At 68.8% G+C, this 57,671-nt stretch carries 43 protein-coding genes and 1 pseudogene (1 of these 44 running past the window's edge); 20 read left to right on the top strand and 24 right to left on the bottom strand.

The features are described from left to right. Positions 1–8,393, bottom strand: the 5' portion of a protein-coding gene (locus JOE30_RS00210; RefSeq protein ID WP_204868918.1) for an amino acid adenylation domain-containing protein. The gene continues 9,214 nt to the left of window position 1, outside the view; 8,393 of the gene's 17,607 nt are visible here — the first part of the coding sequence; it begins with the start codon at positions 8,391–8,393; its stop codon lies off the left edge, out of view. Positions 8,394–8,591: 198 nt separating this feature from the next. Here JOE30_RS00210 and JOE30_RS00205 point away from each other — a divergent pair, with 198 nt between their 5' ends. Continuing rightward, positions 8,592–9,071, top strand: coding sequence for a MarR family transcriptional regulator (locus JOE30_RS00205; protein WP_204868917.1), 480 nt, complete (start codon positions 8,592–8,594; stop codon positions 9,069–9,071). A 110-nt stretch (positions 9,072–9,181) separates the two neighbouring features. Continuing rightward, positions 9,182–11,113, top strand: a complete 1,932-nt coding sequence (locus JOE30_RS00200) for an MDR family MFS transporter (RefSeq protein ID WP_204870632.1) — start codon at positions 9,182–9,184, stop codon at positions 11,111–11,113. Positions 11,114–11,290: 177 nt separating this feature from the next. On the opposite strand, the gene JOE30_RS00195 is transcribed toward JOE30_RS00200, so the two are convergent. After that, complete coding sequence (locus JOE30_RS00195) at positions 11,291–12,787, bottom strand: molybdopterin-dependent oxidoreductase (protein WP_204868916.1); 1,497 nt, start codon at positions 12,785–12,787, stop codon at positions 11,291–11,293. Between the two features lie 13 nt (positions 12,788–12,800). Continuing rightward, positions 12,801–14,099 carry a D-arabinono-1,4-lactone oxidase gene (locus JOE30_RS00190; RefSeq protein ID WP_204868915.1) on the bottom strand — a complete coding sequence of 433 codons (1,299 nt, stop codon included), beginning with the start codon at positions 14,097–14,099 and terminating at the stop codon, positions 12,801–12,803. 53 nt (positions 14,100–14,152) lie between these two features. Here JOE30_RS00190 and JOE30_RS00185 point away from each other — a divergent pair, with 53 nt between their 5' ends. Both JOE30_RS00185 and JOE30_RS00180 read left to right on the top strand, forming a co-directional pair. Next, complete coding sequence (locus tag JOE30_RS00185) at positions 14,153–14,788, top strand: TetR/AcrR family transcriptional regulator (protein ID WP_204868914.1); 636 nt, start codon at positions 14,153–14,155, stop codon at positions 14,786–14,788. Next, positions 14,785–15,921, top strand: coding sequence for an amino acid deaminase/aldolase (locus tag JOE30_RS00180; RefSeq protein ID WP_204868913.1), 1,137 nt, complete (start codon positions 14,785–14,787; stop codon positions 15,919–15,921). The genes JOE30_RS00185 and JOE30_RS00180 overlap by 4 nt, the downstream gene beginning before the upstream one ends. 6 nt (positions 15,922–15,927) lie before the next feature. Here JOE30_RS00180 and JOE30_RS00175 read toward each other — a convergent pair whose 3' ends face one another. Together JOE30_RS00175 and JOE30_RS00170 are read right to left on the bottom strand one after the other, a co-directional pair. Beyond that, positions 15,928–19,341, bottom strand: a complete 3,414-nt coding sequence (locus tag JOE30_RS00175) for a TM0106 family RecB-like putative nuclease (protein WP_204868912.1) — start codon at positions 19,339–19,341, stop codon at positions 15,928–15,930. Positions 19,342–19,371: 30 nt separating this feature from the next. Then, positions 19,372–20,325, bottom strand: a complete 954-nt coding sequence (locus JOE30_RS00170; protein WP_056441924.1) for an alpha/beta hydrolase family protein — start codon at positions 20,323–20,325, stop codon at positions 19,372–19,374. An 89-nt stretch (positions 20,326–20,414) separates the two neighbouring features. Between JOE30_RS00170 and JOE30_RS00165 the strand changes: the two genes are divergently transcribed. Further along, positions 20,415–21,029: an alpha/beta hydrolase gene (locus JOE30_RS00165; RefSeq protein ID WP_204868911.1), complete on the top strand. Its 615-nt coding sequence runs from the start codon at positions 20,415–20,417 to the stop codon at positions 21,027–21,029. A gap of 93 nt (positions 21,030–21,122) precedes the next feature. Here the strand turns inward: JOE30_RS00165 and JOE30_RS00160 are convergent, their stop codons facing one another. Both JOE30_RS00160 and JOE30_RS00155 read right to left on the bottom strand, forming a co-directional pair. After that, positions 21,123–22,697, bottom strand: a complete 1,575-nt coding sequence (locus tag JOE30_RS00160) for a molybdopterin-dependent oxidoreductase (protein WP_204868910.1) — start codon at positions 22,695–22,697, stop codon at positions 21,123–21,125. A 122-nt stretch (positions 22,698–22,819) separates the two neighbouring features. Then, on the bottom strand, positions 22,820–24,610 hold the full coding sequence (locus JOE30_RS00155; RefSeq protein ID WP_204868909.1) for a long-chain fatty acid--CoA ligase: 1,791 nt from the start codon (positions 24,608–24,610) through the stop codon (positions 22,820–22,822). Between the two features lie 146 nt (positions 24,611–24,756). Here JOE30_RS00155 and JOE30_RS00150 point away from each other — a divergent pair, with 146 nt between their 5' ends. Next, on the top strand, positions 24,757–26,451 hold the full coding sequence (locus JOE30_RS00150) for a DEAD/DEAH box helicase (protein ID WP_204868908.1): 1,695 nt from the start codon (positions 24,757–24,759) through the stop codon (positions 26,449–26,451). Positions 26,452–26,534: 83 nt separating this feature from the next. Here the strand turns inward: JOE30_RS00150 and JOE30_RS00145 are convergent, their stop codons facing one another. Further along, complete coding sequence (locus JOE30_RS00145; protein ID WP_204870631.1) at positions 26,535–27,821, bottom strand: MFS transporter; 1,287 nt, start codon at positions 27,819–27,821, stop codon at positions 26,535–26,537. A gap of 432 nt (positions 27,822–28,253) precedes the next feature. On the opposite strand from JOE30_RS00145, the gene JOE30_RS21580 reads away from it, so the two are divergent. Continuing rightward, positions 28,254–30,545 carry a bifunctional diguanylate cyclase/phosphodiesterase gene (locus JOE30_RS21580; protein WP_204868907.1) on the top strand — a complete coding sequence of 764 codons (2,292 nt, stop codon included), beginning with the start codon at positions 28,254–28,256 and terminating at the stop codon, positions 30,543–30,545. 4 nt (positions 30,546–30,549) lie between these two features. On the opposite strand, the gene JOE30_RS00135 is transcribed toward JOE30_RS21580, so the two are convergent. Then, a complete protein-coding gene (locus JOE30_RS00135) occupies positions 30,550–31,161 on the bottom strand; it encodes a histidine phosphatase family protein (protein WP_204868906.1) in 612 nt (203 codons plus the stop codon). A gap of 99 nt (positions 31,162–31,260) precedes the next feature. Here JOE30_RS00135 and JOE30_RS00130 point away from each other — a divergent pair, with 99 nt between their 5' ends. Then, complete coding sequence (locus tag JOE30_RS00130; RefSeq protein ID WP_204868905.1) at positions 31,261–32,436, top strand: acyl-CoA dehydrogenase family protein; 1,176 nt, start codon at positions 31,261–31,263, stop codon at positions 32,434–32,436. Positions 32,437–32,447: 11 nt separating this feature from the next. Then, on the top strand, positions 32,448–33,608 hold the full coding sequence (locus tag JOE30_RS00125; protein ID WP_027504703.1) for an acyl-CoA dehydrogenase family protein: 1,161 nt from the start codon (positions 32,448–32,450) through the stop codon (positions 33,606–33,608). A 58-nt stretch (positions 33,609–33,666) separates the two neighbouring features. On the opposite strand, the gene JOE30_RS00120 is transcribed toward JOE30_RS00125, so the two are convergent. The 8 genes from JOE30_RS00120 to JOE30_RS00085 form a co-directional block, all read right to left on the bottom strand. After that, positions 33,667–34,641 carry a 2-hydroxyacid dehydrogenase gene (locus JOE30_RS00120; RefSeq protein WP_204868904.1) on the bottom strand — a complete coding sequence of 325 codons (975 nt, stop codon included), beginning with the start codon at positions 34,639–34,641 and terminating at the stop codon, positions 33,667–33,669. After that, on the bottom strand, positions 34,638–35,951 hold the full coding sequence (locus JOE30_RS00115; RefSeq protein WP_204870630.1) for an enolase C-terminal domain-like protein: 1,314 nt from the start codon (positions 35,949–35,951) through the stop codon (positions 34,638–34,640). The genes JOE30_RS00120 and JOE30_RS00115 overlap by 4 nt, the downstream gene beginning before the upstream one ends. A gap of 268 nt (positions 35,952–36,219) precedes the next feature. Further along, positions 36,220–36,936, bottom strand: coding sequence for a sulfite exporter TauE/SafE family protein (locus tag JOE30_RS00110; RefSeq protein WP_204868903.1), 717 nt, complete (start codon positions 36,934–36,936; stop codon positions 36,220–36,222). Positions 36,937–36,946: 10 nt separating this feature from the next. Then, the gene (locus JOE30_RS00105; RefSeq protein WP_307806006.1) at positions 36,947–37,978 is read right to left on the bottom strand and encodes a dipeptide ABC transporter ATP-binding protein; all 1,032 of its coding nucleotides are present in this window, start codon (positions 37,976–37,978) and stop codon (positions 36,947–36,949) included. Next, positions 37,950–38,969, bottom strand: a complete 1,020-nt coding sequence (locus JOE30_RS00100) for an ABC transporter ATP-binding protein (RefSeq protein WP_204868902.1) — start codon at positions 38,967–38,969, stop codon at positions 37,950–37,952. Before JOE30_RS00100 ends, JOE30_RS00105 begins: the two co-directional genes overlap by 29 nt. Continuing rightward, a complete protein-coding gene (locus JOE30_RS00095) occupies positions 38,966–39,940 on the bottom strand; it encodes an ABC transporter permease (protein WP_239532449.1) in 975 nt (324 codons plus the stop codon). The genes JOE30_RS00100 and JOE30_RS00095 overlap by 4 nt, the downstream gene beginning before the upstream one ends. 11 nt (positions 39,941–39,951) lie before the next feature. Then, complete coding sequence (locus tag JOE30_RS00090; protein ID WP_204868901.1) at positions 39,952–40,878, bottom strand: ABC transporter permease; 927 nt, start codon at positions 40,876–40,878, stop codon at positions 39,952–39,954. A gap of 42 nt (positions 40,879–40,920) precedes the next feature. Then, the gene (locus JOE30_RS00085) at positions 40,921–42,468 is read right to left on the bottom strand and encodes an ABC transporter substrate-binding protein (protein ID WP_204868900.1); all 1,548 of its coding nucleotides are present in this window, start codon (positions 42,466–42,468) and stop codon (positions 40,921–40,923) included. A gap of 371 nt (positions 42,469–42,839) precedes the next feature. Between JOE30_RS00085 and JOE30_RS00080 the strand changes: the two genes are divergently transcribed. Further along, positions 42,840–43,859, top strand: coding sequence for a 2-hydroxyacid dehydrogenase (locus JOE30_RS00080; RefSeq protein ID WP_204868899.1), 1,020 nt, complete (start codon positions 42,840–42,842; stop codon positions 43,857–43,859). After that, the gene (locus tag JOE30_RS00075; protein ID WP_027504712.1) at positions 43,856–44,242 is read left to right on the top strand and encodes a universal stress protein; all 387 of its coding nucleotides are present in this window, start codon (positions 43,856–43,858) and stop codon (positions 44,240–44,242) included. The genes JOE30_RS00080 and JOE30_RS00075 overlap by 4 nt, the downstream gene beginning before the upstream one ends. A gap of 50 nt (positions 44,243–44,292) precedes the next feature. Here the strand turns inward: JOE30_RS00075 and JOE30_RS00070 are convergent, their stop codons facing one another. The 5 genes from JOE30_RS00070 to JOE30_RS00050 all read right to left on the bottom strand — a co-directional run bounded on the left by JOE30_RS00070 (position 44,293) and on the right by JOE30_RS00050 (position 50,106). Then, the gene (locus tag JOE30_RS00070; RefSeq protein WP_204868898.1) at positions 44,293–45,204 is read right to left on the bottom strand and encodes a LysR substrate-binding domain-containing protein; all 912 of its coding nucleotides are present in this window, start codon (positions 45,202–45,204) and stop codon (positions 44,293–44,295) included. Positions 45,205–45,237: 33 nt separating this feature from the next. After that, positions 45,238–46,500 (bottom strand): glucarate dehydratase family protein, encoded by a 1,263-nt coding sequence (locus JOE30_RS00065; RefSeq protein ID WP_204868897.1) that lies wholly within the window; start codon positions 46,498–46,500, stop codon positions 45,238–45,240. Further along, entirely contained in the window at positions 46,497–47,450 is a 954-nt protein-coding gene (locus JOE30_RS00060) for a 5-dehydro-4-deoxyglucarate dehydratase (RefSeq protein ID WP_204868896.1), read from the bottom strand. Before JOE30_RS00060 ends, JOE30_RS00065 begins: the two co-directional genes overlap by 4 nt. Positions 47,451–47,525: 75 nt before the next feature. Continuing rightward, entirely contained in the window at positions 47,526–49,124 is a 1,599-nt protein-coding gene (locus tag JOE30_RS00055; RefSeq protein ID WP_204868895.1) for an aldehyde dehydrogenase (NADP(+)), read from the bottom strand. A 184-nt stretch (positions 49,125–49,308) separates the two neighbouring features. Beyond that, complete coding sequence (locus tag JOE30_RS00050) at positions 49,309–50,106, bottom strand: tryptophan-rich sensory protein (protein ID WP_204868894.1); 798 nt, start codon at positions 50,104–50,106, stop codon at positions 49,309–49,311. A 450-nt stretch (positions 50,107–50,556) separates the two neighbouring features. Between JOE30_RS00050 and JOE30_RS00045 the strand changes: the two genes are divergently transcribed. The 5 genes and pseudogenes from JOE30_RS00045 to JOE30_RS21760 all read left to right on the top strand — a co-directional run. Then, a complete protein-coding gene (locus JOE30_RS00045) occupies positions 50,557–51,138 on the top strand; it encodes an alternate-type signal peptide domain-containing protein (RefSeq protein ID WP_204868893.1) in 582 nt (193 codons plus the stop codon). Between the two features lie 20 nt (positions 51,139–51,158). Next, a complete protein-coding gene (locus JOE30_RS00040) occupies positions 51,159–51,707 on the top strand; it encodes a hypothetical protein (protein WP_204868892.1) in 549 nt (182 codons plus the stop codon). After that, positions 51,704–52,279 carry a signal peptidase I gene (locus JOE30_RS00035; protein WP_204868891.1) on the top strand — a complete coding sequence of 192 codons (576 nt, stop codon included), beginning with the start codon at positions 51,704–51,706 and terminating at the stop codon, positions 52,277–52,279. Before JOE30_RS00040 ends, JOE30_RS00035 begins: the two co-directional genes overlap by 4 nt. Continuing rightward, on the top strand, positions 52,276–52,830 hold the full coding sequence (locus tag JOE30_RS00030; RefSeq protein ID WP_204868890.1) for a SipW-dependent-type signal peptide-containing protein: 555 nt from the start codon (positions 52,276–52,278) through the stop codon (positions 52,828–52,830). The genes JOE30_RS00035 and JOE30_RS00030 overlap by 4 nt, the downstream gene beginning before the upstream one ends. Continuing rightward, positions 52,823–53,245 (top strand): annotated as a pseudogene (locus tag JOE30_RS21760) (signal peptidase I); the annotation flags it as partial. The gene JOE30_RS00030 and the pseudogene JOE30_RS21760, both read left to right, overlap by 8 nt. A gap of 341 nt (positions 53,246–53,586) precedes the next feature. Here the strand turns inward: JOE30_RS21760 and JOE30_RS21130 are convergent. After that, complete coding sequence (locus JOE30_RS21130; RefSeq protein ID WP_239532448.1) at positions 53,587–54,159, bottom strand: hypothetical protein; 573 nt, start codon at positions 54,157–54,159, stop codon at positions 53,587–53,589. Position 54,160: 1 nt separating this feature from the next. Between JOE30_RS21130 and JOE30_RS21125 the strand changes: the two genes are divergently transcribed. From JOE30_RS21125 to JOE30_RS00010, 4 genes are all read left to right on the top strand, one after another. Further along, positions 54,161–54,355 (top strand): hypothetical protein, encoded by a 195-nt coding sequence (locus tag JOE30_RS21125; protein WP_239532447.1) that lies wholly within the window; start codon positions 54,161–54,163, stop codon positions 54,353–54,355. Positions 54,356–54,476: 121 nt separating this feature from the next. Beyond that, positions 54,477–54,983: a DUF664 domain-containing protein gene (locus JOE30_RS00020; RefSeq protein WP_204868888.1), complete on the top strand. Its 507-nt coding sequence runs from the start codon at positions 54,477–54,479 to the stop codon at positions 54,981–54,983. Positions 54,984–55,045: 62 nt separating this feature from the next. Further along, positions 55,046–55,597, top strand: a complete 552-nt coding sequence (locus JOE30_RS00015; RefSeq protein WP_204868887.1) for a hypothetical protein — start codon at positions 55,046–55,048, stop codon at positions 55,595–55,597. A gap of 46 nt (positions 55,598–55,643) precedes the next feature. After that, positions 55,644–56,111: a phosphoribosyltransferase gene (locus JOE30_RS00010; protein ID WP_204868886.1), complete on the top strand. Its 468-nt coding sequence runs from the start codon at positions 55,644–55,646 to the stop codon at positions 56,109–56,111. Between the two features lie 10 nt (positions 56,112–56,121). On the opposite strand, the gene JOE30_RS00005 is transcribed toward JOE30_RS00010, so the two are convergent. Further along, positions 56,122–57,432, bottom strand: a complete 1,311-nt coding sequence (locus tag JOE30_RS00005) for an MCE family protein (RefSeq protein ID WP_204870628.1) — start codon at positions 57,430–57,432, stop codon at positions 56,122–56,124. Positions 57,433–57,671 lie beyond the last annotated feature (239 nt).

Genomic DNA, 57,671 nt, shown 5'->3' with positions numbered 1-57,671 from the left:
TCGACGAACAGGCCGACGAGGTCGTCGAGCACGGGATCCGGTCGACCCGAGATCGGTGATCCCACAGCGATGTCCGTCGACCCGGTCCAGCGCGCGAGGGCGACGGCGAGGGCGGTGTGCACGACCATGAACACCGTGGCCCGGTGAGCGGCGGCGAGCCCGGTCAGTGCGGCCACGGTCGTGTCGTCGAGATCGAGGTGCACCGCGGCACTCGCCCGGCCGGGCCGCTCCGCGCGCGGTCGGTCGAGCGGCATGTCGAGGACGTCGGGCAGTCCGGAGAGACGGCGCTCCCACCATGCCGCCGCGTCGGAGTCGACGCCCAGTTCGCTCTGCCGCACAGCGACATCGGCGTACTGCACTGCCAAGGGCGGCTGCGCAGGTATCCGTCCCGAGCGATGGGAGTGATACGCCGACAGCAGGTCTCGCGTGAGAGGGGCGAGAGACAGTCCGTCCGCGGCGATGTGGTGCACGGTGAGCAGCAGGACGTGCTCGTCGTCGGCGAGGCGCAGCACCTCGGCTCGCAGGGGTGGTTCGGTCGCCAGGTCGAACCGCGTCGTCCGCGCGTCCGACAGCCGCTCCGCCAGTGCGTCGGGTGTGACGGCGGTGACCGTGAGGGCGGTCGGCGCCGGGGGCGGCAGCACGACCTGGTGCACGACACCGTCCGCATCGGCGTAGACGGTCCGGAGGATCTCGTGGCGAGTCATGACGTGACCGATCGCGGACGACAGCGCGCCGAGATCGAGGTCGCCGCGGACGCGCAACACCAGCGGCATGACGTAGGACCCCGGTTCGTACCGGTCGAGGAACCACATCCGGTGCTGGGCGTGCGTGAGCGGGAGGTGGTCGGGACGCACGGTGTGGAACCCGCAGTCGGTGTGCGCGTCGCCCGCATCGACGGCGGCAGCCAACCCCGCGATGGTGGGGACGTCGAAGAGGGTGCGGAGCGTGAGGTCGCGTCCGGTCGTCGACCGGATGCGCGCGACGATCCGCGCCGCCGTGAGGGAGGTGGCGCCGAGCGCGAAGACGTCGTCGTCGGCACCCACCGGACCGGACGTCTGCAGGACGGACTCGACGATGTCCGCGACGACGCGCTGGGTCGGTGTGAAGGGAGTGCGGTGGACCCGGCCGCGGCGCGCGGGAGCGGGCAGCGCACGCGTGTCGATCTTGCCCGACGCGGTGAGGGGAACGGTCTCGATCTCCACGATGTCGTCGGGGACCAGATGGCGGGGAAGCGACGAGCGCAGCGACTGCAGCAGCGCCTCTGTGACGGCCGAACGGCCCTGTGTCGGAACGACGTAACCGACCAGTCGATCTCCGACGACCGTCGCCACCGCGCGGTCGATCAGTCCCGACCGCGTCAGTGCGGCCTCGATCTCCGCCGGCTCGACGCGCACGCCGCGCACGGACAGCTGGTCGTCGCTCCGGCCGAGGAAGTGCAGGTCGCCGACGGCGGACCAGCGGACGCGATCACCGGTCCGGTAGAGACGTGACCCGTCCGGTCCGGCGACGAACCGCTCCGCGGTCAGCGCGCTGCGATGCGTGTAGCCGCGGGCGAGTTGCGCACCACCGAGATACAGCTCGCCGGGGACATCGACGGGAACGGGGCGCAGGGCGTCGTCCAGCACGAGGGTCGTCGTGTTCCACACCGGCCGCCCGAGGGGGACGTCCGTCGTGTCGGCGTCGGTCACGACGTGCGCGGTGACGTCCACCGCCGCTTCGGTCGGCCCGTACAGGTTGATCACTCGGACGGGGAGCGCGGCGCGGACGGCGGCGGCGACCCCCGCGGGCAGCGCCTCGCCCGACGACAGGATCGTGCGCAGTGACCTGCAGGCGGCGAGACCCGGTGCGTCCGCCAGGAGTGCCAGCATCGACGGGACGGCGTGCACGACGCTGACGCGGTGCCGTGCGATCAGCTCCACCAGCAGATCGGCGTCGCGGTGGGCGTCCGGATCCGCGACGACGACGCGGGCACCGATCTGCCACGGCAGGAACAACTCCCACACCGAGACGTCGAACGTGGCGGGTGTCTTGTGCAGCACGATGTCGTCCGCGGTGACACCGACGAACTCGGCGCGCCACCGCAGCTGGTTCACGATCGCGGCGTGCGACACCCCGACACCCTTGGGCTGCCCGGTGGAGCCGGAGGTGAAGAGCACGTAGGCGAGGTGGTCCGGGCGCAGGGGCGCGAGACGATCGTCGTCGGTGAGGGGTGCGTCGGAGAAGGACCCGAGGGGCGCATCGCTGATCGTGATCCACTCGAGGTACTCGGGAAGCGTTGCGGCACTGCCGATGCCGAGACGCGCACCCGACATGCTCACCGCGTGCCGGAGTGTCTCGGTGGGATGGCCGGGATCGAGCGGGACGTAGTGCGCGCCGGTGGCCACGACGGCGTGTACGGCGACGACCAGATCGATCGACCGCTCGAGCGCCACCGCGACGGCGGTCTCCGGTCCGGCGCCGCGGCTGATCAGGTACCGGGCGAGGCGGTGGACGCGAGCGGAGAACTCGGCCCGGGTGACGTGGCGATCGCCGTGAGTGAAGGCCACACGGGACGGAGCCAGAGCCGGTACGGCGTCCACGAGTGTGGTGGGGACGAGGGGGTGCGCGGTGGAGTTCCACGTCTCGGTCACGAGGGTGCGCTCCGCCGGCCCGAGCAGGTCGATCTCGGCGAGAACACGCGAGGGGTCGAGTGCCTCGAGCACTCGCAGGAGGCGGTCCAGCAGTCGGTCCACGGCGTCGGTGTCGAGCACGTCGCGGCGGTGGGTCGCGCGCACGACGAGGCTCTCTCCCGGGTCGACCGCCAGGGACAGCGGGTAGTGCGTGGCGTCCCGTGCCTCGACGCCGAGAACGGAGAGGTCACCCGCCGCCGCGGTCAGAGCGGCACGATCGAGCGGATACGACTCGAAGGCGAGGGACGTGTCGAACCCGGCGCCCGGCCCGACCTCCGCCTCGATGGCGGACGGAGCGAGGTGATGATGATCGAGCAGCGCAGCCTGCTCGCGCTGCAGTCGCTGGGCCGACTCCCGCACCGTCGCAGTGCGTTCGAGCCGCACGCGGACCGGAACGGTGGAGACGAGGAGCCCCACCATGGATGCGGAACCGTCCAGCTCGGCCGGTCGGCCCGAGACGGTGGCTCCGAAGACGACGTCGGTACGGCCCACCGCGGAGCCCAGTACGAGTGCCCACGCGAGTTGCACGAGGGTGTTCACCGTGACTCCCGCGGCGCCGGCGCGCGCCACGAGTTCGGCGGTGCGCTCGGTGCTCAGGGTGGCGATGCGCTGTCCGGGTGCCTCGTCGATTCCGGAACCGTGCGCGGGAGCGAGCAGCGTCGCCTCGGTCGATCCGGCCATGGCTTCCGACCACGCCGCGAGCGAGGCCGTGGTGTCGCGTTCGCTCACCCACTGCAGGAAGCCGCGGAGCGGGGGCGGTGCGGGCCGGGGGACCTCGCCGGCGTGGGCGGCCAGGAGGTCGGCGAGGACGATCGGCAGGGACCAGCCGTCGAGGAGCAGATGGTGGTGGGTGAGCACCAGGGTGTGCCGCTGGTCCCCGGTGTGCAGCAGAGCGACGCGCAGCAGGGGTGCGGTGGCCACGTCGACGGCGACGGCGCGATCGTGCGCGAGGAAGGCGTCGAGCACGGCCGCCGGGTCGGGATCGGCGCGGACGTCCACCTCCGTCCACGGCACCGTCACGGATGCCGCGACCACCTGGACGCCCGTTCCGTCGGTGGTGGTGTCGAAGGCGACCCGCAGCGCGTCGTGACGGTCCAGCAGCGATTGCGCGGCCCGCTGCAGACGGCCGGCATCGAGCGCTCCGTCGAGGTGCACGATCGTCTGCACCACATAGGGATCGATGCTCCCGGCGGCGAGGCGGGCATGCACCAGCAGGCCCGCCTGCAGTGGCGCGGTGGGCAGGACGTCGATCAGCGTGGGATGTCGCGCGGTCCATGCGTCCACGTCGGATCGTGTCGCATCGACCAGCGGGAAGTCCGACGGTGACCGCCCGCCGGCACCGGGGGTGTCGACGTGCTGCGCGACTGCCGTGGCCGCCTCGACCCACAGCGAGACGAAGGCCTCGACGTCCGCGTCCGCCAGGGCGGCGTCGAGCGTGCTCAGTCGCGCGATCAGGGCGTCCCCGAGGACGACGGTGTCGATCTCGAGCACGGCGGCCGTGCCCAGGTCCTCGGGTCGTGGCCCGGACAGCGGGGAGACGCCGGGAACCGGGAGCCAGTCACCGGTGTCCGTCGTCGTCATCCTGCCGAGGTGCGCGAAGGAGATCTGCGGTGTCCAGCGCAGGGCGTCGCGCACGTCGTCGTCGGCCCCGTGTCGCAGCAGTCCGTAGCTCGCACCGTGGTCGGGAACTCGTGCCAGGTGGTCCTTGATCCGCAGGATCGCTTCGCCCGCAGCAGGTCCGCCGCGCAGCGCCTCGGCGATGTCGAGACCCGTGAGGTCCAGTCGTACGGGGAACACCGTGGTGAACCAGCCGACGGTGCGCGCGGTGTCGGCGCCGGGAACCAGGTCGTCCTCGCGTCCGTGTCCCTCGAGTTGGACGAGCCGCGTCGGCGCGTCGTCCTGTCGCCACGCGGCCAGCGCGAGGGCGAGCGCGGCGAGGAGCGCGTCGGTCGGTCCGGCGTGGAACAGGGTGGGCGCGCGGACCAGTAGTGCGTCGGCGATCTCTGCCGGGAAGGCGACGTCCCGGACCGTCGTGTTTCGTACGCGATCGACGGCAGGGTCGAGGACTCGTTGTCCGAGAACGGGATCCGGGCCGTCCAGAATGCCGGTCCAGAACGGGAGGCGCGCGCTCGCGTCGTGCGCTGCGAGCCCGGACGACCAGCGCCGCATCGACGTGCGGACGGGGGCAAGAGTCGGTGCGGCGCCGCTACGCACCGCGGCCCACGCCGCGACGAGGTCGGCGACGAGAACGCCCCAGGACACCACGTCCACCACCAGGTGGTGCGCCGCGATCACCAGGCGTCCCGCCGTGTGCTCGCCGAGGTCGTTCCATCCGAGGCCGAGCATCACGCCGTTCTCGGGATCGAGCGTCGCGACGAGGTCCTCCACCGCGAGACCGGCGCCGTGGCGCAGCAGTCCGTCGACCCGCACGGCATCCTGCGGGCGCACGTCGAGGTGCACACCGTCCGCGTCGCGGACGAGCACGGAGCGCAGCATGTCGTGGTGTGCGACCACGGCCTCGATAGTGGACACCAGTGATGCGCGGTCGATGCCGACCGGGAGCGACAGCGTGAGGGTCTGAGCGAACCGATCCGGTGTTCCGCCGCGCTCGAGCAGGTGGCGCACGATCGGGGTCGGGTCGACGCGGCCGATGCCGCTTCCGGGTGGCTCGTCGACGATGCCGATTGTGTCGGCCACGCGCGCGAGCCCGGCGGCACTGCGCTGTTCCACGACGTCACGAGCGCTGATCCGCATGCCCGACGCCGCGGCGACGGTGACCAGTCGGATCGAGAGGATGCTGTCACCGCCGAGCGCGAAGAAGTCGTCGTCGACCCCGACATCGGTGCGGGACAGCACGAGTGACACCGCGTCGAGGAGCCGCCGCTCGACGTCGGAGGTGGGTTCCCGGCTGGCCGCGGTCCGGCGCTCCGGCTCGGGGAGCGCGCGGACGTCCACCTTGCCGGAGGCGGTCAGCGGGAGCGCGTCCAGCGACACCACGTGCACCGGGACGAGGTGGCTCGGCAGCGTTCGCGTGGCGGCGGCGAGAACGTCCGCGGTATCGGCGTCCCCGGTCACGTACGAGACCAGCTGGTCGCTGTCGCCGTCATGGCGGACCACGGTGACGGCCTGCGTCACACCGGGAACGGCGACGAGGGCCGCGTCGATCTCGCCGAGTTCGACGCGGCGGCCTCGTACCTTGACCTGACTGTCTGTGCGCCCCAGATACTCCAGGTCACCGGACGACGTCCACCGTGCGCGGTCACCCGTGCGGTACAGACGCGTTCCGTCGACCCCGGCCACGAAACGCGTCGCGGTCTCCGCCGATCGTCCGACGTACCCGCGGGCCAGGCCGGCTCCGGCGAGGTGCAGCTCACCCGGAACTCCGACCGGGACGGGGCGCAGGCGGGAGTCGAGCACCACGGCGCGCACTCCGGGCAGGGGACGCCCGATGGTGACGGTTCCGGACGCCGTCAGCGGCGCGGTCCCGGTTGCCCACACCGTGGTCTCGGTGGGGCCGTAGTCGTTGTGCAGCAGGAGGTCCGGAGATGTCGACCACCGCGACACCAGCGCGGGCGGGCACACGTCGCCGACGCTGAGGACCCGTCGCAGCGACGGTGTTTCGGTCGCGGACAGTGTCTCGAGCACCCGCGGAGTCAGGATCGCGTGGGTGATCGATTCTCGTCGCAGCAGATCCTGCAGAGGTGCGCCGGAGTACGCGTCGGCATCGGCGACGACGAGGCAGCCGGACAGTGCGAGGGCGAGAAGGTGTTCCGAGATCGACGCGTCGAACGTCGGCGCCGCGACGGCGAGGACGCGAGCGCCAGTGACCTCTCCACCGCGTGCTCGGTGGCCGGCCACGACACCGTGCAGTCCGGCGTGGGTGATCGCGACACCCTTCGGACGGCCGGTGGAGCCGGAGGTGTACATGACGTAGGCGAGGTCGGTGATCGCCGGGCGCTCCCTCGGCAGCGGCTCCGTCGCGACGTCCGTGACGGCCACCCGGGTCGTTCCACTCGGCAGATCGACGGGATGTCGATCCGTCGTGACGACGAGGATCACCCCCGATTCGGCGAGCACGGCGGCGAGCCGTTCGGCGGGGTCCGCGGGGTCCACCGGAAGGAACGCGGCACCGGTGCGCACGACGGCCCAGAGCGCGACGACCTGGTCGACGGACCGCGGGAGTGCCAGCCCCACCACGGTTCCCGGTGCCGCACCCGCATCGCGGAGTGTGCGGGCGAGGCGCCCGGACGCATCGTCCAGTTCGCCGTACGTGAGCGTGACCGTTCCGCCGAGTACGGCCGTTGCCGCCGGGTCGCTGCGCACCACCGCCGCCATGAGGTCGCCCAGCGTCGTCGCCGTCGGCGCGGGCCCGCCCGACCGGTCGAGCAGATCGGCCGCCTCGCCGTCGTCCAGGAACGCGAGATCGCCCACGGTGGTGTGGTCGTCCGCCGTGACGATGCCGCCGAGAAGTCGCGTCAGCCGCACGCCGTGCCGGTCGATGTCGGAGGCGTCGTAGCGCTCCGGGTTCCACTGGATGTCCAGTGTCAGTGTGTCGCCGGTGTAGATGTTGATCGCGGTGTCGTGGACGGGGCCCGACGACAGGATGGCCACCGGCGCCGAGATGTCGTCGAACTGCAACGGGGCGACGAACGGCATGATGTTCACGACGGGGCCGAAGGAGACGCCGAACGGCCGCACCTCCGGAGCCAGCAGGTGGTCCCAGTCCCGGAAGCGTTGGTGCCGAAGCGCTCCGGTGATCTCCCGCCGTACCTGTACTAGCAGTTCCCGCACCGTCGTGGACGCGTCGACCGTCAGTCGCAGCGGCACCAGATTGGCCATCATCCCGGCCGTCGCCCGCAGCGCGGCGGTGGTGCGTCCGGTCACGGGGAATCCGAGGACGACGTCGTCGGTGTCGAGGACCCGCGACTGATGCACGGCGAGAGCGGCGACGACGGCGAGCGGGTCGGCCGCGGTTCCCCTCGGCTGAGTCCACGGCAGGCGCGTCGCGACGGGTTGCCGGGGTGCGCTCGGGGGTGCCGCCGACAGGGCCGTGGGGTCGCCGACGTCGGCGAGGTGCTCGCGCCAGTGGGCCAGGTCGGCGTCGTGGCGACGCGAGGCGGCGTAGGCGACCTCCGCATCATGGATGCGGGCGGCGGTGTCGGGCGTCGGCGCCGGTCCCGGAGAGAGTGTCCCCGAGTAGTGGCCGGCGATCCGTCCGAGGAGGGTGAAGGCGCCCTGGCCGTCGAGCACCACGTGGTGGGCCCGCAGGTACAGGAACGTGCGGTGATCGTCGAGTCGGAGGAACACGCATCGGACCAGCACGGTTCCGAGTAGATCGACGGGCTCTCGGAACTCGGCGCGCATCCATGCGAGGGCGGATGCCTCGGGGTCGGCTTCGTCGCGCAGGTCGAGCACGTCCAGGTTCATGACGGCGTCCTCGACGTGGATCAGACACGGCTGGTCGTCCGGCCCCTGCGCGAGGCGGGTCTGCCGCAGGCCGGACTCGGTGCCCGCGGCGTACATCGCCCGCTCCAGCCGAGCGAGGTCGACACCGGGACCGGCCGGAGCGCAGATGTCGACGTACAGCGCGACGGTGAGGGCCGCGTCGGGATCGAGGTGCTGGGCCAGCCAGAACGGCCGCTGCGCGCCCGTCAGCGGAACTCGGGCGCGGCCGCCGTCCGGTTCGGGGGACACGACCGCCCCCTCGTTCCGGTCGTCTCCCACGAGACGAAACCTATCCGCGGGAATCGGCCGGTCGGCCCGGCTCGCCGTCTTCTGGAGGACTCACAGGAGGCGACGACGCCCGCTGGTCCGGGCCACGCCCCACAGCTCGGGAAGAGAGACACATTAATAGTTGTTTAACCCAGGTATCTATCTATATAGTTGCAGACAGCAAGTAAACGAGTTCGAGGAGAGATCGCCGTGGCCGTCCACACCGAGACAGCAGAGCTGCTGATGGAAGAAGTCTTCCGCTTCGGCCGCGCACTGCGCGTGGCCGTGTCGACGGGGGACGACCGCACCGAGTTGCCGGCCGCCCTGGTCGGCGTACTGGGAACGCTCGCCACCCACGGCGAGTGCCGACAGTCCGAACTGGCGAACGCCATGTGCACCAGCCAGTCCGTGCTCAGCCGTCAGCTCGCCGAGCTGGTGGATGCGGGCCACGTCGTGCGCACTCCCGATCCCGACGACAGACGTGCCACCCGGGTTCGGGTGTCCGACGCCGGACTCGCCTGCTTGGACCGCATCAAGGAACACCGAGTCGCACGGTTGTCCCGCATGTTGGGGGACTGGGACGAGGACCAGGCGAATGCCGCCCTCGACTCCATCCGTCGACTCACCACCACCTTCACCGACGAAGCGCAGGCCCGGCACTCCGGCCAGCGCGTCCTCTCGCATAACTGAGAATAGGAAGAACGACAGACATGACCGTCACACACGACACTCCGCCCTCCCGGGTGAGTGACACCGATCAGCTTTCGGCTCCCGCCGAGGCCGCCGCGGACTCGACCCCGATGACACACCGGCAGATCCTCGAGGCTCTGATCGGTCTGCTCGCCGGGCTCTTCACCGCCCTGCTCAGCACGACCATCGTCTCGACGGCACTGCCGACCATCATCGGTGACCTGCAGGGTTCGCAGACCGCGTACGCCTGGGTCATCACGACGGCACTGCTCGCCAACGCGGCGTCGACACCGATCTGGGGCAAGCTCGCCGACCTCTTCAACAAGAAGCTGCTGGTCCAGAGCTCGCTCGTGATCTTCGTCGCCGGCTCCGTCATGGCCGGCCTCGCACACAACGTGCCGATTCTGCTCGCCGCTCGCGTGGTGCAGGGCATCGGCATGGGCGGTCTGACCGCCCTCGTCGTCGCCATCATCGGCAGCATCGTGTCCCCGCGTGAGCGCGGCCGCTACTCCGGGTACATGGGTGCCGTCATGGCCGTCTCGATGTCCGGTGGCCCGATCCTGGGCGGCGTCATCGTCGACAGCCCCCTCGGCTGGCGCTGGTGCTTCTTCGTCTGCATCCCGCTCGCCGTCATCGCACTCCTGCTGCTGCAGCGCACGCTCCACATCACCACCGAGCGCAAGGAGGACGTCTCCATCGACTGGCTCGGCGCGCTGCTCCTCACGGCCGGTGTCTCCGTGCTGCTCATCTGGGTCTCGTTCGCCGGCAAGGCCGGGTACTACGACTGGATCTCTCGTGAGACCGCGATGTACGTCGGCGGCGGTGTCGCTCTGCTGATCCTCACCGTCCTCGTCGAGGCGAAGGTGAAGAGCCCGATCATCCCGCTGAAGATCGTCACCGAGCGCACCACCGGACTCGCGATCATCGCCTCGGTCGCCGTCGGTGTCGGCCTGTTCGGCGCCACCACCTTCCTGGGTCAGTACTTCCAGACCGCTCGTGGCTACTCGCCCACCGCGGCAGGACTGCTCTCCATCCCGCTCGTCGCCGGCATGCTCGTCTCGTCGGTCGGCTCGGGTCAGTTGATCTCCCGCTTCGGCAAGTGGAAGCCGTTCATCGTCACCGGATCCTTCCTGCTCGTCGTCGGCTTCGGTCTGCTGGGCAGCCTCGATCACGCCACCAACCTGTGGCTCGTGGGTGTCTTCATCGCCATCGTCGGCCTCGGTACCGGCATGCTGATGCAGAACTTGGTGCTGGCCGTGCAGAACACGGTGAGTGTGCAGAACATCGGTGCAGCATCGTCCACGGTCGCGTTCTTCCGGACGTTCGGCGGCGCCATCGGTGTCTCGGTTCTGGGCTCGGTTCTCGCCACCCGCGTCGCCGACAACTCGGCGGCCGGACTCGCTGCCCTCGGTGTTCCCGCCGGCTCCACCGGCGGCGGCACGCTCGACATCGCGTCGCTGCCCGACCCGATCGCCGCGGTCGTCCGCACCGCCTACGGTGACGCCACCGGGCGCATCTTCCTGATCGCCGGGTTCGTCGCGCTGGTCACTGTTCTCGCCGTGCTGTTCATCCCGAACCGCCCGCTGCGCACGACGATCGATCTGAAGCCGCAGGGTGAGCAGGCCGTGCCCGTCGAGGGCTCGGACGTGCAGGGCGAGACCGCCGTGGACATGCAGAAGGACGAGGCTCGCACCGACGCCGCGGACACCACCGAGATCGCACCGGTGACCGCTCCCGTCGGCAAGCACGAGGCCGCGGAGGGCTCCGCACCGTTCGACGGACTGAGCACCGATGCCCGTGACCGGCTGCTGTCGCTGCTGCTGCCCAAGCCCGCCGAGACTCTCGACGCGCTCGAGGAGGCCGAGGTCCTGCGTGCCGAGGTCGCCGATCTCCAGCAGGAACTCGATTCCAAGATGCTGAGCTTCGACGCCGTGTGCGAACGACTGCGCCGGCTGGGTCTCAGCGAGGACCAGATCGCTCGCGTCCTCGGTGACGTCCACGTGCCGGACGTGCACTCGCGGTTCGACGCCTCGCACAACTAGTTCGACGACGACAGAGCGGACGCACCCGATTCGGGTGCGTCCGCTCTCGTGCTCTCTCCAGCGGCAGGGGGTGTGTACACCCCGTGTGATGAGCGCACACCCTTTCCAGTCAGCCGTAGCGGGTGTGCAGACACCGAAAAGGGTGTGCGCTCCGGCCCAGACGTCGAACCAGTCGACCTACCGCACCGTCACGGGCATGCTCGCGTACCCGCTCGCACCGTCGGGAACGGTGTCGACGCGCACGTCCGTCTGCACCTCACCGGTGCCGTCGGTGGCCCGAGCCTCGACGCGGTGCTGGCCGGCGGTGGCGGTCCAGGCGTACGACCACTGGCGCCAGGTGTCGCGCGAGTACTCGTCGGAGAGGGTGGTCTCGGTCCAGGGGCCGTCGTCGACGCGGACCTCGACACGGGAGATGCCCCGATGCTGCGCCCACGCGACGCCGGCGATCATCACCGTGCCCGCCTGGACGTCCTTGCTGCCGACGGGAGTGTCGATGCGGCAGGCCGTCTTGATCGGTCCGCGCTCGGACCATCCGCGGTCGGTCCAGTACGCGCGGGCCTGGCTGAACTTGGTCACCTCGAGGTCGGTGACCCACTTGGTCGCCGAGACGTAGCCGTACAGGCCGGGGACGACGAGGCGCGCCGGGTAGCCGTGCTCGATCGGCAGCGGCTCCCCGTTCATGGCGACCGCGAGCATGGCGTCGCGCCCGTCCATGAGGACGTCCAGCGGAGTGCCGGCCGTGAAGTCGTCGTGCGACGAGGACAGCACCATGTCGGCCGCTGCCTGCGGACGTGCTTCCGCCAGAATGTCCTTCAGGGCGTAGCCGGTCCAGGTGGCGTTGCCGACGAGGTCGCCGCCGATGGGGTTGGACACGCAGGTGAGCGTCACCATCCGTTCGATCGACACACGCTGTTCGAGATCGGCCAGCGTCAGCGTCATCTCGTTGTCCACCATGCCGTGGATGCGCAGACTCCAGTCCTGCGAGTTCACCCGCGGCACCACGAGAGCGGTGTCGATCCGGTAGAACTCGGCGTTCGACGTGACGTACGGGGACAGTCCGGGCAGTCGGAGATCCGCGGCGGCGGGCACGGGCGGCGCCGGGCTGTCGGGCACCGGGACGGTGAAGGCGTTGCGGTCCTGCGTGACCGCCCGCGTGGAGGCGCCGAGCACCCGGCCCGCGGCGCCGGTCGCGACGGCCGCCGCAGCGCTGATTCCGGCGAGCATGACGAAGCGTCGACGGGAGAATCCCTCCGACGCGTCCGGGTCCGCGCGATCGACGAGCGACCGCAGGACGAGGATGCCGACCGCGACGCCGACGACGGTGGGGAGCGCGGCGATCGAACCACTGCCGGAGCGCGAGATCGCCGCCAGGACCCCGAGCACGCCGAGAACTACGAACAGTGCCGATCCGATGGGTCGTCGAGCACGTTCGAGGATGCCTGCTCCGGCGGCGAGGAGGGCGATGACGACACCCATACCGATGAAGAGGGCGAGCTTGTCGGAGGTGCCGAACGTGTCGATGGCCCACTCGCGGACGCCGGCGGGGGTGTTGTCGACCGCGGCGGACCCCACGGCGACGATCGGCGACGAGTCCGGGCCGACCACGGCGGCGAGGAGTTCACCGACACCGAGCACGAGGGCGGCCGAGAGGATTCCGGACAGGGCCCTGCGCATCACGTTCACTGTGTCACTCTAGTCGCGCGAGCACCGTGTCCGAATAGTCGTTTCCGAAGGTGCCGTGGGGATCCACCCGCTCGCGTTCGGCCACGATGTCGTCGAAGCGCGGGTACAGCGAACGAAGTGTGCCCGCGGTGAGGGAGTGCATCTTGCCCCAGTGCGGGCGGCCACCGACATCACGAGCGATCGCCTCCACCGCGTCGAAGTACCCGCCCACCGGCCGCCGGTGGTACTGGTGGACGGCGACGTAGGCGGTGTCGCGGCCGTGCGCGGTGGACAGCCAGACGTCGTCGGCGGCGGCGCAGCGGACCTCGACCGGGAAGGTCACGCGGTAACCGGTCCGCGCGATCCAGGCCTCGATCGCGCGGATCACGCTCGGCACGGACTCGGGCGGCACCGCGTACTCCATCTCGCGGAAGCGAACCCGACGGGAGGACGCGAACACGGACGAGCTCCGATCGGTGAACGTGCGACCCGACCAGGCCGCCGCCGACACCGTGTTCACCCTCGGGATGATCGAGGGAAACCGCGTCGTCACGCGGTTGATCACCTCGAAGGCGTTGTTGGACAACAGTTCGTCGTCGATCCAGGACGAGACACGCCCCACGGGAGACAGTGGCGTGTCGGCGGGCAGCCGCGTGTTGCGCTTGGTCAGCACCCGATCCGTGTGCGGGAACCAGTAGAACTCCGGATGGTCGACGTCGCGCATGTCGTCGGGGAAACGCTCGAGTGCCTCGCCGAGGCGACCCGGGGTCTCGTCCGCGTGCAGCGCGAAGGCCGGAACGCACCGCATCGTCACGGCGGTCAGGATCCCGAACGCACCGAGGCCGAGCCGCGCGCACTCGAACAGCGGCCCGTCCGACACCGTGACCTCCGTGCCGTCGGCGAGCACCAGTCGCGTCGCGACCACCTGAGCGGACAGCCCGGCGAACCGCGCCCCGGTACCGTGCGTGCCGGTCGAGATCGCACCCGCGAGTGTCTGCACGTCGATGTCGCCCATGTTGGTCAGCGCCAGTCCGCGGGCGTGCAGGAGATCGTTCAGGGTGTGCAGCCGCGTTCCGGCGCGCACGGTGACGTCGGTGGTGCCGTCCGGTCCCGCGGCCACACCCTCGATGCCCGTCAGATGGTCGAGCGCCACCAGGACGCCGTCCGTCAGCGCGGCGCCCGTGAACGAATGGCCTGCTCCGACCGCGTGGACTCGGCCCTGCGCGCGCACGACGACGTCCCGGATCTCGTCCGCGCTGTGCGGTCTCACGATCGACGCGGGCCGTGCGCGCTGGTTTCCCGCCCAGTTCGTCCATTCGGTCATGGATCGATACAAGTACTGGACAACCGTCCAGGTCAACCCCCTAGACTTTGTTCATGACTGTGCGCCTCCCCGCCGATCTCCGGCGTTCGCAGCTGATCGAGGCCGGACTCACCGTGGCAGCGGAGGCCGGGATCGCCGCCGTCACCGTGCGCGCCGTCGCCGAACACGCGGAGGTCTCGCTCGGCGTCGTCCACTACTGCTTCGAGAACAAGGAAGCGCTCGTCACGGCCATGGGCGAGGCGTTGGTCCAGGAGCTCGGCGCCGCCGTCGGCACGGCCCTGCACGCTGCCGCCGCCGATGGCCGGCGGGACTGTGTCGGCCCCCGTGCGCTGCGCGAGATCCTGCACCGCGGCGTGGCCGCACTCTGGTCGGTCATCGAGAGCACGGCCGACCGGCAGCTGCTCACCTACGAGATCACCGCCTACTCGGTGCGCTCCGCGGGAGCCGGGCCCGGCATCGGCACGTTGCAGTACCGCGTCATGGACACCGAGACGGAGCGCTTCCTCGAGGCGGCGGCCGAGGCGTCGCGGATGCGGTGGACCGAACCGATGACGTCGTTGACGCGTTCCGCGCTGGCGACCATCGACGGCGTGGTGCTCCGGTGGCTCGTCGACCAGGACACCCTCGCCGTCATCGCGGAATTCGACGACCTGGCCGCGCGCATCGCGGCAAAGGCGGTGCCGTCGTGACCGTGCTCGATCGGCTCGGTGCCGCCACGGCCGACCTCGACCCGCCGCTGCTCGCGATCGACGAGGAGTCGCTCGAGGCCAACCTCGCGGATCTGGTGCGACGAGCCGGCGGTACGCCCATCCGTCTCGCGTCGAAGTCCGTCCGCATCCGCGGTGTCGTCGAGCGTGCGCTGGCGGTGCGGGGGTTCGCGGGCGTCATGGCCTACTCGCTGCGAGAGGCGTTGTGGCTGAGCGAGGTGCCGGACGTCCTCGTCGGTTATCCCACCGTGGATCGACAGGCGCTCGCCACCCTGGCCGCGGACGCCGACGCGTGCCGACGCATCACTCTCATGATCGACTCGCGAGCACACCTGGACGTGATCGACGCCGCCGGTCCGTGGGCGGCTCCGGTGCGGGTGTGTCTCGACGTCGACGCGTCGCTCCGCATCGGACCCGCACACATCGGCGTTCGCCGGTCGCCGCTGCGTCGTCCGGCCGAGGTGGCCGCGCTGGCGCGGGAGGCGGTCCGGCGCGGCACGTCCGTCGTCGGCGTCATGTTCTACGAGGCGCAGATCGCGGGGCTGCCCGATTCCGGACGAGCAGTGCGGTGGATGAAGCGGAAGTCGGCGTCCGAGTTGGCCTTCCGGCGACGCGCCGTGGTCGATGCCGTGCAGGACGAGGTGGGCGTACTCGAGATCGTGAACAGTGGGGGCACCGGGTCGATCGAGGTGTCGGCTGCGGATCCGGCGGTGACCGAGGTGACGGCGGGATCCGGCCTGTTCGCGCCGACACTGTTCGACCGCTACGACGCGTTCACCGCGCGACCGGCCCTCTTCTTCGCACTGCCAGTCGTCCGCACGCCGACGCGGACCATCGCGACAGCATTCTCGGGCGGGTACATCGCCTCGGGACCGACAGGGGCCTCTCGCGTGCCGTCACTGATCGGACGCGGGACGTTGATCCGCACCGAGGGTGCCGGTGAGGTCCAGACGCCGGTGGTGGGTTCCGGTGCGGCGGTGGGGGATCGGCTGTGGTTCCGGCACGCCAAGGCCGGTGAGGTGTGCGAGCGCTTCACCGAGGCGCACCTCGTGTCCGCGGACGGCTCCCGCACGACGCTGCCCACCTACCGCGGTGAGGGTCGGGCCTTCGGCTGACCGGCATCACTCGTCCGGGCTCACCCGCATGAAGGCGCCGACCAACGACAGCTCCGCCGGTGTCGACGGGAGATAGTGCGTCAGCGCTGGCGAGCGCACGACGTACGCGGCCCACTGCCCCCGCGACAAGGCGACGTTGATGCGGTTGCGCGACAACAGGAATTGCATGCCGCGCGGCACGTCCTCGGGGGCCGACGCGGCCATGGACACGATCACCACGGCGGCCTCCCGGCCCTGGAACTTGTCGACGGTGCCGCACGAGGCCTCGTGCAGTCCGGCATCGTCGAGCGCCGCACGCACGGTGGCGACCTGGGCGTTGTAGGCCGCCACCACGAGCAGGTCCGAGGCGCCGAGCGGCCGCGTCTCCCCATCGCACGTCCAGGCCGATCCGACCAATGACCGTGCGAGTCGGACGATCTCGACCGCTTCCTCCCGCGAGGACGTCGCGTTGCCCTGGTGGTCGACCAGGACTGTGTGCACTCCCGGGTCCACACCGTCCAGGTGTCGCCCCAGCACGGTGTCGTGCGAGTGGAGCCGTCCGTCGTAGGACAGATCGGACACCACGGAACACAGCTCGGGGTGCATGCGGCGAGTGGTGGCGAGGAAGTACCCGAGGTCGGCCGGGAGCGTGTCGGAGCCGTCCGCGAGCCAGCCCAGAGCGGAGGTGTCCACCGGCTCGGGGTGGCTGCCCTGGCTCACCTGCGGCAGCTGCTGCGGATCGCCGAGCAGCAGGAGGTTGCGCGCCACCCGCGCCACCGCGATGGTGTTGGCCAGCGAGAACTGGCCCGCCTCGTCGACGACGAGCAGGTCGAGCTCCTGCTCCACGAACTCCTTGCGGTTGGTGAACGGCCAGGCCGTCGCACCGACGACGCATCCGCCGGTGTGTGTGGCCAGGTACCCCGAGTACGAGTCCACGCCGAGCCACGAGTGGGTGCTGTCGGACGACCCCTTCTTGGCGACGCTCCCGGGATCGAGCCCGGCGGCGACGACACCGTCGAGAAGATTCTCGATCACCGAGTGCGACTGGCCGACCACGCCGATGCGCCAGCCGTGATCGCGTGCGAGTGCGGCGATCACTCGTGATCCGGTGTAGGTCTTCCCCGTTCCCGGCGGGCCCTGAACCGCGATGTAGGAATCGTCGAGATCGAGGAGCGACGCCGTGATGGACGCGGCGACCTCCTCGTCGACGACCGTCGCGAGCGGTGCGCCGGAGCGGGTCCGGGGAGGATCACGACGCAGGAGGTCGACCACGGCCGAGGCGCGGACCTCGGGGAGGCGATCCGCTGCCTCCGCTGCGGTGGCGGCGATGGCCTCCCGCAGCGTGGTCGTGTTGACGAAGGCGTCGGGCGTCGTGGCGACCGGTGCGACATCGTGGGGTTCGGCGCCCTTGGACAGCGACTCCTCGAGCGTGAGGTGGGCGCCGTCCTCGGACACCTCGACGATGGTTCCGGGCATCGTCCACCGATACTGCGGGTTCGCGCGTTTGTCTGGCGCGATCCAGTCCGGAGCGGGCGGCGCGTAGAGCACGGTCACCTTCGATCCCACGCGCCCACTGCCGGGCCCGAACTCACCGCGCACCACACTCGTTCGCCGCTGGACCCGTTTGCCGGGCGGTGTCGCCCACTCGGTCATGGACTCCACCTCCTCGACCATGAACACGTCGCGGGTGTCCGCCCACTCGTCCATCGGAGACGACAGTCGGTCGAAGTGCGCCCACCAGTACGGCTTGTCCTCGCGCTGGTGATACCCGACAGCGGCCGCGAGCAGGGCGATCGCCTGCTGGTCGGTCGTGCGTGCGACCGGTTCACCGGCGAACTCCCACAGGGTGTCTCGCACGGCGTCCCGGTCCTCGTCGACCGGTTCGGCCGCGTCGAGCGGACCCCGAGGTTCCACCCCCGCACGCTCTGCGTGACCGAGCAACCAGTCGCGCAGTTCCCGCGTGGAGCGGCAGTCGTACTCGTTGTAGTCGGCGATCTCGGCGAGGACGCCGGCCGCCTCGTCGAGGTCACCGCGGTCGCGCAGATCGCACCACCGCGCGTACTCGGTGATGGAGGCGACGGCGTCCGCCACGTCGCCGCGGTGATCGGTCATGTAGAGCGGTTCGAGCTTCTTGATGCTGTAGCTCGGTGCGCCGACGCGTAGGGCGGACCGCACGACGGGATACAGGTCGACGAGGACCTGCTGCCGGAGAAGGTCGTCCACCTCGTTCTCGTACACCCCGTACCGCGAGGCCAGACGCAGCAGAGCCGACTTCTCGTATGCCGCATAGTGATACACGTGCATACCGGGGAACGCCTCGCGGCGTGCGCGCACGTACTCGACGAAGGCGACGAAGGCGGCCCTCTCCTCGTGCCGGTCGTGGGCCCAGAACGGCCGGAACGCTCCGTCGGACTCCATGACGCCGAAGAGGTACTCGAGCCCCCAGTCGGAGGAGCCGCGTTCGGCGTACAGCGGGTCGCCCTCGAAGTCGAAGAAGATGTCGCCCTCGTCCGGAGCGGGCAGTGCACCGAGAGCACTCGGGGTGTGCACGTCGACCACCGGTGAGCCCGACTGCTCCTGCTGCACCTGGGCGAGGGCCTGCACGCGCAGGGTGCCGAGGGACCGCTCCGAGAGGTCCGCGACGGGACCGGTGTGTGCGGCCAACTCGTCGACGGTCGTGATCCCCGCGGCGTGCAACGTGGACCGCTGGGAGACGCGCATCCCGGCGACCAGCAACAGGTCGCGCTGCGCCTCGACCTCGGGGGTGCAGTGCTCGCACCGGAAGCACGCGCGAATGTCGAGGTCGGCCCAGGATGCCGGGAGCAGTTGCGTCAGATGGCCGGACAGCAAGGCGACCATCTCGCGCCGTGCGCGGCGGTAGACGGGGAAAACGTCCGGCAGATGCACGGGATGGTCGGTGCCGTCACCGAGGACGAGGTGGCCCGTGGCTGACGTGGGAACGCCGACAGCCTCGAGCGCGTCGGCGTACGCCGCGATCTGCAGGACCGACGGGACGCGCTCGGTGCGCGAGAGCTTGGTGTCGTGCACCGCATAGGTGTCGGTCGACGGGTCGTGGATCAGGAAGTCGCTGAAGCCGATGAACTCGCCGTCGAAGAACGTGCCCTGGTAGATGACGGGGACGCGCTGCTGCGCCGCGGCGAGAGTGGCCTGTGCGGCGGCGGCCAACTCGGACGGGATGCTCTCGGCCGGCCGTTCGATGGTGACGACGCCGTCCGGATGCTCGCGCTTCAATCTCAGCAGCTCGCGGGCCTCGTGTTGACTGCCGAGGCGCGCGAGCCGGGCGAACATCGCGTCGTCGACCTGCTCGGTCTCGATGCGGCCGAGGTTCGCGTCGAGCGTGCGCAGGAGTGCGTACTCGCACCGGGACGCCAGCGCGAGGTCGCCTGCGCTGTGGACGAGCGTGTCTCCGGTGACGAACATGCCGCCACCCTAACGAGAGCGGCCGACAGGTCAGCGGGTCCCGAGGGCCGGTGCGATCGTCGTGCCCCACGCTTCCTTCAGCTGGTCCTCGAACAGTGCCCAGCTGTGCGAGCCCTCACCGCGCATCGAGATGGTCGCAGGCACGCCCGCCCTCCGCACCGCGTCGGCGAAGATGCCGGTGCACGTGTTCACCATGGCTTCGACGGCTGCTCCACCGAACGGGGGAATGCTGCCCGGCGGGATGCGATCGACGGGGCCGGGAACACCGCTCGCGGATCCTGCGTAGACAGCCGTTCCGCGGAGGCGGTCGGCGTGGAGGGACGGGTCGTGCTGCGCCCATGCGGGAGCACCGGGAGGGCCCCACATGTTGAAGGGGTTGTTCAGTGCGCCGCCGATCATGATCGAGATCGCGGCCTGGGCGAGCGGGTTCGACGAGGCGGGGCACCCGCTGATGGATGCCGCGGCACGGTAGAGGCCGGGGGCCTGCACGGCGAGATCGAGTGCCGGGCCGCCGCTCATCGACACCCCTGCCACCGCGTTGCGGCGCGTACTGCCGAAGTGCTGGTCCATGACGCCGGGCAGTTCCTGCGTCAGATAGGTCTGCCATTTGTTGGATCCGAGGATCGGATCGTCGGCGAGCCAATCCGTGTAGAAACTCAGACGCCCACCGATGGGGAGCACGACGGTGACGTTCTTGTCGGCGAAGAATCCCGGGGCGCCGGAGTTGTTGATCCAGCCGACTCCGTCCTCGTTGCCCAGGGCGCCGTTGAGAAGGTAGAGCGTGGGGAGCGACCCGCCGCGAGCCGGGCGGAGCACGTCGTTCGGCACGACGCGGTTCATGGCGGGGGAGTAGACGTCGACGACCGAGTGTGTCGGCGAGAGCTGCCGCACCCCGACCACTCGGGCAGGCTCCGCAGCGGTGGCGGCGGGCGCCCCGAGAAGAGCCGCGACGACGGCGACGACGATGACGAAAACCAACCTCATGGTCCGATGCTCGCACAGCGGAGGGAACCGTGGGGTTCGGTTCTGTGTCGAACCGGTGACTATTGAGTCACATCAGCCACAATGGCCACATGCCGTTCTTCGAGGGACCCCGAGGTCGTGCCCATTATCGCCAGTGGGGACCCTCCGAGAATCCTGCCGCGACCGTGATGTTCCTGCACGGACGGGGACAGCACACCGGCCAGTACCACCGGTTCGGCGCTGCCCTGGCAGCACACGGCATCGCCACCTGGGGCCTCGACCACATCGGCCACGGCCTGTCCGAGGGAGAGGCGGCCGACGACGTCGCCTACCTCGACGCGCTGGCGGAGAACGCACGACATCTCCTCGACCTCGTGGTCGAGGCCGGCCACCGACCTGCGGTGATGGGCCACTCGCTGGGGTCCGCGACCGCGGTACGGATGCTCGCGACCGGCGGGGGCGCGCCCGCCGTCGTGCTGGTGGCGATGCCGCCGCGCGCGATCTCCCGCGAGGATCTGACGGCAGCGACCCGGTCGCCCACCCTGGCACTGCATGGTGTGGACGACCGCATGGTGCCGATCGACGGCGTCCGAGACCTCGTGCGCGGCGTCCCGACGATCACACTGCGTGAGTACGCCGACGCCGGCCACGACCTACTGCACGAGAAGATCCACCGCACCGTCACCGACGCGGCCGCGGAGCACGTCCTCGCCGTGCACCAGTGACCACAACTCGTCCGAATCGACGGGATCCCGTCGATCCGAACGAGTTGTGGACCATCACGCACGGCGGCAGCGCCGGGACGGACCCGCCTGCGGTCAGCTGACGATGATGGTGCGGGTGTGCCAGCCGGTCGAGCCACCCGGGATCGGCGGGGTGCGCTCCTCGACCTGCGTGTTCCCGTCCTGATCCGTCGCGCGGACCTGAATGTTGTGGTTGCCCGCGGTGGCGTCCCAGTCCCAGAACCACTGGCGCCAGGTGTCGATCGTGTACTGCTCGGCGAGCGTCGCTTCCTGCCACGGGCCGTTGTCGACACGGACCTCGACGCGCTCGATGCCACGTTGCTGTGCCCACGCGGTACCCGCGACACGGACGGGACCGGGTGCGACGGGGGCGAAGGCAGCCGGCACGTCGATGCGTGACGCCGTCTTGATCGGTGCCTTGTCACCCCAGCCGCGGTCGGTCCAGTAGGCCGTCGCCTCGTCGAAGCGCGTGAGTTCCCAGTCGACGACCCACTTGGTGGCGGAGACGAATCCGTACAGACCGGGCACGACCTGGCGCACCGGGTAGCCGTGCTCGACGGGAAGCGGCTCGCCGTTCATCGACACCGCGAGCATCGCGTCGCGGCCGTCGGTGAGGGCCTCGACCGGCGACCCGATGGTCATACCGTCGATGCTCGTGGACAGCAGCATGTCGGCGTCGGCCTGCACACCCACCTCGTCGAGAATGTCCTTGATGGGGAACCCGATCCAGGTCGCGTTGCCGGCGAGCGGTCCGCCGACCTCGTTGGACACGCACGTCAGCGTGATGACGCGCTCGATGGGAGTGCGAGCCATGAGGTCGTCCCAGCTCAGCGTCATCTCGCGGTCGACCTTGCCGTGGATCTTGAGCTGCCACTCGGCGGTGGTCAGCTGCGGGACCTGTAGAGCGGTGTCGATGCGGTAGAAGGTGTTGTTCGGCGTGACGAAGGTGGTCGCGCCCTCGACACCGATGTCGGTACCCGCCGGAACGGCCGCCGCCTTCTCACCCGCGGCGACCGTGGGGAGGCGGAAGTTCTTGATGTCGTCGGCGACACCGGCGACACGATCTCCGAGGTACCGACCGACCGTGCCGGCCGCGACGGCCACCGCTGCGGCAGCGCCGAACAGGACGAGGAACTTGCGACGCGGCATGAACCCGTCGACCGTGCCCGCCGGCACCTCGAGCGCTCGTGTGAGGGCCTGCAGGACCGCGATGCCCACGACGACTCCCACGACGGTGGGAACGACGTCGCTGAGCGAGGATGTCGGCCGCTGTAGCACCGCGTAGACGCCGACGGCGCCGAGCACCAGCAGGATCACCGATCCGATGGGACGGGACGGCCGCTCGAGCAGGCCGGCGATGGCAGCGATGATCGCGATGCCGATGGACATGCCGACGAACAGGGCGGCCTTGTCGTTGGTGCCGAACGTGTCGATCGCGAATTCGCGGGCGAACGCCGGCGTGCGGTCGACGGTGGTGGAGCCCACGGCGAAGAACGGTGACGACGCCGAGCTGAAGAGGAGCGAGAGGATCTCGCCCACGCCGAGCACGACGCCGGCGGCGACCACTCCGCTGAGCATGCGTGCGAAGGGGTGGACGCGCGTGCGCGCGGAGTCACCCGAGGTCTGGCGTTCGGTGGTCGTCGTGGTCATGACTGCTATTCGTCACGATGGCGGTCGCGGCTTGCTCCGGTCGGCGTGTTGACGAGCCACAACGAACGAGGCGCGCCCGTGAGGAGTTCTCACGGGCGCGCCTCGGGTGTGTCGGACGAGTGTCAGCCGCCGTAGATGTCGGCCACCTCGGTGGCGTGCGACTCGAGGATGACGTTGCGCTTGAGCTTCATGGTCGGCGTCAGTTCTCCCGACTCGATCGTGAAGTCTCCGGGCAGGATCGTGTACTTCTTGATCTGCTCGGCCTTGGAGACCTTCGAGTTGGCCGTGTCGACAGCCTTGTCGATCTCGGCGATCAGGTCGGCGTTGGTCGTCAGGTCGCTCGCGGACGTGCTCTTGTCGAGACCGTGACGCTCGAGCCAACCGGGCAGAGCCTCGGGATCGAGGGTGATGAGCGCGCCGATGAACGGCTTGGCGTCGCCCACGACGAGGCACTGGCTGACCAGCGGGTGCGACCGGATGGAGTCCTCGAGGCCGGCGGGAGCCACGTTCTTGCCGCCCGCCGTCACGATGATCTCCTTCTTGCGACCGGTGATCGAGAGGAAGCCCTCGTCGTCGAGCGATCCGAGGTCACCGGTGTGGAACCAGCCGTCGCGGATCGATTCCTCGGTGGCCTTCTCGTTGTGCCAGTACCCGGAGAACACGACGGGTCCCTTCACCAGGATCTCGCCGTCCTCCGCGATCTTCACGGAGTGTCCCGCGAGCGGGCGGCCGACGGAGCCGATGCGCTGCTTGTCGGTGGTGTTGACCGTGACGGCGGCGCTGGTCTCGGTGAGTCCGTAGCCCTCGCGCACGGGAACGCCGATGCCGCGGAAGAAGTGGCCCAGTCGAGCGCCGAGGGGACCACCGCCGGACAGCGCACTGGTGCACCGTCCACCGAGCGCGGCGCGGAGCTTCGAGTAGACCAGCTTGTCGAACAGAGTGTGCTTGGCCTTGAGCACCAGGCCGGCGCCGCCCTTGTCCTGCGCGATGCTCCACTCGATCGCGACGTCCGCGGCCTGATCGAAGATCTTGCCCTTGCCGCCGTCGTGCGCCTTCTGCTTGGCCGAGTTGTAGACCTTCTCGAACACGCGGGGGACCGAGAGGATGAAGTCGGGCTGGAACTCGGCGAACTGCTCGACGAGCGTCGTGGTGTCGGACGTGTGCGCCACGGTGACCTTCGCTTCGAAGGCGCCGAACGACACCGCTCGGGCGAACACGTGGGCCATGGGGAGGAACAGCAGGGTGCGCTTGCCCTCCGTCATCTGATCGTGCAGCGCCACCTGGGTGGCCGTCGTCTCGGCGTAGAAGTTCGAGTGCGTGAGCTGGACACCCTTCGGGCGGCCGGTGGTCCCCGAGGTGTAGATGAGCGTGGCGGCCGACGACGCGGACACCTGGTGGCGACGGGCGTGCAGATCATCGTCCGACACGGAGGCGCCGCGGGTGGTGAGCTCGTCGATCGCGCCGCCGTCGAAGCTCAGCGTCTCGCGGAGATCCGCGGCGCTGTCGGTGACGTCCTTCATGCGGGCGAGGTGCTCGGAGGTCTCGACCACGAACAGCTTGGTCGCCGAGTCCTCGAGGATCCACTGCGCCTGATCTGCCGCGGACGTCTCGTAGATGGACACGGTGCAGCCACCGGCGGTCCAGATCGCGTAGTCGAGCACGACCCACTCGTAGCGGGTGCCGGCCATGATGGCGACGCGGTCACCGAACTCGACGCCGGAGGCCATCAGGCCCTTGGCCACGCCCGCGACCTCGTCGGCGAACGTGCGCGCCGTGACGTCCTTCCACGAGCCGCCGACTCGCCGTTGGAACGCCACCCACTCCGGGGTCTCGCTCGCGTAGCGGAACACGGTGTCGGCCATCGAGACGTCGTCCGGGATCGTGTAGGACGCGGGTACCGAGTATTCGTGCACGGTGTCTGTACCTTCCAGTAGCAGCAGGTTTGTTGTGTATTGGATCACATGAGGCGGCGCTGCGGTGATCGTAGCGCCGTATCCGCTTTGTCCTGTTCGAACAGTTGTCGGTCAGCAGGTGGCCGCTGGACTAGACTCTGGTGCACATGAGCACTTCCGAGTCGGAAACGGTGTCCACCGACACCCCCTCGTTCGTCGATCTCGGTATCGACGAACGTGTGCTGAAAGCCCTCGCGGACGTCGGGTACGAGACGCCGTCGCCCATTCAGGCAGCCACCATCCCGCCGTTGATGGCCGGGAACGACGTCGTCGGCCTCGCGCAGACCGGCACCGGCAAGACCGCCGCGTTCGCGGTGCCGATCCTCTCGCGCCTCGACGTCGCCAACCGGGTGCCGCAGGCGCTGGTCCTCGCGCCCACCCGCGAGTTGGCCATCCAGGTGGCCGAGGCGTTCGGCAAGTACGCCACCCACATCGAGGGCCTGCACATTCTGCCCATCTACGGCGGGCAGGCGTACGGCATCCAGCTGTCCGGTCTGCGGCGCGGCGCCCACATCGTCGTCGGTACGCCCGGGCGCGTCATCGATCACCTCGAGAAGGGCACGCTCGACCTGTCGCACCTCGAATACCTCGTTCTCGACGAGGCCGACGAGATGCTGAAGATGGGATTCCAGGAGGACGTCGAACGCATCCTCGCGGACACCCCCGAGTACAAGCAGGTGGCGCTGTTCTCTGCCACCATGCCGTCGGCGATCCGCAAGATCTCGCAGCAGTACCTGCACGATCCGGTCGAGATCACGGTGAAGACGAAGACGTCCACCGCCCCCAACATCACGCAGCGGTACGTGCAGGTGGCGCATCAGCGCAAGCTCGACGCGTTGACGCGGATCTTCGAGGTCGAGGACTTCGAGGCAATGATCATCTTCGTCCGCACCAAGCAGGCGACGGAGGAGCTCGCCGAGAAGTTGCGGGCACGGGGCTACTCGGCCGCCGCCATCAACGGTGACATCGTGCAGGCGCAGCGCGAGCGGACCATCGGTCAGCTCAAGAACGGTGCGCTCGACGTTCTCGTCGCCACCGACGTCGCGGCCCGCGGTCTCGACGTCGAGCGGATCTCGCACGTCGTCAACTACGACATCCCGCACGACACCGAGTCGTACGTGCACCGCATCGGACGGACCGGTCGCGCCGGGCGGGCGGGCGAGGCGCTGTTGTTCGTCGCGCCGCGCGAGCGCCATCTGCTCAAGGCCATCGAGAAGGCGACGCGGCAGCCGATCACCGAGATGCAGCTGCCGAGCGTCGACGACGTCAACGCGCAACGCGTCGCCAAGTTCGCCGACTCCATCACCCAGTCGCTGTCCTCGACGTCGCTCGGGCTGTTCCGTCGACTCATCGAGGACTACGAGCGCGAGCACGACGTGCCCCTCGCGGACATCGCCGCGGCCCTGGCGACGCAGTCACGGGACGGCGACGCGTTCCTCATGTCGCCCGAGCCGCCGCCCCCGCCGCGGGAGAAGCGCGAGCGCCCCGAGCGCAAGTTCGACGACCGGGACGCACCACCGTTGCGCAAGTCCCGCAAGGGCGATCAGGATCTCGCGGTGTACCGGATCAGCGTCGGCAAGCGGCACAAGGTGGCGCCCGGTGCCATCGTCGGTGCCATCGCCAACGAGGGCGGGCTGCGGCGCAGCGACTTCGGGCACATCAGCATCCGGCCGGATCACAGCCTGGTCGAGCTGCCGGCGGACCTCGCGGACGAGACCTTGGAAGCGTTGCGCCGCACCAGGATCAGCGGCGTGCTCATCCAGCTGCAGCGCGACGGCGGACCGCCCCGCGGCCAGCGCTGACCTGACCGAGACCCCCGCGAGTACGTCCATAGTGTCGTTGCGCGGGGGTTTTTCGCGACACTACGGACGTACTCGCCAAGCCGTCAGCTCTTCTGCAGTGCCGAGGGATGCGCCTCGGTGTCGACGCCGGGAACTCCGCGTCCGCGGATCGACGCGCCCGCGGTCTCGGCGACGAAGAGCAGCGCGATGAGGCCGACCACACAGGCGCCCATCATGTAGAACGCCGGGACGAGGTCGTTGCCGGTCCGTTCGACGAGCCACTCGTTGGCCGCCGGAGCGGTGCCACCGAACAACGACGTCGACACGTTGTAGGCGATGGCGAAGCCGGCGAACCGCACGTGCGTCGGGAACATGGCCGGGAACGTCGCCGAGATGGTCGAGAGCTGCAGGACGTAGAGCAGGCCCAGCACCGTGAACGCGACGATGGCCCATCCGAAGTTGACCGTCATCAGCATGTACATCGGGATCGCGAAGATCAGCAGTCCGACCATCGAGACGAGCCACAGCGGCTTGCGTCCCACCTTGTCCGACAGTGCTCCGGCGAACGGGATCACGAGCATCATGGCGAACTGGCCGATGACGACGAGGAACAGAGACGACGTGCTCGACAGTCCGATCCGGCTCTCCAGATAGGTCGGCATGTAGCTCAGCAGCGTGTAGTTGCAGACGTTCAGCGCGACGACGAGGCCCATCAGCGTGAGGATCGGACGCCAGTAGGTGGCGATCAGTTCACGGAACTGGGTGGACGTCTTGTGCTCCACCGCGTCCTCGGTCTCGAGTTCACGGAACACCGGGGTGTCCTCGAGCTTGGACCGCATGTAGAGCCCGATGAGCGCCAGCGGCCCGGCGACGAAGAACGGCAGTCGCCAGCCCCACGTGTCCATGAACGCGTCGGTGGAGAGCAGGTCGACGGCCAGCACCACGAGGGCGCCGAGGGAGAAGCCGCCGAGCGTGCCGAACTCCAGGAAACTGCCGTAGAAACCGCGCTTGCGGTCGGGGGAGTACTCGGCCATGAACGTGGCGGCGCCGCCGTATTCACCGCCGGTGGAGAAGCCCTGGATCATGCGCAGGATCACCAGCAGAACCGGTGCCCAGAAGCCGATCGAGGCGTAACTCGGAATGACACCGATGAGGAAGGTCGCAGTGCCCATCAGAATGATGGTCAGTGCGAGGACGTGCTTGCGGCCGAGGCGGTCGCCCAGCGGTCCCCAGACGAGGCCGCCGAGAGGCCGCACGAGGAAGGACACCGCGAAGATGCCCAGCGTCAGCAAGGTGGCGGATTCGAGGTCGTCCGGGAAGAACGCACGGGAGATGTACGTGGCGGTGTAGGCGTACACGCCGTAGTCGAACCACTCGGTCGCGTTGCCCATCGCGGAAGCGCCGATCGCGCGCCGGAGAACCCCGGGCGGAGCGTCCTTCAGCGCCGGTGTCGGGTTGTCGACAGAACCTGATTCGGGAGTACTCACTCACCCAGACCTACCGAAGTAGTGGCCGAACCTCAGCATCGAGAGGGGCGATCGGTCTCTTCGTTATCGAGTCGTTACAGCCTTCAGGCGGCCGCGAGAGTGCCCGTTCGGCGTCGGAAACAGCCCCTCACCTGGCTCTCGTGCGGGGTGGCACCGCCCGGATCGCGGTGAGTCGACTCGAGGCCTCCGATCCCGGGCACACCCGGCAGCCTCGGTGCCGTCCGTACAGGCATGGTCGCTCCCTCGGCGCTGCTCGTCTTTTCACTGCTCAGCCGGGTTGTGGGCGACTAGGTTGTGGTCGGACAGGTCGTGGTTCGGGGGACACGCTCACGCGCGGTGGTCGAGGAGGACGAGTCGATGGTGTCGGCGCCCGTTCCCCCGCGATCGACGGCCGCGGCCCTGAGCCGATCGCGCCTCGATCGGCCCGTCCGGTCGCCGGGGCGCTACCTGGCGGTGTCGTTCACCGTGGCCGCCGTGGTGCTGGCCGTCTACCTCGTCGTGCCCGCGTCGATCCGGACCGGTGTCTTCGCGGTGGGTGCCATCGGGTGCATGGTCGTGGTCCTGGTCGGGCTGCGGCGCAACAGCCCGACCGACACCTACGCCTGGCGGTGCATGCTCGGAGCGGCGACGTCCTTCCTGGTGGGTCTGTCCGCGCGGAGCGTGCGCGACGACCTGCCCTCGTTACTCCGGCTGCTGCCCGAGGTGCTGGTGCTGCTCGGGTATCTGCTGCTCGTCCTCGGCATCGTCGGCTGGTCGCGGCGAGGGGGGAATTCGCGTCCCACCCCGACCATCATCGACGCGGTCCTGGTCACGCTGGGCATGACGTTCGTGTCCTGGGTGCTGCTGGTGGCTCCGGTCCTCTCGACCACGCGAGACGTGCCGTCACTGGTGCTCAACGGGCTGTTTCCCGCGATCGACGCCGGCCTGTTCACGATGGCGTTCTTCCTGCTGTTGTCGAAGACTCGCTTCAACGTGTCCCTGGTTCTCCTCGTCGCCGCACTGCTCGTCACCATCGTCGGCGATCTCGGCTACGCGATCGCGACCGCCCGCTCGGTCGCGGCGCCCACGGTCGTACTCGACGCGATGTATCTGCTCGCGTTCGTTCTGCTGGCCGCCGCCTCGCTGCATCCGTCGATGGCCAGGGTGGGCCGCACGGGCGGTGTGACGGCTGCGCTCACGCGGCAGCGGATGACGGTGTCCGTCGCTCTCGTCGCCACCTGTGCCGCGCTGCCGCTCGTCGGCGAGGCGGTGGGGACAGCGGACGTGGTGGTCCGCTCGACCTTCCTGGCCGTGATCCTGGTGGGAATGTTCGTCCGCGGTGAGCGGGCGCTGAGCCGGGTGCAGCGCAGCGAGGACAAGGCCCGCCACGACGCCACCCACGATTCGCTCACCGGTCTCCCCGATCGGTCCATGCTCGAGTCGATCCTGGAGCGCGCCGCGCGGAGACCGTCGTCGTCGGCGTCGGCCACCACCGTGCTGTTCGCGGACCTCGACAACTTCAAGGTCGTCAACGACTCGTACGGCCACCGCGCGGGCGACGAGCTCATCCAGGCGGCGGCGCAGCGCATCCGGCGCGTGGTCTCCTCCGACGAGGACGTCGTGCGGTACGCCGGCGACGAGTTCGTGGTGGTGGCGCACTGTGATCGGGCCCGCGCCGAGGAACTCGCGGAACTGCTCCTGGCCGCGTTCGCGGAACCGTTCGAGTTGAGTGTGGCGTCGCTGTACGTGAGCGTCAGCATCGGCATCGCGACGTCCTGCGGTCCCGCCGGGCTGGCGGACGATCTGGTCCGCGAGGCCGACACGGCGATGTACGACGCCAAGTTCCGCGGGCCGGCGGCGTACGCGTTCTTCGACGAGTCCCTGCGCACTGCGGCGACCCGGTCGGTCGAGCTGGGCAGCGCGCTGCGCGGTGCGGTCGCGCGCGGGGAGATGGCGGTGCACTACCAACCCATCGTGTCGCTGCGGACCCACGACGTGCTGGTCTACGAGGCGCTGGTGCGATGGAAGCATCGCGGTCGGTGGGTCGGGCCGGACGAGTTCATCCCGGTCGCCGAGGCCACCAACATGATCTCCGAGATAGGGACCTGGGTGCTCGACACGGCTCTGGGCGATCTGGTGCGACTGCGGGTGGCGGGCGCGCCGGGTATCTCGATGTCGGTCAATCTCTCGGTGCTGCAACTGCGCGACGAGCGGCTTCCGGACGTCGTCGCCGACCTCTTGGCGTCGCACGGCCTGGACGGGTCGGTACTCGGGCTCGAGGTGACCGAAAGTGCCCTCATCGCCGATCCGGTGGTGGCCAATCGGGTCCTCGCTCGTCTCGCCGAGCAGGACATCGTGCTGGTGCTCGACGACTTCGGGATGGGGTACTCCTCGCTGGGCCGCCTGCGGGATCTGCCCATCACCGTCATCAAGATCGACAAGTCGTTCATCGACCGTGTTCCGGTCGACGACGCGTCGGTGTCCATCGTGTCGGCCATCGAGGCCATGGCCACGGCCCTGACCATGCGCACCGTCGCGGAGGGGGTGGAGACGAAGGAGCAGGAGCGCATCGTCACCGAACTCGGCTGCACGTACGCGCAGGGCTATCTCTACGGGCGCCCCGCTCCCGTGGAGACGTTTCTCCCCTGATGTCTCAGCGCAGTCGTCGGCTCCGGCGGACCGGGATCGAGTTGACGGTGCGGACCGACCAGCCCTCGTCGTCGCGGACGACGATGCTCACGCCGGCGTTCGCGATGCGCGGCGCAGGGTGTCCGGTGATGGACCTCAGCACCGCCCGGATGATGCCGCCGTGGGCCACGGCGATGAGGGATCTGCCGGGGTTCTCGTCGGCCAGCAGGTCGAGTCGACGACGCCCGCGCTCGGCGAGCGCCTCGTGCGACTCTGCGCCCGGGTAGTCACCGTCGGGCCAGTACGCCCACGCCTCGTAGCCGGTCATGCCCTCGGCCCGTCCGAAGCGACGTTCCATCAGGTCCTCGTGACCGGCCGAGCGGGTGAGCCCGATGACGTGGCCGATGATGTCGGCGGTCTCCGACGCCCGTGAGAGCGGTGAGCTGACGAGGGTGTCCCACGAGTCGTCGGCCAGCGCGGCGGCCGCGGTCCGGGCCTGGCTGCGCCCGATGTCGTTGAGCGGGATGTCGGAGGAGCCCTGCAGGCGTCCCTCGACGTTCCAGTCGGTCTCGCCGTGGCGCACGAGGGCCACTCGGACAGAGCTGTTCCGCGCCTGGGAGTCGGGGTGATCGGTCATGGTCGGGCACCAGAATATCGGTTGACGGCACCCCTGTCCGAGCCTGGTTACCGGGGAGTACGGTGCTAGAGATCAGCGAATGACTTCGAAAGGTCACAGATGAACCTGGCACTCACCGATGAGGAAGCTGCGTTCCGCGACGAGATGCGAACTTTCTTCCGTACCGAGATTCCCGCCGAGATCCGCGAGCGCAACGCGGCAGGCGAGGAACTCGAGCGCGAGGACATGATCACGACGCTGCAGATCCTGAACAAGCACGGCATGGCGAGCCCGCACTGGCCCGTCGAATGGGGTGGCAAGGACTGGACCCCGATGCAGCACCACATCTGGTTGGACGAGCTGCAGCTCGCGTCGGTGCCCGAGCCCCTGGCCTTCAACATCTCGATGGTGGGGCCCGTCATCGCGACCTTCGGCAGCGAGGAGCAGAAGCAGAAGTTCCTCCCGCCCACGCAGAACCTCGACATCTGGTGGTGCCAGGGCTTCTCCGAGCCCGAGGCGGGATCGGATCTCGCGTCGCTCCGCACGGTTGCTCTGCGCGACGGTGACGAGTACGTCATCAACGGCCAGAAGACGTGGACCACGCTCGGCCAGTACGCCGACTGGATCTTCGTGCTGGCGCGCACCAACCCGGACGCGCCGAAGAAGCAGGCCGGTATCTCGTTCATCCTGGTCGACCTGAAGACCCCCGGCATCACGGTGCGCCCGATCAAGCTGATCGACGGCGGCCACGAGGTCAACGAGGTCTGGTTCGAGGACGTGCGCGTCCCCGTCGAGAACCTCGTCGGCGAGGAGAACGCCGGCTGGACCTACGCCAAGTTCCTGCTGAGCAACGAGCGCACCGGCATCACGCGGCTCGGCTTCACCAAGACCAAGCTGGCGCAGGCCAAGGCGCTCGCGGCCGAGACCAGGGTCGGGACCGGCACGCTGCTCGACGATCCTGTCTTCGCCGCTCGGTTCGCCGAGCTCGAGAACCAGGTGCTCGCACTCGAGCTCACTCAGCTGCGCATCGTCTCCAGCTACGTCTCCGGCAAGGAGAACCCGGCGTCGTCGGTGCTCAAGCTCCGAGGCAGCGAGCTCCAGCAGCTGGCCACCGAGATCCTCACCGACGTGGCGGGCCCGGACTCGCTCCCGTTCGCGGCCGGTGAGGACTCGCCGACACCGGTCTGGGCGCAGCGTGCGACCCCGACCTACCTGAACTTTCGCAAGACATCCATCTACGGCGGCTCGAACGAGGTGCAGCGCACCATCATCGCGTCCGGCATTCTCGGTCTCTAGGAGCGCACGACATGCAGTTCGAACTGGACGAAGAACAGAAGCTGCTGCGCGACACGGTGCGTGACGTGCTCGCCCGCAGCTACGACAACGAGAAGCGCAAGGCCGCGGTCGAGAGCGAGCGCGGCTGGACCGAGTCGGTCTGGAAGCAGTTCGCCGAGCTGGGCCTGCTCGGCCTCAGTTTCGCCGAGGACGACGGCGGCATGGACGCCGGACCGGTGGAGACCTTCGCGGTCATGACCGAGATCGGTCGCCGCCTCGCACCCGAGCCGCTGCTGGACTGCGTGCTGATCCCGGGCGGTCTCATCACCGAGGTCGGATCGACCGATCAGCGTCAGCGCATCCTGCCGGGCGTCGCGGAGGGGCAGACCCTCCTCGCGTTCGCGCATTCCGAGCCGGGCACCCGCTGGCCGGCGGCCGAGGTGTCGACGTCGGCCACCGAGGACCTGCGTGAAGGCCGGAGGCCGGCCGGATCGGGTGGCTCGTGGGCACTGTCGGGGGTGAAGAATCCTGTGCTGCACGGTGACTGCGCCGATCACTTCGTGATCAGCGCGGCGCTGCCCGGCGGCGGTGTGGGCCTGTTCCTCGTCGCGGCCGATGCCGAGGGGCTCACGCGCAAGACCTACCGCACCCACGACGGACTGCGCGGCGCGTCGCTCGAGCTGTCGGACGTCGCGGGCGAACCGCTCGGAGACGGCGGCGACGCCAGTGCCGCCATCGTGGCGTCCAACGTTCGTGCACAGGCGGCTCTCGCTGCCGAGGCGCTCGGTGCGATGGAGGAGTCGCTGCGGCTCACCACGGAATACCTGAAGCAGCGCAAGCAGTTCGGTGTGCCGCTCGCCAAGTTCCAGGCACTGACGTTCCGCGCTGCGGACATGTACGTGCAGCTCGAATTGGCCCGCAGTATGGCGCTCTACGCCACGATGTCGTTGGCCGACGGATCCCCCGATCCCACGGTCGCGTCGCGGGCGAAGCTGCAGATCGGACGCTCCGCCCGGCAGATCGGCCAGGAGTCGATCCAGCTGCACGGCGGAATCGGTGTGACGGACGAATACCCTGTGGGACATTACTTCTCGCGTCTCACGGCCATCGAGCACACGCTCGGCGGGGTCGACGACCACCTCCGGGTGATCACGTCGTCGCTGAAGGATCACGAGATGCTCGGCGTCTCCTAGCGCCGCCTCGACGAAGGCCGGTCGCCCGCGTGGTGACCGGCCTTCGTCGTGATCGGGGTCAGCCGACCAGGTTGATCAGCGGAGTCCCGTCGGCGAGATGTCGGATGTTGGCGACGATGTCGCGGCAGCGGCCCTCGAACGTACGGCGCGTGATGCCGGACGAGTGCGGCGTCATCAGCACGTTCGGCAGGCTTCCGAACGGGAGTGCACTCGGCTCGCCGCGACCGTCCGGGCCGGGGTAGCTGTACCAGACGTCGATGGCCGCGGCGCCGAGCTCGCCGGTCGCCAGCGCGTCGTGCAGCGGCCGCTCCTGCACCAGGGGCCCGCGGCCGACGTTGATCAGGACTCCCGCGGGCCCGAGGGCGCGGAGCTCGTCCGCGCCGATCATGCCGGTCGTCGCCGCGGAGAGAGGCGCCGAGACGACGACGATGTCCGACTCCGCCATCAGCCGCGGAAGTTCCGTGGTGTCGCCGGCCCACTCCAGGCCGTGAGCGGCCACGTCGACGGCTCCGCGTCCGGTCACGGCAGCGCCGAGGCAGCCGAGGGTGCGCAGCAGCGACCACGAGCGCTGCCCGATGTGGCCGAAGCCGACGAGGCCCACACGGGCGCCCGCTGTCGCGGACGGCTGGGGCAGCGTGTCGTCGTACACCGAGGTCGACCAGACGCCCTGTCGCAGTGCGCGATCCTGCGTCAGGAAGCCGCGCCGCAACAGCACCGCCGACGCGAGCACGTACTCCGCGATGGAGTCCTCGTGGTGGAACGTGTTGGCCAGCAGTGTGGTCGGCGGAAGGGCCGCACGGGCGACGTTGTCGACACCGGCCCCCGCGACCTGGACGAGTCGCAGGCCCCGACCGGCCTGCGCCATGGCCTCGGTGACCCGGCCCCCGACATGGACGTCGGCTTCGGCGAGGTCGGCGACGAGCTCGTCCTCGTCGAAGCGTTCGTGCCACGACACGACGGTGCCGTCCGGCATCCCCGCCTCGACGGCGTCCCGATGCGGGAGAAGATTGCGGTCCGCGACGACGACCTTCATGCGCGCTGCAGGCAGGGGCGCTTGCTGTCGAAGGTCCAGTTCGGCACCAGGTACTGCATGCCGATCGCGTCGTCGCGGGCCCCGAGCCCCTCGCGCTGATACAGCTCGTGTGCGGCCTCGACGCGCTCCATGTCGAGGGTCACTCCGAGACCCGGCGCATCGGGGACGGTGAGGTACCCGTCCACGATGGGGAACGGACTCGTCGTGATGCGCTGCCCGTCCTGCCAGATCCAGTGCGTGTCGATGGCGGTGATCTCACCGGGAGCGGCGGCTGCGACGTGCGTGAACATGGCGAGCGAGACGTCGAAGTGGTTGTTGGAGTGCGAGCCCCACGTCAGACCCCAGGCGTCACAGAGCTGCGCGACGCGGACCGATCCGTTCATCGTCCAGAAATGGGGATCCGCGAGCGGGATGTCGACGGCTCCGGATCGAATGGTGTGCCCCATCTCGCGCCAGTCGGTGGCGATCATGTTGGTGGCGGTGGGCAGACCGGTCGCGCGCTTGAACTCGGCCATCACCTCGCGCCCGGAGAATCCGCCTTCGGGTCCGACCGGATCCTCCGCATAGGCGAGCACGTCGCGCAGACCACGGCACGTCTCGATCGCGTCCTTCAGGAGCCACCCGCCGTTGGGATCCAGCGTGATGCGTGCGGCGGGGAAGCGCTCCGCGAGGGCGCGGACGGCGTCGGCCTCCTGCGCTGCGGGAAGGACGCCGCCCTTGAGCTTGAAGTCCTGGAAGCCGTACCTGGCGTGCGCCGCTTCCGCGAGTGCGACCACGGCGTCGGGCGTCAGTGCCTCCTCGTGGCGCAGGCGGGACCAGGCGTCGGCGGAGCTGCCCTCGTCCGACGGAGCGCGGTACGCGAGATCCGTCTTGTTCCGGTCGCCGAGGAAGAAGAGATACCCGAGTGCCTGCACCCGGTCCCGCTGGCGGCCGTCACCGAGCAGGGCCGCGACGCTCACCCCCAGGTGCTGGCCGAGGAGATCGAGCAGCGCACTCTCGACGGCCGTCACGGCGTGCACGGCGATCCGCAGATCGAAGGTCTGGGCGCCGCGTCCACCGGAGTCGCGGTCTGCGAACGCGCGGCGCATCGCGTTGAGAACGGCGTGGTAGTCGCCCACCGAGGCGTTCTCGACGAGAGCTCGGGCGTCCTCCAGACAGCGGCGGATGGGCTCGCCGCCCGGCACCTCGCCCACACCGGTGCGCCCGTCGGAGTCGGTCAGCACGACCAGGTTCCGGGTGAAGAACGGTGCATGGGCGCCGCTGAGATTCAGCAGCATGCTGTCGTGGCCGGCGACGGGAACGACGCGCATCGCGGTGACGACGGGCGTGGCATGGGAGGTTCTGACCTCGGTGACGGTGCTCACGTCGATGAGCCTAGAGCGGGTAATTCATTCCCGTCCAACACCATTTGTGGATGCAGCGATGCAGGGCGGGTATCGGTATGACTGCGCCGGTGCGGAGTGCACACACCTGCGGTGAACCGCACACCCCTTTCAGCCGGCTGTAGTGGGTGTGGGCTCACCAGAGGGTGTGTGCGCTCCCCAGTCGCGCCCGCTGCGCCACCCGAACCCGAGCACCTCACACCAGCGCATCGACGAGCAGCACGAGCGCACCACCCGCGGACACGACGATGGACACCCATCGCAGCCGTCGACGGTCGAGTACGCGGTTCACCCAGCGCGAGGCCACGTACCCGAGCGCGACGACGGGCAGGAGCAGGGCGCCGGTCGCCAGGGAGTGCGCGTCGAGGGAACCGGTGACCCCGAGCGCGGCCAGCGACATGATCGAGCCGATCAGGAAGAAGCCGCTCATGGTGCTGCGCAACGCGGCGCCGCTGCTGCCGCTCCAGATCAGCGCCATGGGTGGCCCGCCGATGGACGTGGCGGTGCCGAGCAGTCCGGACGCGGCGCCCGCGGTCATGAGCGATCCGCGTCGCGGTGTCGGCGACCAGCCGATCGCCGTGGCCACGACGCCGAACAGCACCACCGCGCCGAGCATGATGGAGACTCCCCGCTCGGGCAGCGCGACGAGCAGCGCGGCGCCGGCGATCACGCCGGGTACTCGTCCCACCAGTGCCCAGCCGGCCCCGCGCACGTCGATGCTCGTGCGCTCCCGTACCACCACCAGCGCGGTGAGCGCGGTGGCGAGCAGGATGATCGTGCCGGGCACCATCCGCGGATCGATGATGGCCAGGATGGGCGCCGCGACCATCCCCATGCCGAAGCCGATGGACGACTGGAGACACGACGCCATGAATACCGCGACGCCCACGACCAGCCATTCGAGGCCGGTCATGCGAGCACGGTCATACGGCCACGGCGTCCGATCGCGGGTGGTGGCACTCGGCGATGTGCAGGTTCCCGAGACGCCCGACCGACGGGGGGACGCCCGTGGCACAGACGTCCGTCGCGTGAGCGCAGCGCGTGCGGAAACGGCAGCCCGACGGCGGGTTCAGAGGCGACGGTACCTCGCCCTCCAGGAGGATGCGCGAACGCCGGGTCGAGGGATCCAGTGTCGGAGCTGCCGACATCAGCGCCTCGGTGTACGGGTGCGTGGGGTGGTCGAAGACGTCGTCCGTCGGTCCGGTCTCGATGATCCGGCCGAGGTACATCACGGCGACCCTGTCGGCGACGTGCCGCACCACCGACAGGTCGTGCGAGATGAAGACGTAGCTGATGCCCAGTTCCTTCTGCAGGTCGGACAGCAGGTTGAGTACCTGCGCCTGGACCGACAGGTCGAGAGCCGAGACGGGCTCGTCGCACACCACGACACTCGGGTCGAGTGCCAGGGCCCGGGCGATGCCGAGACGCTGGCGCTGACCACCGGAGAACTCCTGCGGGTAGCGGTGCTCGTCGCTGGGACGCAGACCGACGAGGTGCAGCAACTCGCGGACGCGGGCGGCGCGGTCGCGCTTGGTCTTGTACATCGTGCGGTGCGTGTGCCACGGCTCCGAGATTATCTCCGCCGCCGACATCCTCGAGTTGAGCGATCCGTACGGGTCCTGGAAGACCATCTGGATCCGCCGACGCCACGCGAGCAGTTCCTTGCCCTTCAGGCCGAACGGATCGACGCCGTCCCACGACACGGTGCCCGTGTCGGGCCGTTCGAGCATCATGAGCGTGCGCGCGAGAGTGGACTTGCCGCAGCCGGACTCACCGACGAGGCCGAGGGTCTCGCCGCGGCGCAGCTCGAGGTCGATGCCGTCGAGTGCCCGCAACTTCTTGTGGCCGCCGCTGCCGGCCGCGACGTCGAACGTCTTGGAGACTCCACGGACCTGGAGCAACGGTGCGGCCTGCGTGGCCGCGGCCTCACTCGCCACTGTTGTCGTAACGGACACCGGACACCTCCTCGGGGAAATGGCATGCGGTCGCGCGGCTGGTGCCGGCGACACTGCGGAGCTCGGGGCGCTGCGCGACGCAGACGGCGCGCGCGATGGGGCATCGAGCCTGGTACACGCATCCCGGCGGGATGGAGTGCAGATCCGGCGGGGTGCCGCCGATGGACTGGAGGTGCTCGCCGCGCACGGTGGCGACGGGGACCGAGTCGAGCAGTCCCTTCGTGTACGGATGCTGCGGTGAGCCGAACACCTCGGCGACGGGCCCGGTCTCCACGACGGTGCCGGCGTACATGACGGCGACGTCGTCTGCTTCCTCCGCGACCAGGGCGAGGTCGTGCGTGATGAGGATGACGGCCATGTCGTGCTCGGTGCGCAGGTCGCGCAGCAACGACATGATCTGGGCCTGCACGGTGACGTCGAGAGCGGTGGTGGGCTCGTCCGCCAGCAGCACGGTGGGGCCCAGGGCGACGGCCATCGCGATGAGCAGGCGCTGACGCATGCCGCCCGAGAACTGGTGCGGGTAGGAGTCGGCGCGCGACTCGGGCTCCGGGATGCCCACCCGTTCCATCAGCGAGATCGCCTCGACACGTGCAGCTTTCGCCGACATGCCGCGGTGGATGCGGAACGGTTCCGCCAACTGTGTGCCCACGGTGTAGACGGGGTTGAGCGCCGTCAGCGCGTCCTGGAAGACGATGGCGAGTTCGTTCGCGGCGATGCGGCGGCGGGTCTTGGAGTTCGCCGTCACCAGGTCGGTGTCGCCGAGCATGACGGTGCCGTCGACGATGTCGGCGATCGGCTCGAGCAACCCGACGAGGGCCTGGGCCGTCATGGACTTGCCGCAGCCGGACTCGCCCAGCAGTGCGAGTGTGCGGCCGCGCTTCGCGCTGAACGACACTCCGTCGACGGCACGCACGGTGCCCGACGGGGTGCGGATCTCGACGGTCAGGTTGTCGACCTCGAGCGCGGTGCGGGCGAGAGCGGGAGCACTCATCGGCGTGCCTTTCTCTTCGAACGCGGGAGGGTGAGGCGCCAGCGCTGTGCCGGGTCGGTGGCGATGCGGGCCCATGCGGCGAGCACGGTCGCGGACACGGTGGTGATGACGATGGCGAGTCCGGGGAAGAAGGAGAGCCACCAGGCACTCTGCAGGTAGGTACGGCCCTGGGACACCATGAGGCCCCAGCTGATGTCGGGCGGCTGGATGCCGATGCCGAGGAAGCTGAGCGACGACTCGGCCAGCATGACGAAGCAGAAGTCGAGCGTGGCGACGGTCAGCAACGTGGGCAGCAGGATGGGCACCACGTGGCGACGGATCACCGCGCCGCTGCCGGCGCCGAACGTGCGGGCCGCGTCGACGAACACCCGCGATCGGAGCTCCGCGCTCTCGGCGCGGGCCGTGCGGAGGTAGATCGGGATGCGGGTGATGGTCAGGATCAGCACGATGTTCGCGGCGCTGGGGGAGAAGACGTAGAGCACGACGACGGCCATCAGCAACGACGGGAAGCTCATGATGACGTCGGCGACGCGCATGGCGGCGGTCTCGCGCCAGCCGCGGTGGTAGCCGGCCCACATGCCGATGATCGAGCCGATGATGCCGGACAGGATGACTGCGGGGATCGCGACCGACAGCGTGGTCCGGCTGGCGAGGATGAGGCGCGCGAGCATGCTGCGGCCGAGCGGATCGGTGCCGAGGATGTTCATGAAGCCGGTGTCGAGGGAGAACGGCGCCAGATTGGATCGATCGAGGTCCTGACGGGTGGCGGTGTCGCCGACCAGCATGGGACCGAAGATCGCGGTGAGGAAGACCAGCACCAGGATGCCCGCCGCGATGGTGGCGACGCGGTCCCGCAGCAGCAGACGCCACAGCGGCATGGAGGTCGTGCGCGAGGGCGCGGCGTCCGGGGTGGGCGGCAGTACCGGGGGAACCGGAACGCCCGAGCTGTCCTTGCTTGCTTCGAGTGTCATGGGTGTACCTCTCAGACCTTGGCCTTGTCGCGAACCCGTGCGTCGAGCAGCGCGTAGCACGCGTCGATCACGATGTTCAGAACGAAGATGCTCACGGCCGTCAGGAGAACGGCTGCTTGGAGGACGGCGAAGTCGCGCTGCAGGATTGCGTCGATCATCAACTTGCCGATGCCGGGCCACCCGAAGATGGCCTCGACCACGACGGCGCCGTTCACCAGGCCGACGGTGAGGTCGCCGGCGACGGTCAGAGCGGGAGCCGCTGCGTTGCGCAGCGCATGGTGGGTGACGACGCGCAGGTCGCCGGCGCCCTTGCTCCGTGCCAGCCGGACGTACGGTGCGGACAGGGCGGACACCATGGCTCCGCGGACCACCTGGGTGAGCACGCCCAGCGGACGGATCAGCAGGGTCGCGATCGGCAGGATCCAGGCGGCAGCACCGCCGGTTCCGGAGGTCGGCAGCACACCGAGCACGACGGCGAAGATCCAGACGCCGGTGATGGCGAACCAGAAGTCCGGGATGCTGGCCGCGGTCATCGACAGCAGACTCGAGAAGCGGTCGGCGATCGAGTTGGGGCGGTAGGCGGCCCAGCAGCCGATGACGATGGAACCGATGACGGCGAGCAGCATCGTCACGAAGGCCAACTGCAGCGTCGCGGGGAAGGCTCGCAGAGCCATCGTCGATGCGGCTTCACCGGTGCGCAGTGACTCGCCGAAATCGAGATGCAGGACGCCGCCGAAGTAGTCGGCCATCTGCGTCCACACGGACTGGTCGAAGCCGTTCTGCGCGGCGAAGGCCTCGCGTTGGGCGGGGGTGGCCGACTCCGGCAGGTAGAGACTGGTGGGGTCGCCGGTCAGTCGGGCGAGGAAGAAGACGCCGATGAGGACGACCAGCAGGGGTACGAGGCTGGTGTAGACGCGTCGTCGAAGGAAGGCGAACATGGCGGTCACTCCCTTCCGGAGGTGGGCTGCTGGCGGGTGGGGCTAGTCGGTCGCATCGGAACTCCGGGTCATCTCGGCCAGTCGCATCTCGTCGACGGTGGCGGAATCGGGGGTGTAGTCGATGCGCGGGTCCTTGGCCAACACACCGTTCATGTGCGCGATGTACGCCATCTGCGTGATCTCCTCGGGTTCACGGGCGAAGAGATCGGCGAACGCGGTCTGTCGCTCCTCGTCGGTCAGCGATTCGGCCTCGTCGATTCCCTCGTCGAAGTCGGTTGTGCCGTAGGAGCTCTGGAAGCCGTCGCTGCGCATGTACTGATCCATCGTGAACGCGGCGTCGCCGGCCTGGTTGCCGTGCTGGATCACCAGGAGGTACGGCCCGACGTTCGGGAACGGCCGTTCCTGGAACTCGGCGGTGCCCGCCGTGTCCTTCATCTCGATCTTCACGTTCAGACCGATGCCGGCCAGCGCGTTCTGGATCACCTCGACGGTCTCGTTGATCTTCGGGAACTGCCCGGTGCGGCCGATGAGGCGAATCTCGGTGTCGACGGGAACGCCGTCGGCGCGAGCCTCGTCGATCAGGGCCTTGCCTTTCTCCATGTCGTACGGCCACGGGGTGAGCTCGTCGTTGTAGCCGACGACGCCGTCCGCGATGAGTTGCGCTGCGGGCGCTCCCATTCCGCGGAACAACGCCTTGACGATGCCCGCGCGGTTGATGGCGTAGTTGATCGCCTCGCGCACGCGCTGATCGTCCAGTGGCGGTGTGGTGGCCTGCATCCGCAGTGCGGTGGTCTCGTTGTTCGGGAAGGCGACCCCCAGGTCGCCGGCTCCGTCCTCGGGGCCGAGGCCGGTCGCGATGTCCGCCTCGCCGTTGGTGACCATGGCGGCGCGGACACTGCCCTCGGTACGCCACTGGTAGACGGCCCGCGTGAATTCCGGTGCGGCGCCCCAGTAGGTGTCATTACGCACCAGAGAGAGTCGCTGGCCGTAGTCCCACGAGTCGATGCGGTACGGGCCGGTGCCGATCGGCTCGCGGGTCCGCTCGGCGCTACCGACCTCGCTCTTGACCATCTCGATGAACGAGAGCCGAAGCGGCAGAATCGGATCGGGAGTCGGTGACGCGACGGTCAACGTCGTCGGATCCACGGCGCGGACGGTGAGGTCGTCGTCGCCGAAGACGTATCCCTCGACGTTGCAGGCCAGATCCGAGTTCACGGCCCGATCGATCGACACGGCGGCGTCCTCGGCGTCGAACGGCGTGCCGTCGCTGAAGGTGACGTCGTCGCGCAGGCGGATCGTCCACTCGGTGTCCGACGTGCGCTCCCAGGACGTGGCGAGCTTCGGTTCGAGGTCGCCCGTGGTGGGGTCACGCTCGATCATGGGTTCGGTGATGTTGGACCGCGTGACCACGCCGATGGCCGTCAACGAGACATCGCACGGCTCCAGGGTCGGTGGTTCCTGCGGCAGCACGATACGGACGGTGTCGGGACTCGCGGCGTCCCCGCTGTCCGAGTTCGCGACGGTGCATCCGGTGAGGAGTGCGGACGCGGCGATCACCGACACCAGGGATGTGGCGCGGGTGGGTCTCATGGATTCCTCCAAGCTGAGGGGGCTTCGCCGGGCGCGTGGTGTCGGGGCTGACGACGCACGCCGGGGTGGAGCCGATGGACCGCCTGTGACGGTAGACACACGGTAGGAGTGGGGGGAGTGACCGTCAACAGACGATCGGCCGGGAAATCGCAGTTCGGGGCCGATTTCGGGCTCGCGGTGACGGCATCGAGCGATCCGCATCACAATGCCGAGGCTCTGACCTGCTGCGTCACGAGAACACACGATATCAATACCGGAAGAGTATGAATCCATGCTAATTGCGTGTTGGACCGGTATTCGTCGGCCGACATACGATCACCGCAGACGATGGCCGTCGCTCCTGGTGGCCGTCGCACTGTGAAGGAGGCGGCATGACCGACGGTGGAACGCCGAGCTCGAACGGATCGGTATCGGGTCTCGATGGGCCGCAGCGATTTTCGCGCGTTCTCCGGGTCGGCGGACTCAAGCCGTCGCTCATGGAGGCACTCGAGGCCGGCGGCGCGCTGGTGCTGCCGGACGATGATCGCGACGACATGCTCGGCCGGCACGCCGACGAGATCGTCGCCGTCGTGACGTCCGGCCGTGTCGGCGTGAAGGCGGACCTCATGGACCGCCTGCCCGCACTGCGCGCGATCGTCCACTTCGGGGTCGGGTACGACGGCACCGATGCCGACGAGGCCCGCCGCCGCGGGATCGGTGTCAGCAACACTCCGGACGTCCTCACCGACGCCGTCGCGGACACCGCCCTCGGGCTGCTCATCGACATCCTCCGCGGCTTCTCCGCCGCCGACCGCTACGTGCGCGCGGGCGAGTGGACCACAAAGCCCATGCCGCCGTTGGCGCGGCAGGTCAGCGGATCTCGGGTCGGCATTCTCGGTCTCGGGCGCATCGGCGGCGCCATCGCGCACCGTCTCGAGGCCTTCGACTGCACCATCGGCTACCACAACCGCAACGTCGTCGAGTCGAGTCCGTACCAGTACTACTCATCTCCGCGCGAACTCGCTGCGGCAGTGGAGGTTCTGGTCGTGGCCGCGGCCGGCGGACCGGAGACGCAGCAGCTCGTCGACAGGGAGACGCTGGACGCACTGGGGCCGGACGGCTTCCTGATCAACGTGGCTCGCGGCAGCGTCGTGGACGAGGACGCACTCGTCGAGGCGCTGCAGAGCGGACGGTTGGCCGGCGCCGGGCTCGACGTCTTCGCTCACGAACCCGAGGTGCCGGACGCGCTTCGCGCCCTCGACACCGTGGTGCTGCTTCCCCACGTCGGGAGCGCCACGGTGCAGACCCGCGCCGCGATGGAAGCGCTCACCCTCGAGAACCTGAACTCGTTCCTCGCCGACGGCACGTTCGTGACGCCGGTCTTCCAGCCCGATCAGAAGGAGACCCGATGAGCGTCGTCGTGGGATATGCGGACACCGTCGAGGATCGCAACGCACTGCCGTTCGCGTTCCGCGAGGCCAAGATGCGCGGTACCGACGTCACCGTCGTGGTCGACGGTGATCGCAGTGCGGTCGACGAGCTGATCATGGCTGCCCGCACCGACTCCGGCGCCGACGGCGTGGCGGCACGGGTGGCGGAACCGGTTCCCGGCCGCTCGCACGCCGACAACCTCGTCGACATGTCCTACGAGCCGGACGTCGAGCTCCTCGTCATCGGCGTGCGTCGCCGCTCACCCGTCGGAAAACTGTTGCTCGGCAGCCTGTCTCAGCGTGTCCTGCTCGACGCACACTGCCCCGTCGTGGCCGTCAAGCCGCCGGTCGAGGTCGCGCACTAGTTCGCCTGTCCTTCCCGCGGACGTTGCGGGGAGCCGCGGATGCTGCAGGATCAGCGGTGACCTGTCCGATCCGCGAGAAGCAGCAGCGCCTTCACGTCCGTCAGCACACGGTGCAGTGCGGGATTGGCGGCGTCGTGACGCCACGCGGCGTTCAGTCGCACGGGTTCCTCGGTGCTGGAACGGATCTCGCGGAACACGACGCCCTCGGTGTGCATCGTGCGCGCCGATGCCGGCACCAGGGCGCAGCCCAGGCCGGAGCTCACGAGCATCAGCATGGTGTGCACCTGAGTCACGTACTGCACGTACCGAGGCGTGACCCCGGCGACGGTGAAGGTGCTGATGAGGAGCTCGTGGAAGTAGCGGGCATCCACCGGGGAGTACATGATCACGGGTTGATCGTCGAAGTGCGTCACGCTCAGACGCTCCACGTCGAGGAGTTCGTGCCCCTCGGGAAGCGCAGCGACGAGTGCCTCGCGGTGGATGGGCCGCGTCAGGATTCCCGGTCGCGTGACGGTGGGACGGATCAGGCCGAGGTCCAGATCCCCGCTCGTCAAGGCGTCGATCTGAATCGACGACACCATCTCCCGCAGCACGAGTTCGACGTCGGGCAGAGCCGCGCGCACGTCCGAGAGCAGCCGAGGCAACACGGCGTGCGCGGACGCCGCGGTGAAGCCGATGACGACGGTGCCCAGATCACCGGCGGGGACGCGCTTGACGGTCAGTGCTGCGCTCTCGGCCAAGCGGACGATCCGGCGGGCGTCGGGCAGGAACGCCACGCCGGCGGCCGTGAGAGTCACCGAGCGTGACGTCCGATCGATCAACTGCACGCCCAGTTCACTCTCGAGCTGCTGGATCTGCCTGCTGAGCGGGGGCTGGGTCATGTGGAGCCGCTCTGCGGCTCGGCCGAAGTGCAGCTCCTCCGCGACGGCGATGAAGCACGTCAGGCGCGAGAGCGAGAACATCGGCTCAAGATAGCCGACCGTGTGAACGGCCGGTCACCATCGCGGCGAGGAGTTGACGAAGTCGGGTTCGAGACTCTGCCGGTAGCCGGTGTCGTCACGGTCCCTGATCCCGCAGTCGAGGTACTGCTGGTGCAGCCTCGCCAGCGCGTCCTCGTCGAGTTCGATGCCCAGCCCCGGACCCGTGGGTACCGCGACGGCGCCGTTCTCGATACGCAGAACGCCCGGGACCACGACGTCCTCGGTCTTCCACGGCCAGTGGGTGTCGCAGGCGTACGTGAGATTCGGCGTGGCGCCGGCGAGGTGCACCATCGCGGCGAGCGAGATGCCGAGGTGGGAGTTCGAGTGCATCGACAAGCCGAGCCCGAAGGTGTCGCAGATGCCGGCGAGCAGCCGAGAGCGCTGCAGTCCGCCCCAGTAGTGGTGATCGGACAGCACGACCCCGACCGAGTCGCGACGGACCGACGGCTCGAGCTGATCGAACGCCACGACACACATGTTGGTCGCCAGGGGCATGGCGGCCTTGCGAGCCACTTCCGACATCCCGTCCAGGCCCGGTGTGGGGTCCTCGAGATACTCGACGACACCGGTCAGGGCCGACGCGACCTCGAGGGACGTGTCGACGGTCCACGCCGCGTTGGGATCCAGTCGCAGCGGGAGATCGGGAAAGGCCTCGCGCAGCGCGTGCATCGCGGCGATCTCCTGCTCGGGTGGGAACACCCCGCCCTTGAGCTTGATCGCGCCGAAGCCGTACCGGTCGATCATCCGTCGGGCCTGCGCGACGATGCCCTCGGGATCGAGCGCGGCACCCCACTCGTCGTCCGCAGAGCCGGGGTGCCCGGCCCACTTGTAGAAGAGGTAGGCACTGAACGGCACGGCCGTGCGGACCAGGCCACCGAGCAGATCGGAGACGGGCCGCCCGAGGATCTTGCCCTGGATGTCGAGGCACGCCACCTCGAACGGCGAGAACACCCGATCGGTGGTGCTGGCCGTCGTGATCATGCCGGCCACCCCGTCGCCACCCGTCACCGTCAGGCCGCCCAGGCACTCGTCCACGACGGCGCGCAGCGAGTGGAGTGCGAAGACGTCCACCCCGACCATGGCCTCGGCCGCCGCGTTCAGGCGAACGAGATGCGCGGTGTCGGCGTAGGTCTCGCCCAGGCCGACGACGCCGTCGTCGGTCCGGATCTGCACGATCGCGCGGAGAGCGAAGGGCTGATGGACTCCGACGGTGTTGAGCAGCGGCGGGTCGGCGAAGGCGACGGGGGTGACGGTGACGGCGGTGATGCGGGCGCTCACGAGTGCACGGCCTCCTTGGTGACCGAGTCGGCTGCGAGGGAGTCGGCGAGCACGGCGCGGCCGGCCGCGATGATCGCGGTGAGAGCCTCCACGTCCGCGGGAGCGGCGTCGATCAGCGGTGCCCGAACAGGGCCGGCTGCAACACCTTCGAGGGTGACGCCCGCCTTGATCAGGGAGACTGCGTAGCCGGGCACCGAGTCGCGCAGGCGCACGAGCGGGTGGAAGAACTCGCGCAGCAGGGCGTCGGTGAGCGTGGCGTCGTCGTTCTCGAGCGAGGTGTAGAACGCCAGGGCCAGCTCCGGGGCGAAGGCGAACGTCGCCGAAGAGTAGAGCGTGACGCCGATGGCGCGGTATGCCTGCTGCGAGACCTCGGCCGTGGGCAGTCCGTTGAAGAACTGGAACGCCTTGCCGGTGGGCGCCAGGGAGTCCTCGACCGCGCGCACGATACGCGAGACGCGATCCAGATCTCCTGTGCCGTCCTTGAATCCGACGACGGTGGGGAAGTGGGCGACCTCCACGGCGGAGGCCTCGTCGTAACGCGCGTTGCCGCGGTTGTAGACGATGACCGGCAGGTCGGTGACGGAGGTGACCTCGCGGGTGTACTCGACCAGACCGGCCTGCGGCATGGCCACCAGGTACGGCGGCAGCAGCAGGATGCCGTCGGCACCGTTGTCACGAGCGGACCGGGCGAAGATCTTCGCCTGGGCCACCGAGCCACCCGCGCCGGCGTAGACCGGGACGCGGCCGGCGACGGTACGCACCGCGGTGGCGACGATCTCGCCGAACTCGACGGCCTCGAGCGCATGGAACTCACCGGTGCCGCAGGCGATGAAGACACCGCCGGGGCCCGCGTCGACACCCTTGGCGATGTGCTCGGCGAGGAGTGCGTGGTCCACCTCGCCGGAGTCGGTGAAGGGGGTGACAGGGAAGAAGAGGACGCCGTCGAGCATGAGATCTCCTGGTGTACGAGAAGTTGAGGTGGTGTGGGATGTCCGGAGGCCGGTCGGTCAGCTGATGAGAAAGTGTCAGTCGCGTGAGAGCTGGCCGTCGACACGCCGCCAGATGCCGTCGGGGTTGCCGTCGGCGATGGCGCTGGGGAGCAGCGCGGTGGGGACGTCCTGGTATGCGACGGGGCGCAGGAACCGTTCGATGGCGAGCGAGCCGACCGATGTCGAGCGCGAGTCGGACGTCGCCGGGTAGGGGCCGCCGTGGACCATCGCGTGGCCCACCTCGACGCCCGTGGGCCACCCGTCGAAGAGGATGCGTCCGGCTTTCAGCTCGAGGACGCGGAGCAGGCGTCCGGCGTCGGCGTGATCGGCGGCGTCGGCGTGGATCGTCGCGGTGAGCTGACCTTCGAGAGCGCGGGCCACGGCGGCGACCTGCTCGGCCGAGGTGCAGCGGACGACGAGCGCGGAAGCGCCGAACACTTCGGCCTGCAACACGTCTCGGTCGAGGAACGTCGCGGCGTCGGTGCTGAAGAGTGCCGCGCGGCCGGCGTTGGGTGCGTCGGTGACGGTGCCGCGGGCGACCTCGTCCGCGGCAGTGCTCAGCGCGTCGACACCCTGTGCGTAGCTGTCGGCGATGTTCGGCGTCAGCATGGTGGTCGGGGTGCTGGTCGCGACGGCGTCCGCGGCGGCCGCAACGAAGGCGTCGAGTCCTGGTCCGTCCTGCGCGATGACGAGGCCGGGGTTGGTGCAGAACTGTCCGGAGCCGAGCGTCAGGGAGGCGACGAAGGCGCGGCCCAGATCCGCGGCCCGCGTCTCGAGGGCGTGCGGGAACAGGAACACCGGGTTGATGGAGCTCATCTCGGCGTACACCGGGATCGGTTCCGGTCGATCGGCGGCGGCGCGCACCAGAGCGGTTCCGCCCGAACGAGATCCGGTGAAGCCGACGGCCTTGACGCGCGGGTCGGTGACCAGAGCGGTGCCGATGGTGCGGCCGTCGCCGTAGACGAGCGAGAACACGCCTGCCGGCATGCCGGTCGACGCGGCGGCCTCGGTGATCGCGCGGCCGACGTATTCGGACGTACCCGGGTGGGCGTCGTGGGCCTTGACGATGACGGGGCATCCGGCGGCGAGTGCCGACGCGGTGTCGCCGCCGCCGACGGAGAAGGCGAGCGGGAAGTTGCTGGCGCCGAATACGACCACCGGTCCGAGGGAGACCTTGCGCTGGCGGATGTCGGCGCGGGGAAGGGGTGCGCGATCCGGCTGTGCGGGGTCGATGCGGGCACCGTTCCAGCTGCCCTCGCGGAGCACCGAGGCGAAGAGGCGGAGCTGTCCGCTGGTGCGGCCGACCTCACCGGTGATCCGACCGACGGGCAGGCCGGACTCGGCCACCGCGCGCTCGATGAGCGTCTCGCCCAGCGCCCCGATGTTCTCGGCGATGGCGTCGAGGAAGTCGGCGCGCGCCGCGGACGTGGTGGAGCGGTAGGCGTCGAAGGCCTCGTCCGCCGCCGCGCAGGCCGCCTCGACGTCGGCCATCGTGCCGTGCCGGTAGGCGGGCTCGAGATCCGCGCCGGTGGACGGATCGATGCCGTGGACGGTCGTGCCGGTGCCGGGGACGGTGGACCCGGCGATGATCAGCTCCCCGGTCAGAGGAGTAGTGGTCGTCACCGTTGCAGTCATCAGTGCATCAGCCCTTCTCGCAGTGCGTGGTTGTACAGACGACGCTAAGGCGCCGTGTCATACAAGTCCAAGTCAAAAATGCACTTCGGCGATGCACTGTCGGTATCGATGGGGGTGACGCTTCAGTTCCCGCTGGCGTTGTGTGTTCCCGTGGTGGTTGCAGCGGCCGCGGGAACACGGAACATCAGCGGGAGCGCACTCGCACGGCGACCGTGCCCACGAGAACGACCACTGCCGCCGTCACGGCAGTCCACCCGACGGTGGTGCTCAGGACCTCGCCGGACAGGCGCCCCTGCGCGACCCACCCCAGTCCCCACGCGAGCGACAGTGCGGGCGCGATCCGTCCGGCAGAGACGGTGGCCAGGAACAGTCCGACGAGCGCCGCGACGACGAGAACGAGGACGGCCCACAGGGTGGCCGCCGACTCGACGCCCGTCGACGCGAGCCATGCGCTGAAATTTGCGACCGTCGCGATCGCAACCCACCCGAGATACAGCCCCACGGTGCCGTCGGTGATGAGCGCGTCGACGGCGGTGGTCCGCTGGGCCGCGATCAGCCGCGCGAACACGAACGCAAGGCTCGCGAGCAGCGCGACGATCACGACGACGCTCAGCAGTACCTGCCCGAACTGCACCACGGTGATCCACGCGGCATTGAGCAGCATCGTCACGGCGATGGGCACGCGGAGTGCTCGTTGCCGCTCGGACCGGCGCTGGGCGGGCAGTGCCTGCCACACCGCGTAGGCGATCAGTCCGAGGTATATCACCGACCAGATGGAGAATGCGGGTCCGGCCGGTGCGACCAGGGTGGCTGTCGCGCTGAGGGCGCCGGCCGCCGCTTCGGCGATGGGTGTGCCGACCACGGCGCCCGAGCCGAGGAATCCTCCGACCACAGCGATGATCGCGCTGACGACGACCAGGAGAACCGGGCCCGATGATGCGGGCTCGGTGCGCTGCCGAGGTGTGGCCGTGTCGTGGGTCATGGGAGTCCTTCGAGTGCCGGAGTAGGGGCCAATGGGTGCCCTGTCGAAAGTTTCATGAAACAAAACCGAAGTATGTTTGAAGGACAAATAGGGGCGCCGCGAGATGTACCGACGACGAAAGCCATTCATGGGCGATGATCACGCCAATCCCAGGATCCGGTCAAAGCGGGCAATACGTGCAGGTGGAGGCCATTTATGCCGAACTAGGTGGGTACTTTACGAGCTACGCGAACGACCTGCTCAAGACCTCTTCAGACGTCGAGCGCACCGCCGGAGCACGACGTGTTCGAGAAAGGCGTAACGGCGAACCAGGAAATGGCGAATAATTGGCAGAGCGCGCGCATCGCATCTGCGACTGCCGTTCGACGCCTGCCCGAACATCTCGGTAGTGGGCACCACCCCGACAGCGGGCATCGCCGAGGGCACTTACGAGATCGACGGAGCAGTCACATGAACAAGGCAACCAAGGGCGCGATGGCGGCAGGCGCGGCAGCTCTTCTTCTCCTCGGTGGAGCGGGCAGTCTGGCTCTGTGGAGTGACTCCGAGTCGGTCGACGGAGGGGCCATCAATACCGGCACGCTCGACATCAGTTCGGCGGCAGGGACGTGGCAGGACGTGTCGGTGCCGGGTGTGCCGGTCGACATTTCCGACATCAGCCTCTTCCGCATGGTGCCCGGCGACACCGTCGAGTACACCACCGAGATGACTGTGACTGTCATCGGTGACAACCTGAGTGCCGACGTGGAATTCGATCCCACTTTCGTGCCGGTGTTCACCGAAGGCCCGGACGCCGGCATCCTCGCAGCGCGCAACATCACTCGAGTCGCGCCCACCGCGGCGAACTTCACCGTCGACGTCGATGCTTTCCGGGAGGGCACCACAACTCCCGTCACGACGATCACCGATGCGGACGACAATCTGGTCATCGACGTGACCGTGTCCATCGCATTCGATGCGATCGACCAGGTCGGGATCAACACGACGGCATCGTTCGAGGACTTCGACGTGACCGTCCAGCAGGTCCGCCCGTAATCGACAGCAGCTTTCTCCTCGTGAAGTCGAAGGTGGTCCTCGGCGCCGCGGCGGTTGTTGCCGCCGCGGCGCTGGTGGGTGGGTCGGTGCAGGCGACCGGAGCGTTGTGGAGTGATCGGGAGCAGATCACCAGTTCCTCGGTGACCACCGGATTTCTCGACCTCGCGCCCGGTACCCGGTCGTCCGGTTCCGTCTTCACCTTCGCGGCGTTGCAGAAATCACCTGTAGCTGTGGATCAATCGGTCAGTGCACTGTTGGTCATCACCAACAGTGGTACCTCTCCGCTTCGTTTCCGCCTCGATTCCGCAGGCCCCACCGTATCGACTCCAGGTGCGACGGTTCAGGTGGCGTTGTCCGCCTCGGTCTCCCCGTCGTGCGGATCGGGCCCGTCCGCGTTCCCGGCGTTTACGGCGTCCTCAGCGACAACCACGGCCGTCGGCGCGCCGTGGCAAGCGTTGGCGGTCGACGCCACGACAACGTGGTGTGTGACTACAGTTCTGAAGTCTGTGATCGGTGCGCCGTCGGCGACGTATCAACATCGGTTCTCGTTCGGAGTGCAGTCGACATGACCCATCACGTGATACCAGAGGAGGCTGAAGGCGTCGGCGACTCTCAGCCGACCGGTCCGCTGTGGTGGATCAAGACCATCGTGTCCTGGACCGCACTACTCGCGGCTACGGCGATCCTGCTCGTGGCGGTACTGATTCCGAAGATTGCGGGCGCGCAGCCTTACACGATCCTGACACCGTCCATGGTGCCTACCTACCCGCCGGGAACGCTCGTCGTGGTCAAACCTACCGACGACATCGGCATCGGCACCGTCATCACTTACCAGCTCCAGTCAGGTCTTCCCGAAGTGGTCACCCATCGTGTGGTCGGGACCGCATTCGACGACGACGGCGAACGTCGATACATCGCCCGTGGTGACGCGAACGACGTGCCAGACCAATCGCCGGTGCAACCCGCGCAGGTCAGGGGATCGGTCTGGTACAGCATCCCGTACCTCGGATACGTCAACAATTGGCTGACAGGATCCACTCGCACCGCGGTCGTCGGTATCGCTGCGGGTGTGCTCATCGGTTACGCGGCATGGCAATTCGCCTCGGCTGCCCGAGAGCGATCCAAGAAGAAGTCCGCGTGAGAATTCGCCAGGTGCTGGGCAGCGTGCGGCTGAAGGCGGCGCTGAGTCTCGGCATGGTTCTGGGACTCGGCTCGGTGGGAACTCTCGCGGCGTGGTCCACAACCGCCAGCACCACATCCGGAACATTCGTCTCCGGCACGGTGGACATCAAGTTCGACGACGGCACAACCAACGGGAACCAGGGCTTGGCCGGCAGCCCGTACATCGTTGCGCTTCCGACGGGCACACTTCTGCCGGGACAGTCGAAAGCCGCCGCGGTCAAGGTCAAGAACGGTGGAACACTGGGTTTCACGTACACCGGCGTGCTCTCCGTTGCTACTCCGGGGTTGTCACTCACCTCGGTGGTGACGGCGGGTGCGCCGACCGTCAACGCGTCCTCCAACACCTGCAGCGGGACGGGTGGGGTTCTGAACTCGGCGCGAACCGTCGTCGCCGGAGCCGTGGACACCATCTGCGTGCAGATCACACTTCCCACCGCATCGCTCTCGACTGATCAGGGCGTGTCCGGTTCGGTGAACCTCGTACTGACGGCGACGGCTGTCAATGGCTGACGTACTGGATCCGCCGCGCCGTCACACCAGCCGAGCACTGAATGTCCTGCTCGGTATCGGTGCAGCGCTGGGTGTCGCGTGCATGGTGTTCACCGTGCTCGCGATGTCCCTCTCGTTGACTCCGTTGGTGGTGACGTCGGGATCGATGGCTCCGGCCATTCCCACCGGATCGCTTGCCGTAGGCCGAGACGTTGCGGCATCAGCGCTTCGACCCGGCGACGTGGTGAGCGTCGTACGCGACGACGGTGCCAGGGTGACGCACCGCGTACAGGGGGTCGAGTCCATTGCCGGTGACTCTGCGTCGCTCGTGTTGAAAGGCGACGCCAACGCGGAAGCCGATGTTCAGCCGTATGCCGTTGCCGACGCCTCCAGGGTGATCGTGAGCGTGCCGTACCTCGGATACGGGGTGGCTTGGATGAAGACGCCGTTCGCGTTGGTGATCGGTGGTCTTCTGGCGCTGGCGCTGCTCTACCTCATCATCCGACCGTCGGAGCCCCGCCGCGGCGGTGACAGTGCGGCCTTCGGCCGCCATCGCATCGCAGTCGTCGTACTGGCTGTGTGTGTCGCGGGTGGCGTCGTTCCAGGGTTTTCGCGTGCCGACGGAACCCTCGCGGCCCAGACAGACACTGCCAACGCACGAGCCACAGTGACAGCTGGGACGCTTACCCGCCCTACCAGTTTCACGTGCAATACGGTCGGGTTGAGTGCGCGGCTGAGTTGGGTGGCATCGAACTCCGCCTACGGCCATCGCCTCACCTACACCCCCACAGTCGGCACTCCGGTCGTGCAGACTTTCGACTCGAGTACTACTTCGACCACCCCACCGCTGTCACTCTTGAATCTGTTGACCAACTGGACAGTCACGTTGCAGTCGACCTTCTTGGAGTGGAGATCGACGCAGTCGTTGACACGCACGGTCAGTTCGACGACCGTGATCACCAGTTGTGTCACCAGTGGGTCTACAAGCTCCGCCGCCTCTGCTGCACGCCTCGCATCGCCCCCCGAGGCCGCGACAACGGAGGGGCCGAGCACCTCGAGCACCTCGAGCACCTCGAGCACCGAGGCGGCCACAACCACCGCCACCTCGACCACAACCTCCACCACAACCATCTCGCCGACAACGACGCCTGGTTCGACCACCGACCCCACGCCGACAACCTCAGCGACCACCGCCGCTCCGACCACCACCGCTCCGACCACCACTGCACCGGTCACTACAACCACGCCCCCACCGCCACCGGCCGGCGCGTTCGTTGCGGATGGAACGTCGAGGTCGGTCGGCGGCAACACAGCCTCCGTGTCGGGCGGTGAACTCACAGTCACCGACACCGTGGGATCTGTGCTCTACCGGCAGCCCATCACCATCAGTGAGCGATACGGAACCGGTGTGGTCTGGTCCTCCGACGGCAACCTCTACGTCCTCGGTGAGGGCGAGTCCCGCCAGGTGGCGGTGGCGAACGGATCGTTCTTGTCCTCGTCAGTGAGTGAGTCGGCACTTCCGGCTGACATCTCTGCCCTCCTGTGAGACGCGGCCGTGCCTGACTGCCCACAAGTGGACAGAATCGACGGGATCCCGCCGATCGGCACCGTTTCCGGGCACTGAGGCACGGGCATACTCCTTTGAAGCGACAGTGAGGAGATCACCGGTGGACCACAGAGGCGTGCTCATCGACGCGTACGACCGCATCAAGGAGACCGTGCACACGACGCTCGACGGCCTGGATCGTGAGGCGCTGACCTACCGCATCGATCCGGAGGCCAACACCATCGCCTGGCTGGTGTGGCACCTCGCGCGGGTGCAGGACGATCACGTCGCGGGTGTGGCGGGCAGCGAGCAGGTCTACACCGCTTACGGATGGAACGCCCGCTTCGCGCTCCCGTTCGACGACGATGCCATCGGGTACGGGCAGTCGACGGAGGACGTGGGCAAGGTCGACGTCGACGCGGAGTTGCTCACCGGGTACGTCGATGCCGTCCATGCGCGCACCGTCGAGTACCTCGACACCCTCACGGCAGAAGACCTCGACCGGGTGATCGACGAGAACTGGGATCCGCCGGTCACTCTGGCCGTCCGCCTCGTCAGTGTCGTGTCCGACGATCTGCAGCACATCGGCCAGGCGGCCTTCATCCGCGGAGTCGTCGAGCGGCGGTGAGAGAGCCCCGTGTCGGACGGCCGTGACATCGTGACGGCACTCAGCACGAGAGGACCCGAACGATGACCACCACCACCTGGCCGCTGCGCTGGCCGGCGTCCGCACGCGATGTCGCCGACGGCATCGTTCGGCTCTCCGCGGCGCTGCGAGAGCCCGACGCCGACGCGGTCAACGGCGCTGTGTCGGAACTGGCTTCGCAGAACGGTGTTCGCGTCGAGGACGTCTACGCCGCCATCCTGCGGATGCTCCTCGAGGCTGCTCATCCCGACGGCCTCGACGGCGACGACGTGGGCGCCGTCGTCCGCGAGGCCGCCGCGAAGGACACCGGGTCGGATCCGTCCGATGTCGTGGCCGTGGTGCTCGGCACCCTGGGGGTCCATCCGGAACCGGAGCGTCGGGCGAGCGGGTCGAGCGCGGAGGACGAGAGTCAGGACCCCGACGATCGTCGAGACGACGGCCAGGTGGTCGTGGCCAGGATGGCCGCGGCGCCTGCGATCCGTGCGTCGGCGGCGGTGACGGAAGTGCTTCTCGCCCGCATCGGGTCACCGATCGAGGCCGTGGTCACCATGGTCGTCGACGACATCGCCGCCGCAGAGACCATCGAGTGGCCGTGATCGCTCGTCCGATCCGGTGATACTGGTACGGGTAACGTGAGCCCTCATGCGCGAGACACTGACGTGGGACCTGTTCGGCACGGCGTCGCGTGAGCTCACACGCACCGTCGTGGACAGTGGCTTCCGGCCGGACATCGTCATCGCGATCGCACGCGGCGGACTCATCCCGGCCGGGGCTCTCGCTTACGCGATGGGTGTGAAGGCCGCCGGCACGCTCAATGTCGAGTTCTACACTGACGTCGAGGAGACGCTGCCGGATCCGGTGGTGCTCGCGCCATTGCTCGACACAGATGCACTCGTGGGCAAGAAGCTGCTCGTCGTGGACGACGTCGCCGACTCCGGGCGCACTCTCGCGCTGGTCGTGGGCTTACTGAAAGAGCATGCAGCAGAGGTGAAGTCGGCTGTCGTCTACACCAAGCCGCGCACCATCATCACGCCGGACTTCTCGTGGCGCGAGACCGATCTGTGGATCGAGTTCCCATGGTCCTCGGAGCCGGTCATCGAACAGAGCTGACCGGCTGCCGTCAGCGGATCGCCACCTCGGCGCCGCGGAGTGCGGGTGCACCGATCAATGTCGTCCAGGACGGGACCGCGGTGGGCTCGACGCCGCTGCCCTGTCCGTAGATGACGGCCAGCGTGTCTCGCTCGGCATCCGATCCGGCGTAGGACGCGTCGGCCGGAACGGGTGACTGCTGGGGGAGCGATGCGTACTCGATGTCCTGCGGGCCGGGATTGCGCGAGGGCACCTGGTACGACCCGTCGTTGAGTCCACTGCCCGGGTACTGCGGGAAGAACCGTCCGGGTGCGGTGACGTCCTGGTAGCAGGCGGCCGGCCTGTCGTCGAAGAGGCGCGGTTCGTCCTGGTTGGGGAGGTAGCCGCCGCGCGGGTTGACGAAGTTGATGGTGGCTCGTGCGCCGGGATACGGATCATCCACTCCCAGAATCCGTCTCGCCTCGCCGATCAGGCCCGCGAACTTGGGCAGCATGCAGCCGAACGTGGGGGAGAACTCGGCGAGCAGCTCCAGCGTCTCCCTGCTGCCGTCGGCGATGGTGATGATCGACTCGGCATTCGCCGCGAGCAGGTCCGCGGTGCTGCCGGACGACGCGGTCGCCGACGTCAGCAGCGTGTCGACGGCGGGACGTCGCTCGACGAGGGTGTTGCCCGTGACGCTGAGATTGTCGAGTGCGTCGAGCAGATCGGGAGCCGCGGTGGAGTAGGTCTCCGTCAGGGCGGCGAAGTCGACGAGATCCTGCTGCAGCGCCGGCAGCTCACGGCTGAGGCCGGTGACGATCTCGTCGAGTCGGTCGAGTGTGCGACCCAGTGCCTCGCCCCGCCCGTCGAGGGCCTGCGACAGCGCGCCCAGAGTGGTGGCCAGCTTGTCCGGGGGAATGGCGTCGAGCAAGGGCAGCAGGCTGTCCAGTAATTGGCCGACCTCGATGGCGTTGCCGCTCGTGTCCTGCTCGATGACGTCGCCCTCCGCGATGGGAGTGCCCGTTCCTCCTCGCGGAATCTGAAGTGCGACGTAGCGCTCGCCGAACAGCGTCTTCGGCAACAGGCGCGCCGTCACGGACGCCGGAATCATCGGCGCCGAATCCTCCTCGAGCGCGATTCGGGAGATCACGACACCGTTCTCCGTGGTCGACGATCGCACCTGGCCGACGATGACTCCCCGCACCTTGACGTCGGCATCGGGTGGCAGCGCGTTCCCCACCGAATCGGTACGCAGTTTCACCGTCACCACGGATTCGAACGTCCGGGCGTACACCGCGGTGGTGAAACCGACGAAGGCCACCACGGCCAGAAAGAACGCGAGACCGGCCAGGCGGCGCACCATCATCCGGGAATGGTGACCGCGATCACACCATTTGTCAATGGCCTCTCGACCGTTGACACGAAAGGATCAAGGGGCACTGATGTCGATGAGCACCTTTCCGGTGACCCCGGACTCGACGGCGGCATGAGCATCGGCAGTGGCATCGAGAGAGAAGCGGTGCAGCGGCAGCCCGTGCGACTCACCGACCGGAAGTGCGCCGGCCCGAACAGCTTCGGTCACGTCGTGCTTGGCGCCTCGAG

The organism is Rhodococcus sp. PvP016, assembly GCF_017832185.1.
In the GTDB taxonomy this organism is placed as follows: Bacteria; Actinomycetota; Actinomycetes; order Mycobacteriales; family Mycobacteriaceae; genus Rhodococcoides.
The sequence above is the reverse complement of the archived record's forward strand: the minus strand, read 5'-3'. Positions and strand labels throughout refer to the sequence as shown.

Bases quoted from the DNA above. Each gene is read 5' to 3' on its own strand.
- JOE30_RS00200 (WP_204870632.1), top strand. From the start codon at position 9,182: ATGACACACCGGCAGATCCTCGAGGCTCTGATCGGTCTGCTCGCCGGG.
- JOE30_RS00195 (WP_204868916.1), bottom strand. From the start codon at position 12,787: ATGCGCAGGGCCCTGTCCGGAATCCTCTCGGCCGCCCTCGTGCTCGGT.
- JOE30_RS00190 (WP_204868915.1), bottom strand. From the start codon at position 14,099: ATGACCGAATGGACGAACTGGGCGGGAAACCAGCGCGCACGGCCCGCG.
- JOE30_RS00185 (WP_204868914.1), top strand. From the start codon at position 14,153: ATGACTGTGCGCCTCCCCGCCGATCTCCGGCGTTCGCAGCTGATCGAG.
- JOE30_RS00175 (WP_204868912.1), bottom strand. From the start codon at position 19,341: ATGTTCGTCACCGGAGACACGCTCGTCCACAGCGCAGGCGACCTCGCG.
- JOE30_RS00170 (WP_056441924.1), bottom strand. From the start codon at position 20,325: ATGAGGTTGGTTTTCGTCATCGTCGTCGCCGTCGTCGCGGCTCTTCTC.
- JOE30_RS00165 (WP_204868911.1), top strand. From the start codon at position 20,415: ATGCCGTTCTTCGAGGGACCCCGAGGTCGTGCCCATTATCGCCAGTGG.
- JOE30_RS00160 (WP_204868910.1), bottom strand. From the start codon at position 22,697: ATGACCACGACGACCACCGAACGCCAGACCTCGGGTGACTCCGCGCGC.
- JOE30_RS00150 (WP_204868908.1), top strand. From the start codon at position 24,757: ATGAGCACTTCCGAGTCGGAAACGGTGTCCACCGACACCCCCTCGTTC.
- JOE30_RS00145 (WP_204870631.1), bottom strand. From the start codon at position 27,821: ATGGGCAACGCGACCGAGTGGTTCGACTACGGCGTGTACGCCTACACC.
- JOE30_RS00135 (WP_204868906.1), bottom strand. From the start codon at position 31,161: ATGACCGATCACCCCGACTCCCAGGCGCGGAACAGCTCTGTCCGAGTG.
- JOE30_RS00130 (WP_204868905.1), top strand. From the start codon at position 31,261: ATGAACCTGGCACTCACCGATGAGGAAGCTGCGTTCCGCGACGAGATG.
- JOE30_RS00125 (WP_027504703.1), top strand. From the start codon at position 32,448: ATGCAGTTCGAACTGGACGAAGAACAGAAGCTGCTGCGCGACACGGTG.
- JOE30_RS00120 (WP_204868904.1), bottom strand. From the start codon at position 34,641: ATGAAGGTCGTCGTCGCGGACCGCAATCTTCTCCCGCATCGGGACGCC.
- JOE30_RS00115 (WP_204870630.1), bottom strand. From the start codon at position 35,951: ATGCGCGTCGTTCCCGTCGCCGGCCACGACAGCATGCTGCTGAATCTC.
- JOE30_RS00110 (WP_204868903.1), bottom strand. From the start codon at position 36,936: ATGACCGGCCTCGAATGGCTGGTCGTGGGCGTCGCGGTATTCATGGCG.
- JOE30_RS00100 (WP_204868902.1), bottom strand. From the start codon at position 38,969: ATGAGTGCTCCCGCTCTCGCCCGCACCGCGCTCGAGGTCGACAACCTG.
- JOE30_RS00095 (WP_239532449.1), bottom strand. From the start codon at position 39,940: ATGACACTCGAAGCAAGCAAGGACAGCTCGGGCGTTCCGGTTCCCCCG.
- JOE30_RS00090 (WP_204868901.1), bottom strand. From the start codon at position 40,878: ATGTTCGCCTTCCTTCGACGACGCGTCTACACCAGCCTCGTACCCCTG.
- JOE30_RS00085 (WP_204868900.1), bottom strand. From the start codon at position 42,468: ATGAGACCCACCCGCGCCACATCCCTGGTGTCGGTGATCGCCGCGTCC.
- JOE30_RS00080 (WP_204868899.1), top strand. From the start codon at position 42,840: ATGACCGACGGTGGAACGCCGAGCTCGAACGGATCGGTATCGGGTCTC.
- JOE30_RS00075 (WP_027504712.1), top strand. From the start codon at position 43,856: ATGAGCGTCGTCGTGGGATATGCGGACACCGTCGAGGATCGCAACGCA.
- JOE30_RS00070 (WP_204868898.1), bottom strand. From the start codon at position 45,204: ATGTTCTCGCTCTCGCGCCTGACGTGCTTCATCGCCGTCGCGGAGGAG.
- JOE30_RS00060 (WP_204868896.1), bottom strand. From the start codon at position 47,450: ATGCTCGACGGCGTCCTCTTCTTCCCTGTCACCCCCTTCACCGACTCC.
- JOE30_RS00055 (WP_204868895.1), bottom strand. From the start codon at position 49,124: ATGACTGCAACGGTGACGACCACTACTCCTCTGACCGGGGAGCTGATC.
- JOE30_RS00050 (WP_204868894.1), bottom strand. From the start codon at position 50,106: ATGACCCACGACACGGCCACACCTCGGCAGCGCACCGAGCCCGCATCA.
- JOE30_RS00045 (WP_204868893.1), top strand. From the start codon at position 50,557: ATGAACAAGGCAACCAAGGGCGCGATGGCGGCAGGCGCGGCAGCTCTT.
- JOE30_RS00035 (WP_204868891.1), top strand. From the start codon at position 51,704: ATGACCCATCACGTGATACCAGAGGAGGCTGAAGGCGTCGGCGACTCT.
- JOE30_RS00015 (WP_204868887.1), top strand. From the start codon at position 55,046: ATGACCACCACCACCTGGCCGCTGCGCTGGCCGGCGTCCGCACGCGAT.
- JOE30_RS00010 (WP_204868886.1), top strand. From the start codon at position 55,644: ATGCGCGAGACACTGACGTGGGACCTGTTCGGCACGGCGTCGCGTGAG.
- JOE30_RS00005 (WP_204870628.1), bottom strand. From the start codon at position 57,432: ATGGTGCGCCGCCTGGCCGGTCTCGCGTTCTTTCTGGCCGTGGTGGCC.